The 57,671-nt window shown below is 72.2% G+C and carries 40 protein-coding genes (1 of these 40 running past the window's edge); 16 read left to right on the plus strand and 24 right to left on the minus strand.

Going from position 1 to position 57,671, the window contains the following annotated elements:
* Together eccCb and AB0H81_RS14390 are read left to right on the plus strand one after the other, a co-directional pair.
* The coding region (gene eccCb / locus AB0H81_RS14385; protein WP_358373965.1) for a type VII secretion protein EccCb at positions 1 to 2,851 on the plus strand (2,851 nt) is incomplete at its 5' end.
* A 10-nt stretch (positions 2,852 to 2,861) separates the two neighbouring features.
* Entirely contained in the window at positions 2,862 to 5,369 is a 2,508-nt protein-coding gene (locus AB0H81_RS14390) for a hypothetical protein (protein WP_358373968.1), read from the plus strand.
* Here the strand turns inward: AB0H81_RS14390 and AB0H81_RS14395 are convergent.
* Together AB0H81_RS14395 and AB0H81_RS14400 are read right to left on the minus strand one after the other, a co-directional pair.
* A complete protein-coding gene (locus AB0H81_RS14395; RefSeq protein WP_358373971.1) occupies positions 5,327 to 11,437 on the minus strand; it encodes a hypothetical protein in 6,111 nt (2,036 codons plus the stop codon). The genes AB0H81_RS14390 and AB0H81_RS14395 overlap by 43 nt on opposite strands.
* Before the next feature lie 6 nt (positions 11,438 to 11,443).
* Positions 11,444 to 11,764, minus strand: a complete 321-nt coding sequence (locus AB0H81_RS14400; RefSeq protein WP_358373973.1) for a hypothetical protein — start codon at positions 11,762 to 11,764, stop codon at positions 11,444 to 11,446.
* Between the two features lie 71 nt (positions 11,765 to 11,835).
* On the opposite strand from AB0H81_RS14400, the gene AB0H81_RS14405 reads away from it, so the two are divergent.
* Both AB0H81_RS14405 and AB0H81_RS14410 read left to right on the plus strand, forming a co-directional pair.
* Positions 11,836 to 12,147 (plus strand): hypothetical protein, encoded by a 312-nt coding sequence (locus tag AB0H81_RS14405; protein WP_358373975.1) that lies wholly within the window; start codon positions 11,836 to 11,838, stop codon positions 12,145 to 12,147.
* Positions 12,144 to 13,322 (plus strand): WXG100 family type VII secretion target, encoded by a 1,179-nt coding sequence (locus AB0H81_RS14410; protein ID WP_358373977.1) that lies wholly within the window; start codon positions 12,144 to 12,146, stop codon positions 13,320 to 13,322. The genes AB0H81_RS14405 and AB0H81_RS14410 overlap by 4 nt, the downstream gene beginning before the upstream one ends.
* 16 nt (positions 13,323 to 13,338) lie before the next feature.
* Here AB0H81_RS14410 and AB0H81_RS14415 read toward each other — a convergent pair whose 3' ends face one another.
* Both AB0H81_RS14415 and AB0H81_RS14420 read right to left on the minus strand, forming a co-directional pair.
* Positions 13,339 to 14,172, minus strand: a complete 834-nt coding sequence (locus AB0H81_RS14415; RefSeq protein WP_358373979.1) for a hypothetical protein — start codon at positions 14,170 to 14,172, stop codon at positions 13,339 to 13,341.
* A gap of 1 nt (position 14,173) precedes the next feature.
* Positions 14,174 to 14,497, minus strand: a complete 324-nt coding sequence (locus AB0H81_RS14420; RefSeq protein ID WP_358373981.1) for a hypothetical protein — start codon at positions 14,495 to 14,497, stop codon at positions 14,174 to 14,176.
* A gap of 123 nt (positions 14,498 to 14,620) precedes the next feature.
* On the opposite strand from AB0H81_RS14420, the gene AB0H81_RS14425 reads away from it, so the two are divergent.
* On the plus strand, positions 14,621 to 15,046 hold the full coding sequence (locus AB0H81_RS14425; protein ID WP_358373984.1) for a YbaB/EbfC family nucleoid-associated protein: 426 nt from the start codon (positions 14,621 to 14,623) through the stop codon (positions 15,044 to 15,046).
* A gap of 111 nt (positions 15,047 to 15,157) precedes the next feature.
* Here the strand turns inward: AB0H81_RS14425 and AB0H81_RS14430 are convergent, their stop codons facing one another.
* The 3 genes from AB0H81_RS14430 to AB0H81_RS14440 all read right to left on the minus strand — a co-directional run bounded on the left by AB0H81_RS14430 (position 15,158) and on the right by AB0H81_RS14440 (position 19,043).
* Positions 15,158 to 17,305, minus strand: a complete 2,148-nt coding sequence (locus tag AB0H81_RS14430) for a hypothetical protein (protein WP_358373987.1) — start codon at positions 17,303 to 17,305, stop codon at positions 15,158 to 15,160.
* Between the two features lie 147 nt (positions 17,306 to 17,452).
* Positions 17,453 to 18,619 (minus strand): S8 family serine peptidase, encoded by a 1,167-nt coding sequence (locus AB0H81_RS14435; RefSeq protein ID WP_358373990.1) that lies wholly within the window; start codon positions 18,617 to 18,619, stop codon positions 17,453 to 17,455.
* A gap of 151 nt (positions 18,620 to 18,770) precedes the next feature.
* Positions 18,771 to 19,043, minus strand: a complete 273-nt coding sequence (locus AB0H81_RS14440; protein ID WP_175587694.1) for a WXG100 family type VII secretion target — start codon at positions 19,041 to 19,043, stop codon at positions 18,771 to 18,773.
* 196 nt (positions 19,044 to 19,239) lie between these two features.
* Here AB0H81_RS14440 and AB0H81_RS14445 point away from each other — a divergent pair, with 196 nt between their 5' ends.
* Positions 19,240 to 20,991: a biotin carboxylase N-terminal domain-containing protein gene (locus AB0H81_RS14445; RefSeq protein WP_358373993.1), complete on the plus strand. Its 1,752-nt coding sequence runs from the start codon at positions 19,240 to 19,242 to the stop codon at positions 20,989 to 20,991.
* Between the two features lie 177 nt (positions 20,992 to 21,168).
* Positions 21,169 to 22,566 (plus strand): hypothetical protein, encoded by a 1,398-nt coding sequence (locus tag AB0H81_RS14450; RefSeq protein WP_358373995.1) that lies wholly within the window; start codon positions 21,169 to 21,171, stop codon positions 22,564 to 22,566.
* Positions 22,567 to 22,797: 231 nt separating this feature from the next.
* Here AB0H81_RS14450 and AB0H81_RS14455 read toward each other — a convergent pair whose 3' ends face one another.
* The 9 genes from AB0H81_RS14455 to AB0H81_RS14495 form a co-directional block, all read right to left on the minus strand.
* Positions 22,798 to 24,486, minus strand: a complete 1,689-nt coding sequence (locus tag AB0H81_RS14455; RefSeq protein WP_358373997.1) for a histidine kinase — start codon at positions 24,484 to 24,486, stop codon at positions 22,798 to 22,800.
* A gap of 358 nt (positions 24,487 to 24,844) precedes the next feature.
* Positions 24,845 to 25,672 (minus strand): MOSC N-terminal beta barrel domain-containing protein, encoded by an 828-nt coding sequence (locus AB0H81_RS14460; RefSeq protein WP_358373998.1) that lies wholly within the window; start codon positions 25,670 to 25,672, stop codon positions 24,845 to 24,847.
* Positions 25,673 to 25,787: 115 nt separating this feature from the next.
* Positions 25,788 to 26,168, minus strand: a complete 381-nt coding sequence (locus AB0H81_RS14465; RefSeq protein WP_358374001.1) for a hypothetical protein — start codon at positions 26,166 to 26,168, stop codon at positions 25,788 to 25,790.
* A 139-nt stretch (positions 26,169 to 26,307) separates the two neighbouring features.
* Complete coding sequence (locus AB0H81_RS14470; RefSeq protein ID WP_358374004.1) at positions 26,308 to 26,940, minus strand: response regulator transcription factor; 633 nt, start codon at positions 26,938 to 26,940, stop codon at positions 26,308 to 26,310.
* Positions 26,937 to 28,115, minus strand: a complete 1,179-nt coding sequence (locus AB0H81_RS14475) for a histidine kinase (protein WP_358374005.1) — start codon at positions 28,113 to 28,115, stop codon at positions 26,937 to 26,939. Before AB0H81_RS14475 ends, AB0H81_RS14470 begins: the two co-directional genes overlap by 4 nt.
* A 3-nt stretch (positions 28,116 to 28,118) precedes the next feature.
* Positions 28,119 to 28,313 (minus strand): hypothetical protein, encoded by a 195-nt coding sequence (locus tag AB0H81_RS14480; RefSeq protein ID WP_358374008.1) that lies wholly within the window; start codon positions 28,311 to 28,313, stop codon positions 28,119 to 28,121.
* 252 nt (positions 28,314 to 28,565) lie between these two features.
* Positions 28,566 to 29,570: a LacI family DNA-binding transcriptional regulator gene (locus AB0H81_RS14485; protein ID WP_358374011.1), complete on the minus strand. Its 1,005-nt coding sequence runs from the start codon at positions 29,568 to 29,570 to the stop codon at positions 28,566 to 28,568.
* Positions 29,567 to 32,521, minus strand: a complete 2,955-nt coding sequence (locus tag AB0H81_RS14490) for a glycoside hydrolase family 3 C-terminal domain-containing protein (RefSeq protein ID WP_358374013.1) — start codon at positions 32,519 to 32,521, stop codon at positions 29,567 to 29,569. The genes AB0H81_RS14485 and AB0H81_RS14490 overlap by 4 nt, the downstream gene beginning before the upstream one ends.
* Before the next feature lie 122 nt (positions 32,522 to 32,643).
* Positions 32,644 to 33,855, minus strand: a complete 1,212-nt coding sequence (locus AB0H81_RS14495; RefSeq protein ID WP_358374016.1) for an ROK family transcriptional regulator — start codon at positions 33,853 to 33,855, stop codon at positions 32,644 to 32,646.
* A 268-nt stretch (positions 33,856 to 34,123) separates the two neighbouring features.
* On the opposite strand from AB0H81_RS14495, the gene AB0H81_RS14500 reads away from it, so the two are divergent.
* Genes AB0H81_RS14500 through AB0H81_RS14510 form a run of 3 tightly spaced genes read left to right on the plus strand, consistent with a single transcriptional unit; the run spans position 34,124 to position 37,645 of the window.
* Complete coding sequence (locus AB0H81_RS14500) at positions 34,124 to 35,752, plus strand: sugar ABC transporter substrate-binding protein (RefSeq protein WP_358374017.1); 1,629 nt, start codon at positions 34,124 to 34,126, stop codon at positions 35,750 to 35,752.
* A complete protein-coding gene (locus tag AB0H81_RS14505) occupies positions 35,745 to 36,752 on the plus strand; it encodes an ABC transporter permease subunit (RefSeq protein WP_358374020.1) in 1,008 nt (335 codons plus the stop codon). The genes AB0H81_RS14500 and AB0H81_RS14505 overlap by 8 nt, the downstream gene beginning before the upstream one ends.
* On the plus strand, positions 36,749 to 37,645 hold the full coding sequence (locus AB0H81_RS14510) for a carbohydrate ABC transporter permease (protein WP_358374023.1): 897 nt from the start codon (positions 36,749 to 36,751) through the stop codon (positions 37,643 to 37,645). The genes AB0H81_RS14505 and AB0H81_RS14510 overlap by 4 nt, the downstream gene beginning before the upstream one ends.
* 30 nt (positions 37,646 to 37,675) lie before the next feature.
* Here AB0H81_RS14510 and AB0H81_RS14515 read toward each other — a convergent pair whose 3' ends face one another.
* The 6 genes from AB0H81_RS14515 to AB0H81_RS14540 form a co-directional block, all read right to left on the minus strand.
* Positions 37,676 to 40,384 carry a cellulose binding domain-containing protein gene (locus AB0H81_RS14515; RefSeq protein ID WP_358374026.1) on the minus strand — a complete coding sequence of 903 codons (2,709 nt, stop codon included), beginning with the start codon at positions 40,382 to 40,384 and terminating at the stop codon, positions 37,676 to 37,678.
* 174 nt (positions 40,385 to 40,558) lie between these two features.
* Positions 40,559 to 43,450, minus strand: a complete 2,892-nt coding sequence (locus AB0H81_RS14520; RefSeq protein ID WP_358374029.1) for a glycoside hydrolase family 3 C-terminal domain-containing protein — start codon at positions 43,448 to 43,450, stop codon at positions 40,559 to 40,561.
* Between the two features lie 21 nt (positions 43,451 to 43,471).
* Positions 43,472 to 44,296: a carbohydrate ABC transporter permease gene (locus tag AB0H81_RS14525; RefSeq protein WP_358374032.1), complete on the minus strand. Its 825-nt coding sequence runs from the start codon at positions 44,294 to 44,296 to the stop codon at positions 43,472 to 43,474.
* Positions 44,293 to 45,156 carry a sugar ABC transporter permease gene (locus AB0H81_RS14530; RefSeq protein WP_358374035.1) on the minus strand — a complete coding sequence of 288 codons (864 nt, stop codon included), beginning with the start codon at positions 45,154 to 45,156 and terminating at the stop codon, positions 44,293 to 44,295. Before AB0H81_RS14530 ends, AB0H81_RS14525 begins: the two co-directional genes overlap by 4 nt.
* Entirely contained in the window at positions 45,157 to 46,476 is a 1,320-nt protein-coding gene (locus AB0H81_RS14535; RefSeq protein WP_358374038.1) for an extracellular solute-binding protein, read from the minus strand. It abuts the gene before it with no gap.
* On the minus strand, positions 46,473 to 48,770 hold the full coding sequence (locus tag AB0H81_RS14540; protein ID WP_358374042.1) for a TIM-barrel domain-containing protein: 2,298 nt from the start codon (positions 48,768 to 48,770) through the stop codon (positions 46,473 to 46,475). Before AB0H81_RS14540 ends, AB0H81_RS14535 begins: the two co-directional genes overlap by 4 nt.
* 643 nt (positions 48,771 to 49,413) lie before the next feature.
* Between AB0H81_RS14540 and AB0H81_RS14545 the strand changes: the two genes are divergently transcribed.
* Complete coding sequence (locus tag AB0H81_RS14545; protein ID WP_358374045.1) at positions 49,414 to 49,641, plus strand: hypothetical protein; 228 nt, start codon at positions 49,414 to 49,416, stop codon at positions 49,639 to 49,641.
* 134 nt (positions 49,642 to 49,775) lie between these two features.
* Here AB0H81_RS14545 and AB0H81_RS14550 read toward each other — a convergent pair whose 3' ends face one another.
* Positions 49,776 to 51,170, minus strand: coding sequence for an NAD(P)H-quinone dehydrogenase (locus tag AB0H81_RS14550; RefSeq protein WP_358374048.1), 1,395 nt, complete (start codon positions 51,168 to 51,170; stop codon positions 49,776 to 49,778).
* A 72-nt stretch (positions 51,171 to 51,242) separates the two neighbouring features.
* Between AB0H81_RS14550 and AB0H81_RS14555 the strand changes: the two genes are divergently transcribed.
* Positions 51,243 to 51,695: a gamma-glutamylcyclotransferase gene (locus AB0H81_RS14555; RefSeq protein WP_358374051.1), complete on the plus strand. Its 453-nt coding sequence runs from the start codon at positions 51,243 to 51,245 to the stop codon at positions 51,693 to 51,695.
* A gap of 1 nt (position 51,696) precedes the next feature.
* Here the strand turns inward: AB0H81_RS14555 and AB0H81_RS14560 are convergent, their stop codons facing one another.
* Complete coding sequence (locus tag AB0H81_RS14560; protein WP_358374054.1) at positions 51,697 to 52,998, minus strand: MFS transporter; 1,302 nt, start codon at positions 52,996 to 52,998, stop codon at positions 51,697 to 51,699.
* 110 nt (positions 52,999 to 53,108) lie between these two features.
* Here AB0H81_RS14560 and AB0H81_RS14565 point away from each other — a divergent pair, with 110 nt between their 5' ends.
* The 4 genes in view from AB0H81_RS14565 to AB0H81_RS14580 are tightly spaced (at most 1 nt apart) and all read left to right on the plus strand, a layout consistent with a single transcriptional unit that may run on beyond the window.
* A complete protein-coding gene (locus AB0H81_RS14565) occupies positions 53,109 to 54,089 on the plus strand; it encodes an Lrp/AsnC family transcriptional regulator (protein ID WP_358374057.1) in 981 nt (326 codons plus the stop codon).
* Positions 54,086 to 55,414, plus strand: a complete 1,329-nt coding sequence (locus AB0H81_RS14570; RefSeq protein ID WP_358374060.1) for a M20/M25/M40 family metallo-hydrolase — start codon at positions 54,086 to 54,088, stop codon at positions 55,412 to 55,414. The genes AB0H81_RS14565 and AB0H81_RS14570 overlap by 4 nt, the downstream gene beginning before the upstream one ends.
* 1 nt (position 55,415) lies before the next feature.
* Positions 55,416 to 56,219 (plus strand): purine-nucleoside phosphorylase, encoded by an 804-nt coding sequence (locus AB0H81_RS14575; protein WP_358374063.1) that lies wholly within the window; start codon positions 55,416 to 55,418, stop codon positions 56,217 to 56,219.
* A protein-coding gene (locus AB0H81_RS14580; RefSeq protein ID WP_358374067.1) for a phospho-sugar mutase crosses the window boundary here: on the plus strand, positions 56,216 to 57,671 show its 5' portion. 206 nt of this gene lie beyond the right edge of the window; the window shows 1,456 of its 1,662 coding nt (coding positions 1–1,456); it begins with the start codon at positions 56,216 to 56,218; its stop codon lies off the right edge, out of view. Before AB0H81_RS14575 ends, AB0H81_RS14580 begins: the two co-directional genes overlap by 4 nt.

Consider the following 57,671-nt stretch of genomic DNA (forward strand, 5'->3'; position numbering starts at 1 on the left):
GTCCAAGACCCGGCTCGGCGACGCCGACCAGCTCGACTACCTGCGCGCCGAGGGCCTGGCCAGGCAGCTCGCCCCCCTGCGCGCCTCGGCCAACAACGCCGGCGAGCCGGAGGACGTGCTCGCGGCCAACACCACCCTGACCGACCTGCTCGGCATCGGCGACCCCCTGCGCCTCGACCCGGCGCTGACCTGGCGCCCCCGGGCCGGCCGCAACCGGCTGCGCGTGCCCATCGGCCTCGGCGCCGACGGCCGCGTCGTCGAGCTGGACATCAAGGAGTCGGCGCAGGGCGGCATGGGCCCGCACGGCCTGGTCATCGGCGCCACCGGCTCCGGCAAGAGCGAGCTGCTGCGCACGCTGGTGCTCGGCCTGGCCGTCACCCACTCCTCCGAGATCCTCAACTTCGTCCTCGTCGACTTCAAGGGCGGCGCCACCTTCCTCGGCCTGGACTCGCTCTCCCACGTCTCCGCGGTCATCACCAACCTGGAGGACGAGCTGCCGCTGGTCGACCGCATGTACGACGCGCTGCACGGCGAGATGGTGCGCCGGCAGGAGCTGCTGCGGGCCGCCGGCAACTACGCCTCCCTGCGCGACTACGAGCGGGCCCGCGAGCAGGGGGTCGACCTGGCGCCGATGCCGACGCTGTTCGTGGTGCTGGACGAGTTCAGCGAGCTGCTGTCGGCCAAGCCGGAGTTCATCGAGCTGTTCGTGATGATCGGCCGGCTCGGCCGCTCGCTCGGCGTGCACCTGCTGCTCGCCTCGCAGCGGCTGGAGGAGGGCCGCCTGCGCGGCCTCGACACCCACCTGTCGTACCGCATCGGCCTGCGCACGTTCTCGGCCATGGAGAGCCGCGTCGTGCTGGGCGTGGCCGACGCCTACGAGCTGCCGTCGGCCCCCGGCAACGGCTACCTCAAGTTCGACACGACCGGCATGACCCGGTTCAAGGCCGCGTACGTGTCCGGGCCCTACCAGGCCGACCCCCGCCACGCCCCGGCCGACGGCGGCTCCGCGCTGCAGACCCAGATCGTCGAGTACGGCCCCGGCCACGTGCCGATCCCCGTCGTCGAGCAGCCCGCGAAGGAGGTGGCGCCGGCCGAGGAGAAGGGGCCGCAGCGCAGCCTGCTCGACATCGTCGTGGAGCGGCTGGCCGGTCAGGGCCCGGCCGCCCACCGGATCTGGCTGCCGCCGCTCGGCGAGCCGCCCACCCTCGCGCACCTGCTGCCGCCGCTGTCCGTCACGCCCGAGCTGGGCCTGTCCACGCCAGGCTGGGACGGCCGGGGCCGCCTGCACGCCGTCGTCGGCATCATCGACAAGCCGTTCGAGCAGCGCCGCGACCCGTACTGGCTGGACCTGTCGGGCGCGGCGGGACACGTCGGCGTCGCCGGCGGCACCCAGAGCGGCAAGAGCAACGTGCTGCGCACGCTGATCACCAGCATGGCGCTCACCCACACGCCGCGCGAGGTGCAGTTCTACTGCCTCGACTTCGGCGGTGGCACGCTCTCCTCGCTGGACGGCCTGCCGCACGTCGGCGGCGTGGCCAGCCGCCTCGACGCCGAGCGGGTCCGCCGGACCGTCGCCGAGGTCGCCGGCCTGCTCCAGCGGCGCGAGCGCGACTTCACCGAGCGGGGCATCGACTCGATGGTCACCTACCGGCGCCAGGTCGCCGACGGCACCATCCCGGGCGACGGCTGGGGCGACGTGTTCCTGGTGGTCGACGGCTGGCTGACCATCCGGCAGGAGTTCGAGGGCCTGGAGGCCGTGATCACCGACCTGGCCGCCCGTGGCCTCGGCTACGGCATCCACGTGATCGCCTCCACCAACAAGTGGTCGGAGTTCCGGGCCAGCATCCGCGACCTGTTCGGCACGCGGCTGGAGTTCAAGCTCGGCGACGCGTACGAGTCGGAGGTCAACCGCAAGGCCGCGCTGGCCGTGCCGGAGGGAACCCCGGGTCGCGGCCTGACCAAGGAGGGCACGCACTTCCTGTCGGCGCTGCCCCGCATCGACGGCGTCCGCGGCACCGACGACCTCGCCGACGGCGTGCGCTCGCTCGTGGACATCATCAGCGCCTCCTGGCAAGGTCAGGGCGCCCCTCCGGTGCGCCTGCTGCCGTCGCTGCTGCCCGCCGCGTCCATGCCGAGCCCGGAGGAGACCGGCGCGAACCGCATCGCGATCGGCATCGACGAGGCGTCGCTGTCGCCGGTGCTGCTCGACTTCGACGTCGATCCGCACTTCGTGGTGTTCGGCGACACCGAGTGCGGCAAGAGCAACGTGCTCAAGCTGATCATGGAGGGCCTGGTCGCGCGGAAGACGCCCAGGGAGGCCATGATGATCGTGATCGACTACCGCCGGTCGCTGCTCGACACGGCGGTCACCGACCACCGCATCGGTTACGCCGCCTCCAGCGCGGCCGCGACCGATCTCATCAACGACGCCCGCAGCGCCCTGCTCAAGCGGCTGCCGCCGGCCGACCTGACGCCCGAGCAGCTCCGCTCGCGGAGCTGGTGGGAGGGGTCCGACCTGTACATCGTCGTGGACGACTACGACCTCGTCGCGACCTCGTCCGTGAGCCCGTTGCAGGGGCTGGCCGAGCTGCTGCCGCAGGCCCGCGACATCGGCCTGCACCTGATCCTGGCCCGCCAGATGGGCGGCGCCGGCCGGGCCCTGTACGACCAGGCGGTGCAACGGATGAAGGAGATGGCCACCCCGGCGCTGATCATGTCGGGCAACAAGGACGAGGGCGCGCTGTTCGGCAACGTCCGGCCGCAGCCGCAGCCGCAGGGCCGCGGTTTCTACGTGGACCGCCGGTACGGCTCGCGGCTCGTCCAGACCGCCTACCTGGAGCCGTCCGCGTAGGTTGGCTGCCGTGTCCGAGGTGCGTTACCGGGTGGCGGACCCGTCCTTCCCCGGCCTGGCCGAGCTGACGGCCGGGCCGGAGGGCGTCGTCCGGCTCCGGCACGAGACGGCCGCCGGGGTGCGGGGCTGGACGGCCGAGCTGGACCCGGCGGTGTGGCCGTGGCTGCTGGACGCGCTGCGCGAGGCGGGCTTCCCGGACGCGGCCCCGGAGCCGCCGGTGCCGGGCGACCCGCTGTGCGAGATCACGGTCACCGGTGCGGACCCGGCGGGGACGCTGGTGGCGACCTGGCCGGGAGGCGGGGCCGTCGGGCGCGGAGACGGCGCGGCCGGGCCCGGAAGCGGTGCGGCAGGGCCCCGAGGGGGCGCGGCCGGGGTCGGTGGGGGGCCGGTCGAGCTCGGGGCCGCGCTGCGGATCCTGGACGCGCTGGTGCGGCAGGTCGGCGGCGACGCGCTGGGCGAACGGGGGGCGGGCGTCCCGGACGAGCTGCCCCCGCTGGCCCGCCGCCGCGCCCCCGATCCCACCGTCGCGTCGCCGGACCACACCGTCGCGTCACCCGGGCCCGCCGTCTCGTCGCCGGGCGTCCCGGTGAGCACGCGCTTCGGCGCGCCGGGCGCCGCCGCGATCGGCGTGGCCGGTGGGCGGCCCGTGTACGCCGTGTCCCGTCCGGGCGTGACCTTCGCCCTGTACGGCCTGCCGGACGAGGAGCCGCTGGGCGGCGCCGCCGTCACCGACACGCCCGCCCGCTCCCTCGCGCTGGGCACGGCCGGCGGCCGTGACCTCGTCGCCGCCGGGGACGACGACGGCGTCATCCGGGTCTGGGACACCACGGGCGGGCAGCTGCTGCACTCGGCGACCGGCCACGGCGGCCCCGTCAGGACGCTGGCGGCGAGCGGCGGCCTCGTCTACACGGGCGGCGACGACGGCCGGGTGCGGGTCTGGGACGCGGACGGGTCCCTTGGCGCCATGCCGGACGGCCACCAGGGCGCGGTCACCGCCGCCTGCACCCACGGCACGCTGCTGGTCACGGGCGGGGACGACGGGGTGGTACGCCTCCTGGACGCGACGGACGGCCGCCTCCTGCGGGTGCTGGGCGGCCACGACGGCTGGGTGAACGCGGTCGCCGCCTGGGAGGGGCTCGTCGCCTCGGCGGGCTCGGACCGGGTCGTGCGGCTCTGGGACCCGGCGACCGGCGAGCCGCTCGGCGCCCTGGACGGGCACGGGGCGAGCGTGACCGGCTTGGCGTTCCTCACGGTGGAGGGACGGGCGGCGCTGGCCTCGTGCGGCCTGGACGGCGAGGTGGTGGTCTGGGACCTCCGGGAAGCGGCGCCGGTGGCGCGCTGGCGGGCGGGCGCGTGGGCGGCCGGCCTGACGGCGGCAGGCGGGGCCCCGGCGCCGGACGCGGGCGACCGGCATGTAAGCGTGGGCGACCGGCATGTGAGCGCGAGCGACCGGCTCGTGAGCGTGGGCGACGGCGTGCGGGTCTGGGAGGCGGACGGCACGCTTCTGACGGTCCTCTCGACGGCCCCGGCGACGGCGGTGGCGGTGGCTGGGAGTACCGGGCAGCCAGGAGAGCGGGCCGTGGCCGGGAGGGCCGGGCAGCGGGGAGAGCGGGTCGTGGCGGGGTTCCCGGACGGGGTGGTGCGGGTCTGGCGGTTCGCGGACGGGGAGACCGCCGTCGAGGAGGTGCATGGGCCGGGCGGCGGCGTCACGGCGGCGGTGTCCCGGCCCGGCGAGGGCGTCCCGGCCGCGGCGCCCCGGGTGGACGGCGGCGTCACGGCTCTGGCGTCGGACGGGGCGACGATCGTCTGCGGCACCGCCTCCGGCGCCGTCCGGCTCCACCACGCGCCGGCGCCCCGGGCGACCGCTGCGCACGGCAACGACGCGGAAGGCGCGCCCGGCGGCGTGGTCGTGCCCACGCCGCATTCCGGGGCCGTGACGGCGCTCGTCCTCGACGGCCGGCTGCTGGTGTCCGGCGGCATGGACGGGACCGTGCGGACCTGGGACGCGCTCTCCGGCCGGCCGCTGCGCCGCCTGCTCGGCCACACGGCGGGCGTCATCGCCGTCGTCACGAGCCGGGTGAACGGCCGACCCGTCATCGCTTCGAGCGGCTACGACCGGGTCGTCCGGGTCTGGGACACGGAGACGGGCGAGCCGCTGCTGATCCTGCACGGGCATCCCCTCCCCGTGTACGCGCTGGCGTTCGGCACCACCCAGGACGGCCGTGCCGTTCTCGCCTCGGCCGGCTACGACGGCCGGATCCCCGTGCGCGACGCGGTGACCGGCGAGGACGTCGCCGTGCTCGGCGGCGCCCCAGGCGCGGTCCGGTGCCTGTGCTTCCTCGCCCCGGGAGTCCTGGCGGCGGGCACCGGCGACGGCACCGTACGGGTGTGGCGCCTGCCGGAGGAGGAGCCGGTCGCCGAGACGCGGCTGGCGGAGACCCCGCTGGCCCTGTCCCCCGGCCCGTACGCCGTCACTCAGGGCGGGGTGAGCAGCTTGAGCACCCTGAACTGGGGATAGCGGATCTCGGTGACCCCCACCGCGATGTAGGCGTTCTCCAGCGTCTCCATCCTCCGCGTCCACGCCAGCTGCACACGCTGGGCGTCGACCGGCCGTGCGGACGGCACGAGCGAGGGCGCGTAGTGCCGGGCGACCAGTCGCCCGTCCTCCGTGACCGCCAGCGCGTACTGTGCCCTGGCCAGGGGAAGTCCCCGCGACCCCGGACCGTCCACGGGACGGTAGTCGAGAGAGAAGACGAGCCGCCCATCCGCCAGGCGCCAGTCGCCCAGCTCGGCGCGGATGCCCGCGCCCGGGAACTCGACCTCGGCGACCCGGCGCAGCCACGCCTCGACCGCCTCGGGGTCGGCGGCGCCGGCGCGCAACATGTCCCGCAGCGTCTCCCCGGGCGGCAGCCCGCGCGGGGCCGCGTCGACGACGTCCTCGCCCCGGTCGCCCCACCGGGCCGCGTCGCGCTCCAGCGGCGTGGCCGCGTCGTCCAGCGCGACCCGGACGGTCAGCGGCGCCTGGTCGAGCTCCTGCCTGGCCCGCTCCAGCAGCACGGCGGGCGACTGCTCCTCACGCACGGAGTAGGGCGCCTTGTCGTGACGGCTGGCGAGCCCGCCCAGGAAGTGGACGTCCTTCTCGGTCAGGGGCCGGTCCGCCGGTCTGCCCAGCAGGTCGTTCACGCTGTCCCGCAGCCAGCGGCCGTCCGGGAGCGTCTCGTACGGGCCCCGGCCGAGCCACACCGTCAGGCCGTGCAGCCGGATCAGCTCCTCGGCGTTGAACGAGTGGTCCCGGTGCGTGCCGTACACCTCGGCGGCGAGGTCGCTCAGCGCTCTGGTGTACCGGAGGTGCTCGTGGGTGACCTGGTTGAAGGTGAGTCTGTCGCTGACGCGGTCGTTGCCGAAGAGGGTCACGACGCGGTCCAGCACCCGGACGTGCTCCAGCCAGGAGCCTTCCACGGGAAAACGCTTCAGCAGGATCCGGATGTGGTTCGGCACCACGCCGCGCTCCGGGTCCGTCCTGGCCCAGGGCATCGGCTGGACGGGTTCGCCGGCCGGCACCCGGTCGAGGGGCACCACCGGCTCGGGCACGTCCTCGCGGATGAGGTGCTCGTTCAGGGTCCACAGGTGGCGGTCGCGCAGTCCGGCGACCTCGGGCACGGCGAGGCGCTGGAGGTCGTGCACGCCCGCCCATCCCCGGCCCGGGCTGGCCCACTGCACGACGGCAGGGCCCATGACGCTGCCGTCGCGGGCCGGCCGGTCAATGCCCAGGACCCGCGTGACCTTGCGCATGCGCGGGTCGACGGACTCCAGGTCCAGGCCCAGCAGCTGCCCGATCTTCTGGGCGTGGAGGTTGAGCGGCGCCAGCTCGGCCAGCACCGGCAGGTCCGCCCAGGTCTTCCAGCGCTCGGGGACGCGGTGCGTCAGCTCCACCCGTTCGCCCTTGCCCGCGCCGGCCGGCGCCCGCTCGAACTCCACGCGCACATGCAGCTGGGAGCCGTCCACCGGGAGCCGGTGCTGGTGGTTGAAGTGCAGGTCGACGGCGTCACGCACGTCGGAGAAGATCTTGAGCAGGGCCTCGGGCGCCAGGTCTTTCGCCACGCCGTACCGCAGGGTCAGCGTGAACTCGGTGACCCGCTGGAGCGTCCCGTCCGCGCCGCGCGCCTGCATTCTGCGCGCCTCGACCGTGTACGCCTCCGCCCTGGTGATGACGTGGGCCTCGGCGCCCTGCCGCACCGCCGCGATGGAATCCTCACCCACCGTCTTGCGCGGATCGAGGGCGTAGGCGTGCTCCTGCCGGAGGACCTCCCGCATCTCCCCGCCCGCGACCAGCGGGGCACGGGATCCGGCGTCGGCGGACGAGGTGTGGGCCTCGGAAGGCGAGCCGTCTCCGGCGTCGGTGCGCGCGGTCTCCCTGTCGTGCCGGACGAGGTCGGCCCGGTCCGCCCACCTCGGGTCGAGCCAGGCAGGTGCTCGCACCTCCTCCATGCCGAGCTGACGGACGACCTGCTCTACCAGGTGCAGGGCGGGCGCGTCGGTGCGGAAGTCCAGCGGTCCCCGCGCCTGGGTGTGGTCCCCGTGGGCGATCGTGGCCCCGCCGTGGCCGCCGGCTCGTTCGAGCTGGACGCGCACGTGGAGCTGGTCGCCGTCCTCGGTGCGGTGCCGGCCGTTGATGTACACGTCGAGTCCCTTCTGGAGACGGGCGTTGAAGGCCCCCAGCTCCGACGCCGACAGCCGCGAGGAGACCTTGATCCGGACGGTGTACTCGGTGATGTGCCTGCGCTCCCCCGCGGCGTCGTAGCCCTCGAAGCGGCGCTGCTCGACGCGGGCCGCCCCGGGGTCGGCCGCCCGGAGCGTCAGGACGTCGGCGTGGGCGCGCTGGGCCTCGGATCTCGCCGGTGTCACGGCGTCCTCGGGATCGAGCGCGAACGGACGCGCTCCCCAGTCGTCGAGCATGGCGGCGAGCGCCCCCCGATCGTCCTCCCCGATGCGGTGGTTGGGCGGGAACCGGTCCGGGCCGCCCGGCCGGGCGGGGGGCGCCGGGAGCGCTGACCCGCCGGGAGGATTGCCGACGCCGTGGATCCGGTCCACCATCTGGGCGAAGTCACCGGCGTCGAACCCGTGGCGCCAGGCGCCGTTCTGCAGCGCCCTGAGCTCCTTCGCTATCCGCGGGTGGGAGACATTGCCCTCCGCCAGGGCTTCGGACTGTTCGGCCGCCGAGGCGAACAGCTCGGCCGCGCGCCGCGTGGGCCCTGGACCGGGAGGCTCGCGGAAGAACTCGAGCTCCCCCGCGGCCCTGTGCAGCGCGGCCGTGCCGGTCTCGCCGGCCCTCGTCGCGCCAGCCGTGAAGGCGTACCACTCCGCCATCCGGGACAGTCCCTCGATCAGGCGCGGCGTGGGCGGCGGGCGGTCCCCCAGCACGGCTGTGGCGCGCTCGAGGATCCAGCGGCCGTCCGGCACGTGGCCGGTCGGACCGCCGCCGAGGTAGTGCACGAGGGTGTGGGCGCGCAGCACGTCCATGACCTTCAGGTCGGACGGATCGGCTCCGTAAATCCAGCGCATCGAGCTGTGCAGCGCCTTGACGTAGTCGACATGCTGTTGTGTGACGCCGTTGTCGAAGATGCGGTCGGCGTGGTCCAGCGCCCGCAGGTGGTCGACGAGGTCCCCGCTCTGGTGGGGGTACTGCTTCAGCAGATCGCGCAGGTGGGCGGGCAGGTCGAGGTTCGCCTTCAGGTACGCGTCCCGGGACATCTCATCGGCCCGCACCCGGGGCCCGGCCTCGCCTATGCCCGTGCCCTCGTGGTGCCCGGGTGTGTCGACGCGCCGGTTCTCGGCCTCCGCCTGGTGCAGCAGCCTGTCGATGTAGGACAAGTGGTGGTCGCGCAGTCCGGCCAGTGGCGGCACCTCGTGACCGTGGTGGTCGACCAGCTGCCCGCCGCGGCTCCAGCCGAACGCGAGCGCGTCGCTCATGAGGTTCGCGCCGAACCTCCGGCGACCGTCCGTCAGCGTCCTGCGCCCGGCGTGGTCGGCGTCATGATATTCGTCGACCAATCCGAGGTGGTGCCCCACCTCGTGCGCGTGGATGTGCGGCGCGTCACCCGCGTACCAGGTCACCTGGTTGGCGCGTCCCTCCCCGTTGCGGAAGGTGACCACCTCCCGCGTGCCCGGCGCGGCGTTCTCGACCCTCTCGAAGTCGAGCCTGACATGGAGCTGACTGCCGTCCGAGAGCCGGTGCTGGTGGTTGTAGTAGAGGTCGACACCGTCCATCGCGCTCGCCTGCAGTTGCAGGACTTCGTCCGGCGTCATCCCCCGCTCGGCCACCCAGCGAATCTTGACCGCGACCTCGGTGACCCATCTCGTCTCGCCCCCGGTGCGCACCCCGATGCGACGGACCGTGACGTCCGCCGACCTGTCGAACTCCGCCTCTATGCGCGCGGCCAGCTCCGCGCCGTACGAGCGGACGACGTCCGCGTCCATGCGCGTACGCTTCTCCACCCGGTGCGCGGGGGCGTCCTCGCGGAAGGCGGCCCACTCGCCGGCCCGCACGGCCTGCCGCGGCTCGATACGGTTCGCCCGGTTCCCCCGGAGCCGGGCCAGTTCCTCGGCGGTGTGGATGGGCAGGAGGGGAGAACGCCGGTCCGGGTTCAGCACGGTGGTGGAGCTGTAGCGGACGATCGGATGCTTGCCACGGCCGCCGCCGGAGGTCGGGGTGGCCGGGATCGGGACTTCCGTCTGGGCGGCCTGGGGGGCTCGGTCGCCGTGGTGATGAGGGGAGCCCGGCGCTTCGGTGCGGCGGCCGGTGAACGTGGTGCCGGGGTCCTCGAAGCGCACCGGGCCCGCGGGCGGCCCGCCGTCCCCCTGCCGGGAGGCGGCATTCGGGGTGGCGTCGAGGGCGGGGGCGTCCGGGACGTGCGGACGGGCGCCGGTGTGCGGTTCCGGCGTGGCGGCGGCCTGGTGGGTCGGCTGGTTGGCCGGCTGATGGGTCGGCTCGTGCGTGGTCTGGTGGGTGGGGTGGGACTCCTGGGGGACCGTGCGGTTGATCAACGAGTCCACCGTGCCGCGGTCGGGCGTGGCGGTCCGGGGTCTGTCGTGGCCCGCCGTCTGGACGGCGTCCGCCTGGCCGTCGGGCACGGTCCGGTGACCGGCGGCCGTGGTCGGCTGATCGGCCCGCACGTGCGGCTGGGGGTCCGGCCGCGCGGAAGGCTGGGGGTCCGGGCGCATGGAAGGCTGCAGGTCCGGGCGCGCGGAAGGCTGCGGGTCCGCCCGTACGACCGGCTGCGGATCCGGCCGCCCTGAAGGGTGCGGGTCCGCCCGTACGAGCGGCTGCGGGTCCGGCCGTAAGGGAGTCTGCTGGCCGGCGAGCGCATGGGACTGGTCCGGCCGCGCGTGCAGCGCCGCCTCCGCCACCTGGACGTGGCCCCCGTGGTCCGGCCTGGCCGCCGGGACCTCCGCGAGAGCCGTGTGCCGGGAACGCTCCCCGGCGGCCACCGGAGCGGCCTGCGCGACCTCCTCCGCCCCGGCTCGGGCCCGCGCGGGCTCCTCCAGCCGGGGGGCGGCGGCCAGGACGGGGTCGCGGTCGGCCGGGCGCGGGAGCGCGTCGACGTCCGGCCGCCGCCGCGCTCCTCCCGCCTCCCCGTCGGCCGGATGGTCGCCAAGCGTGTAGGTGTCCTTCGCGGCCCCGTGGTGGGCGGGGTCCGGCTCCGGTCCCTTGGTGAGGGGCGTGTGAACGTCGGCGGCCGCGGCGCCCTTCACATGCGGCATGGCCCCCGGGCTCCAGGTCCCCCAGTGGCCGTCGGCGCCTCCGACGGCGCCCGAGGTCATGCCCTTCAGCACGAGTTGCCAGTCGACGCCGGGTCTGCCGTCCACCAGCTCCGAGGCCAGCGTCGCCCCGCCACTGGCCACCGCGGAGTGTCCCATCAGCGTCCACAACGACCGCAGGGGCATCGCCCACGCCAGGCCCGTCATCAGGCCGCCCGTCAGCGCGCCCATGCCCGCGGACATGCCGGCCTGCTTCCAGTCCACGCCGTCGCGCCGCGACTGCGTCGCCTGGACCAGGACGTCCATGCCGCCCATCAGGCCGCCGAACAACGCGATGTTGATCAGCAGCCTCCTGCGGAACTCCTTGATCGTCCACCGGGCGGCCTGGGCACGCAGTTTCATCAGCCGCAGCGCCAGGCGCCCGGCCGCGGTGAGCAAGACCAACGACAGGGCCAGGAGCTGCGCCACCAGCAGCAACACGGTGAGGCGCATCAGCCGTTTGGTGAACTGGATCTGCACCCCGAGGTCGTTGCACGAGACCGCCAGCCCGACCAGCCGGGACACGAGCGCGGCTTGACGGCCTCCCACCTCGCGATCGACGTGCGCGACGAAGGCGCGCAGCGCGGCGCCGTCCCAGGAGTCGCCGATGCCCCGCAAGAGCGAGGCTCCGTCGCCGTCGACCCCCCGCACGACGCCCTTGGCGGCGGCGAGCAGCGCGTCGGCCAGCCGGAACAGGGCGTTCTCGTCGCCCTGCGGCCAGTCGGTTCCCAGCACCCAGCCGACCCACGGGCGTATCCAGGCCGGCACCGGGATGCCGTCGATCCACATGTGCGCTCAGCGCTCCGAGTGGTGATCGGCCGTCCCGTAATGGTCTGCGCTGGTCCGCATGTCCTGGTGAGTGCCGTCCAGCTCGCCGATGTAGCCGTCGAACTCCCGGTAGATCGCTTCGCGCAGGCCGGGGAAGGTCTTGTTGAGCTCGGCCCCGTAGATGTCGTCCCCCATGGGGCGGCCCTCCCGCTCGAACGCGGCGCGCAGCTCGTCGCGCAGGCCGCGCGCGTACTCTGCCTCCTCGCGGGCCGCCTCCGCCCGGCGGCGGATGCCGGACCCGCTCGCGCGATAGCCGTCGGACGGGTGCCCCACCAGTTTCTCCTTCATCACGGACATCAAGATTGTTGTCCACTATGCTCGTTTTTCGCTCGCTTCGTAGCAAGAAGGCGGTTAGTTCCATGAGTGAATGGGTGGACGTCCACTTCCAGGCTCTCGAAACGTGCGGCAACAGGGCCCGCACCGCGGCCAACATGCTGACGGTCCAGGACGTCTTCCAGGACTCCAAGGCGAAGCAGCCCTCCGAGTCCGCCCCGGCGAGCATGTTCGGCGATCTGAGCCATTCCGGGACGCTCGCCGGTCAGGTCAACGACGTCTGGGCGGCGCTCAAGGAGGAGCTGGGCACGGGCCGCAGCCGGCTCCTGGGCGTGGAGAAGGCGATCGACGAGGTGGAGACGAACTTGCGCAAGGCGACGAAGGCGTCCACGGTATGAGCGAGGGGACTCCGGCGACACTGGCGGGGATCTCCTCGCTCCAGGCCAAGGTCAAGGGCGACCCGCAGGGCATCCGTGACCACGCCGCCGCGTTGCGGGTGGCCGCCGCCCACGTCGCGAGCGCCACCGACAAGCTCCCCCAGGCCGTCAAGGCGGTCAACTCGGCGTGGGAGGGCGCCTCGGCCGACGCCTTCGCCGGCTACATGAGCGCCTACCCCAAGGCCGGAACCGGCCTCAAGGAGGCGCTCACCGCCTGCGCCGACGCCCTCGACCGGGCCGCGGGCACCCTGGAGGACGCCCACTCCAAGATCGGCGCCCTGTACGACGACGCGGTGTCCCGCTCGAACACGTACAAGCGGCAATACCTCCAGCAGAACGCCGGGGCCACGCAGAGCGACGCCGAGGCGGCGCTGGCCGCCACCACGATCGTCAGCGGGAACGTCACCCGGGCCCAGGAGATCGTGGCCAAGGCCGACTCGGTGCTCGGCGAGGTGCAGAAGACCCTCGAGGGCCAGCTGGGCTCCGACAAGGAGTTCGGCTTCTTCGGCGCGATCAGGGCCGCGGGCGGCGCCGACTTCGAGCCGGGTACCAAGCAGGTGGAGTGGATCAGGACGTCCGCCGAGGACCGCACAGCGCTCCAGGCCGCCGCCACCGACGGGTCCGGCGTGACGATGGGCGTGAACGGCTCCGGCGGCGGGGGCGGCGGCGGGTACGGCTACACCGGCGGCACCTCGTCGGCCGGCAGCGTCCCCCTGCCCCGGGCCGACATCGTCGAGTACATCAAGGAGGCGATCCGGGTCATCAGGTCGCCGGAGATGGCCGCGGCCATCGAGGGCAAGCAGCGGGGCCTGCTGGACAAGCTCAAGGACCTGGACCCGGACGACCCCAAGGACATCCAGCGCATCTGGACGATCATCTACCACGAGTCCGGCGGCAACCCCAGCGCCATCAACAACTGGGACATCAACGCCAAGAACGGGATCCCGTCCCAGGGCCTGATGCAGACGATCCCGCCCACGTTCCAGTCGAACTCCCTGCCGGGCCACGGGAAGATCCTGGAGCCGGTGGACAACATCATCGCCGGCGTCCTGTACACCTACCGCCGGTACGGCTCGCTGGCCGAGCATCCCGGCATCAGCTCGCTGGAGCACGGCGGCGGGTACCGGCCCTACTGAGCCGGTACCGCCCGCCCTACGGGGTCTTCGGCGCCGGTTCGGGCTTGTTCTGCACGGGGGCGACCCAGTCGAACTGCTGGTAACCGGCCGGCAGGTCGCCGGGCCTGGCCGGGGCGCGGAAGGACGGGTGGCTGTTCACGTCCAGGACGGCCTGCGTGAAGTCCACCTTGGCGTCGCCCTCCGGCAGGACGTAGCCGAACTGGTGCTGCTTGCGGAGCATGGTCATCACACTGTCCAGGCCGCCCTGGAGGGAGGAGCCGAGGATCAGCGTCATCGCGGCCACGCCGCCGTTGGTGCCCGCGGCGATGGCCGACTCCAGCATGCCGCCCCAGAACTTGGTGTGCGGGTACGCCTGGAGCTTCTTGGCGAACACCAGCAGGGTCACCGTGATGGTGGCGAGGACGGCCAGCCGCGCCCAGTAGCTGCGGTAGCCGGCGGCGACCTCGTCGAGCATGCTCGCGATGTCGCCGATGGCGCTGCGCAGAGCGCCGATCTCCCGGCTGAAGACCGACACGACCTTCTCGAACTCCTGCTCGTCGGCCGCGATCCACTCCTTCTGCGCGGCCCTGGTGAGCTGGGGCAGGAGCTGCTTGACGCCGTCGTCGAGCCGGGCGGACACGCCCTTCTTCCAGGTCGAGGCGGCTCTCGCTATGCTCGGCTCGTTGGCGATCGACATGCTGGCGATGGCGACTGCCGGCAGCAGCCACTTCGACAGCTGGGGCAGCCGCTTCAGCTGCTCCAGCACCTTCGGCCCCAACGCCTCGGGGATCTGTGGCTGGGGTGGCGGGTACGGGCTGTAGGGCCCCAGGATGGGCAGGGGGCCGTGAGCCGAACTGCCGAAGGGTCCCATGTCAGCGGTACCTCACGATGCTGTGGTCCTCGGCGGCACGCCAGTTGCGCCGGCACTGGTCGAGTCCCCGCACCCAGCTCTCGACGGCCTCCTGCGCGTCGCCGAGCAGCCTGTCGGCCTCGTGGCGGATGGCCTCGTAGGTGTCGCCGAGGATCCAGTTGCCGGGATAGCCGAAGCCGGGCGAGTCGATGCTGAGCGTGCTGACGATCTGCCGGAAGTGGACGAACCACTCCTTCAGCTCGTCGTCGCACCGATCGCGCACGTGCGCGATCGCGCGGGACGTGACGTAGATTTCCTGCTCAACCGCGGCTGCCTTTGTGCTCACATGTACGGATTTTCCATGATTTATGGTGGCGGGAATCGCGTTCCCGCCACCTTTAATGATCAGTTAGTCGGCCCGTCAGGCTCTGCTCAGCATTCGTTCACCTGGCGCCGGTGGCGTGAGCGCATGGATTTCACGGACCCACGCCTCGCGGACCTCGACCGGATCATCCGGGACGGCGAGCGCTCGATGCGTGAGCTGGAGCAGGCCATGCAGGCGATGAGCCGACTGACCGGCACGGGCGAGAACCGGGCGGGAACGGTGACGGCGCGGGTGGACTCCGCGAGCCGCCCGACCGAGGTGCGGATCAGTCATCGGGCCATGCGCCTCGACCCGGACGAGCTGGGACAGCACGTGGTCGAGGCCGTGCGCGCCGCCCAGGAGGACCACGAGCGCCAGGTCCAGGAACTGATGGGCGGCTCCACGCCCACCCCCGACGCCTCCATGCTGGGCACGTTCAAGCGCGACCTGGAGGAGATGCAGGACTCCTTCAGCCGCGAGATGGGAGAGCGCATGGACGGCCTGCGCAGGCGCCGCCACGACGACTTCTGACCCGTACCACGGGCGCTCCTGGACCCACGGACCTCCGAAACCCGCGGACACGGAAACGGCGGCCGGGAGGATGATCCTCCCGGCCGCCGTCATGTCAGGGACTGGCCGGGGTCAGCCGCAGTTGCCCCAGTCCTCGCCGCCGCTGCCGCCGGCGGTGCTGCCGGAGTACTTCACGCACTTGCCCTTGGCCGGAAGGTAGACCGGGCCGGCGTAGTAGTCGTAGCTTCCGCTGTCGGTCTTGGTGGCGCCGCCCTGCACGACCAAGGTGGCGCTGACAGAGGTCTTCTTGCCGATGTCGGCGGTCTTGAGCGTGACCACGCAGTTCTGGCCGGTGCTGTTGTTGTAGAGCTGGTACGCCGTACCGCCCGCGAACGAGGTCTGCCGCTGGACGTAGTACCCGGAGCCGCACACCGAGGTGGGGCTGTGGGGATTCGTCCTCGGGGCCTCGGTGGTCTTGGTCGGCGTCGGCTTCGGAGACTGCGTGGTCTTCGTCGGCGTCGGCTTCGGAGACTGGGTCGTCTTCGTGGGCGTCGGCTTCGGAGACTGGGTCGTCTTGGTCGGCGTCGGCTTCGGAGACTGCGTGGTCTTCGTCGGCGTCGGCTTCGGCTCCGGCTCCCTGGTCGGCTCCTTGGAGGGCTCCCGGGTGGGCTCCGGCTCCTTGGTCGGCTCCTTGGTCGGCTCCTTCGTGGGCTCCTGCGTCGGGGTCGGAGTGGCCTCCGGCGCCTTCGTCTCGGAGGGGGCCGGCGACGGGTCCTGGCTCGGCTTCTTGGTCGGCCTGCGGGTGTGCTTCTCCGACGGCGTCTGCGTGGGCTGCTGCGCCGGGGTGGTCGCCGTCGGCTGGACCGGGACGCTCGGCTGCCCGGTCGGCTGCGTCACCACCGGCTGAGTGGGGATCGCTGCCGGGGTCGGCACCGTGCTGAACTCCGGCGGCGTCGCCCCCTGCGTGCTCGGCCAGTCGGTCGGCAGCACGATCGGCGCCACCTCCGTCGGGTCCGGGCTGGAGGAGGCGGCCCATGGCACCGTCAGCTCCGGCTGCGACTGCTGCGGAGCGGGCTGGCCGGGCTGGGCCGGCTGCTGGCCCACGGCGGCGTCGCCGCCGGAGCCGCCGATCGCGGCCACGCCGCCGCCCGGGGTGGTCGTGCCCTGCGCGGCGACCTGCTTGAGGGTCTGGGTGTCCGCGTACCGGCCGGCGCCCCACAGGCCCACGGCCGAGAGCACCACGGCGGCGCTGACGGCGGCGACCAGCCCGACCGGGAACGACCTGCGCGGGGCGCCGCCCTGCTGCTGCCCGCCGGCGGGCATCTGGTACACCTGCTGCGGGCCCTGCGAACCGTTGGGTCCCTCCCAGCCGTTGCCGGGCTGGGGCACCGGCGGCGGGCCCCACGCGGGCTGCGGGTTGGCGACCGGGACGCCCTCCAGCGGAGGCAGGTACTCGGTCACCTCGTGCGACGGCTGGGCGAAGTGCTCGGTGGACTGCATCGGGACCGGGACCGGCGCGATGACGCCGCCGGAGGCCGGCCCGCCGGGGACGGAACCGTCCGCGGCGCCGATCGCGCCCTTGTCTCCGAGGAGCTGGAGCAGCGCGGTGTACGTGGTGGGGCGCTGGGCGACGTCCTTGGCCAGGGCCGAGAGGACGACGCGGCGCATCGGGTCGGCGAGCGTGCCGACCTCGGGCTCGGCGTTCAGCACCGCCTGCTCGTCCTGGCCGAACGGCGCGCGGCCGGTCGCCGCGAAGGCGATCACGGCGCCCCAGGCGAAGACGTCGGCGTAGGGGCCGTAGCGCAGGCCGCCGATCTGCTCCGGCGAGCGGTAGCCGACCTCGCCGACGGCCTCACCGAGGTCGACGTCGGTGACGCGCGGCCCGTCGGGGCCGAGGATGACGTTGTGCGGGGTGAGGCCGCGGTGCGTGACCCCGGCCAGGTGGATCGCGGTCAGGGCGGTCAGCACGCCGACCGCGACGCGCTCCAGCGTGTCACCGTCGAGCGGGCCGTCGGCGGCCACGGTCTCGGCGAGGCTGCGGCCCTCGATGTGCTCGCGGACGACGTACGGCTGCTCGCCGTGCATGCCCGCCTCGATCGTGCGGGCCACGTAGACGCTGGAGATGCGCTGAACGCCGGTGAGACGTTCGGCTTCCTCGGGGCCGGCACCCGGGACCGCCGGCAGTAACTTGATGACTCGCGTGGGCGCGTCGTCGGCCTCACGGCCGAGGAAGGCGTCGCCACGTGCGCCTTCGTCGAGCCGTCCGAAAATCGCGTACACGCCCAACCGCTCAGGATCCCCCGGCCGCAGAGGGTGCATTGTTGTCCCTTCAGGTCAAAGCATGAACTCAGGCATATTCAACCAAAGTCGTCACTTTTGTATCAGGAGTTTCGGGCGGCCACCTGACAGTTCATGGTCAGGACATCTTCACGACGGACGGCCCGCCCGCCAGCGACGGCGCCTTCCCAATGGCAGCACCCGCGTCCCAACAGCGGCGATGCCCGCCAGCGCCAGCGCGCCCCCCGTGACGCCCAGCGCCACGTTGATGGTTTTGTGATCGGGAGGCGGCGCCTTCGTTATGGCCCCGGCGGGCAGCGGGGAGGCCGCGGGCTGGGCGACCACGGGCGCGTCAGCCGGCTGGAACGGCAGCACCGCCGTCACGGCCAGCGTCGGGTTGACCATTCCCGCCCCGGTGGCCTTACCGACGATCCCGTCGGCGGTCGCGATGATGCGCTGCCGCACCTGCTGCTGGTCGAGCTTGGGGAAGCGCGAGCGCACCAGCGCGGCGACGCCCGCCACGAACGGCGCCGCGAAGCTCGTGCCCTGCAGGTTCGTCTGGTACCCGCCGCCCGGCCACGGCGCGGTGATGCCCACACCCGGCGCGAGGACGCCGATCGGGGTCGCGGTGCTGGAGGAGTCGGCGCGCCGCCCGTCCGGGCCCGCCGAGCCGACCGACAGCACGCCCTCGTAGGCGGCCGGGTAGGCGGGCTCGTCCGTCCCGTCCTCGTTGTCGATGTTGCCGGCCGCGGCCACGACCACGATGTCCCGGGCCAGCGCGTCCTGGATGGCCGACCTGAGGTCGGGGTGGTCCGAGGCCCTGATGGACACGTTGATGACGTCGGCCCTGCGCTCGATCGCCAGCCTGATGCCCGCGGCCAGGTCGCGGACGTCGCCTTCCTTCTTGTTGCCCTGCTTGATGGAGATGATCTCCGCCTCCGGCGCGACACCGTGGAAGGGCACGCCCGCGACGTACCTGGCTCCCACGATGCCCACGATGGCGGTGCCGTGCCCCACGCAGTCGCGGTAGCCGGTGTGGGTGACGTCGAGGAACTTGGAGACGCGCAGCTGCGGGTGCCTGTAGTCGGCGCCGCTGTCGACGACGGCCACGGTCACGCCGGCGCCCCTGGTGAGGCGCCAGGCGTTCTTGACGTCGAGCCGCCGCTGTCCCCACGGCTCCTGGGCGGAGAGCGTGACCGTGCCCTTGCCGGGGTCGCACTCCTCGGGCGCCGTCACCGCCTGGGCGGGACGCGCGGCCACGGGGGCGAGCACAGGTTGCAGGGCCAGCAGGCTTGCCAGGACGACGCGACCCATCATGGCGGAAAAGCGTAGCTTGCCGGATTCGGCGGCGTGACGTCCCCGCCGATCACCGGCGTTCGGGATGAGCGGAGTTCCGTCCCCGGCGCGTGTACGGCGGCCCGGGCGTGACGAAGCCCCGGCGGGCGGGCGCCGGGGCTCCGGGCGGTGCTCAGCGGGTCGCGGACTCGATGTTGCCGCGGTAGGTGTTGATGACCCGGGCGGCCTCCTGCAACTCCTCGGTCATCCGCTGGAACGCGGTCCGGTAGTTCTGCCAGGCTCCCTGGAAGCGCTCGGCCCCGGGACCGGTCCAGGCCGTGCCGACCTTCGACGCCTCGCGGTCGAGGGCGGTCATCGTGGTGCGCACCGCCTCCGACTGCTGGGTGAACTGCGTCGCCATCGACTGCATTTCCGCGGGGTCGCCACCGAGCAGGCTCTGGCCCATGCATACCTCCTGGATCGTCGTGATAGCGCACTCACCATAGGCGCGCGGCGGGGGCCCATCGCCCCTGTTATGCCGAGCGGCTATGGTCGTCCAGAGGATCATTCGGCTTTCTCCTGTGCGGATCGGGGCGCCTGGGGGAAGGCGAATACCGGCACCTAGACTCCGTTGAGTGCCCGTCGAGGAAGGACGAACGTCGGTGCAGAAGGTTCTCATCGCCAACCGGGGCGAGATCGCCGTGCGCGTCGCCCGCGCCTGCAAGGACGCCGGCATCGCCAGCGTGGCCGTCTACGCCGACCAGGATCTCGATTCCCTGCACGCCAGGACGGCCGACGAGGCGTACGCGCTGGGCGGCCAGTCCCCCGCTGAGACGTACCTCGACATCGCCAAGCTGCTGGACGTCGCCCGCCGCTCCGGCGCCGACGCCGTCCATCCCGGCTACGGCTTCCTCTCCGAGAACGCCGACTTCGCGCAGGCCGTGATCGACGCGGGCCTCGTCTGGATCGGGCCGCCGCCCGCCGCCATCGCCGCGCTCGGCGACAAGGTGCGCGCCCGGCACATCGCCCAGAAGGTCGGCGCGCCGCTGGTCGCCGGCACCAAGGACCCCGTCTCCGGCGCCGACGAGGTCGTCGCGTTCGCCGAGGAGCACGGCCTGCCGATCGCCATCAAGGCCGCGTACGGCGGCGGCGGGCGCGGCATCAAGGTGGCCCGCCGCATCGAGGAGGTCGCCGAGCTGTACGAGTCGGCGGTGCGCGAGGCCGTGGCCGCGTTCGGCCGCGGCGAGTGCTTCGTCGAGCGCTACCTCGACCGCCCCCGCCACGTCGAGACCCAGTGCCTGGCCGACCGGCACGGCGGCGTGGTCGTCGTCAGCACCCGCGACTGCTCCCTGCAGCGCCGGCACCAGAAACTCGTCGAGGAGGCGCCCGCGCCGTTCCTGAGCGACGAGCAGCTGGAGATCCTCTACTCCAGCTCCAAGGCCATCCTGCGCGAGGCCGGCTACGTCGGCGCCGGCACCTGCGAGTTCCTCGTCGGCCAGGACGGCACGATCTCCTTCCTGGAGGTCAACACCCGGCTCCAGGTCGAGCACCCGGTCACCGAGGAGGTGTCGGGCATCGACCTGGTCCGCGAGATGTTCCGCGTCGCCGACGGCGAGCCGCTCGGCTACGACGACCCGGTGCTGCGCGGCCACTCCATCGAGTTCCGGATCAACGCCGAGGACGCCGGCCGCAACTTCCTGCCCGCGCCGGGCACGCTGACCGAGCTGCGTCCCCCGGCCGGGCCGGGCGTCCGGCTCGACTCCGGCTACGAGGCCGGCATGACCGTGCCGGGCACGTTCGACTCGCTCGTCGCCAAGCTCGTCATCACCGGACGCACCCGGCGGGAGGCGCTGGAGCGCAGCCGCCGGGCGCTGGCCGAGTTCGAGATCGACGGCATGCCGACCGTGCTGCCGTTCCACCGGGCGATCGTGTCCGACCCGGCCTTCACCGCCGAACCCTTCTCCGTCCACACGCGGTGGATCGAGACCGAGTTCGACAACACGATCCCGCCGTACGAGGGCGAGCAGGCCGCGGCCGAGCCCGCCGCCCGCGAGAGCGTGACCGTCGAGGTCGGCGGCAAGCGCCTGGAGGTCGTCCTGCCGGCCGGCCTCGGCGCGACGGCCGCCTCCGCGCCCGCCCCGGCGGGCAGGCGGCCCAAGCGGGGCGGCGGCGGCGCGCAGAAGACGGCCGGGGGCGGCGACGCCCTCGTCAGCCCCATGCAGGGCACGATCGTCAAGATCGTGGCCGGCGACGGTGACACGGTGTCCGAGGGCGACACCGTCGTGGTCCTGGAGGCCATGAAGATGGAGCAGCCGCTGGCCGCCCACAAGTCCGGCACGATCACCGGGCTCAGCGCGTCCGTGGGGCAGAGCGTCACCGCGGGCGCGGCAATCTGCGAGATCAAAGACGCCTGACCCGGGATACACCGGGTAGGACACCTGCCCTGGGGGGACACCCGTTCCCGGTGCCGCCGTCCCCTTGGAGGGGTCGTCACGCGCCGCACCCACCTCATACGAAACGAGTGACGTGCCACAGTGAGGAACTTCGCCGACCGCCCATTCGTCCTCAAGGACGAAGGAGGCTTGCTGCCCATGACCCAATCGCTGCGCCGAGCCGGGGCCGCGACCGCGGCTCTGTTCGCCGGTCTACTCGTCGTCCTCGCGCTGTCCCCCGCCGCCACGGCGGCCACGGCGCCGCCTGACGCGCAGTCCATCGTGTCCTACTGGAAGGACAAGAAGGACCGCCTCTACGTGGAGTCCGGCTCGCCGCTCACCTCGGACCAGCAGTCCACCATCCGCGACACGCTGAAGGACTCCAAGAGCGACGTCTACGTCGCCGCGCTGCCCGACGGTTCGGTGACCGACCCGAAGAGCTACGTCAGCGGGCTGGGCAGCGCCACGGTGAAGGCCAAGGGCGGCGGCCAGGTGACCGTGGCCGTGCTCGACGGCACCTCGCTGTACGCCATGTCCAACTTCGGCCGTCCCGGCATGACCGACCGGCTCTCCAAGCTGGCCGTCCGCAACCACCAGGACGACCTGGCAGCCGGCATCGAGGACTTCGTCTCCCGGGTCAACCTGATGGCCGAGAACAAGAAGTCCGCGCTCGACTCCGGCCCCGTGGGCGGTGACGGCGGCGGCGCCGGCGTGCTGGTCGGCCTCGGCGCCATCGCGCTGGCCGGCGGCGGCGGCTACTTCCTGTACTCCAAGAACAAGAAGAAGAAGCAGGCCATCCAGGACGCCAAGGACCTGGCCGCGGTCAAGCAGACCGTCGAGGAGGACGTCACCAAGTTCGGTGAGGAGATCACCGCGCTCGACACCGACGTCACCCTCGCCGGCCAGGGCGGCTCCCACATCCAGGAGTGGCAGCAGGCGCTCGACGCCTACGAGAAGGCCAAGACGCAGCTCGCCGCCATCCAGCGGGCCGACCAGGTGCGCGAGGTCACCCAGACCCTGGAGGACGGCCGCTACGCGCTGGCCGTCGTCAAGGCCAAGGTCAACAACCAGCCCGTGCCCGAGCGGCGCGCGCCCTGCTTCTTCAACCCGCAGCACGGCCCGTCGGTGCGCGACGTGCGCTGGGCCCCGCCCGGCGGCGCGGTGCGCGACGTGCCCGCCTGCGCGGGCGACGCCGAGGCCGTCGAGCGCGGCTTCGACCCGCAGACCCGCGAGGTCATGGTCAACGGCGAGCGCCGGCCCTACTACGACGCGGGTCCCGCCTACCAGCCGTACGCCTACGGGTACTACGGCGGCTTCGGCGACATCATGACCGGCATGTTCATCGGCACCATGATGGGCAGCATGTTCCACGGCGGCTTCGGCGGCTACGGCGCCGGCTACGCCGAGGGTTACGCCGACGGCGGGGGCGACTTCGGTGGCGGCGGCGACTTCGGCGGCGGTGGCGGTGACTTCGGCGGCGGCGGTGGCGGCGGCTGGGGTGACTTCGGCGGCGGCGACTTCGGTGGTGGCGACTTCGGCGGCGGCGGCGACTGGTAGACCGTCACATCGCACGTCATGATCGGGCGCGTCCCCACGGGGGCGCGCCCGTCGCGTTAAGAGGTGCGCCCGTCGCGTTCCCCCGCAAGGTGATGGACGGCGAAAGACGCGCCGGCTCTGGAGATCCGGGACCGACACAGGCGAGCCCCCCAGCGGGCGCGGACCGGTGCCTGCTCACCCCGGCGTCCAAGGTCGGTCGGATTGCGGTGCCTGGCGCGCGGTGGTTCGCCCTCACTCGCGCAGGCCGACCACCGACTTCGAGGCGAGCCGGTCGCCCGCGAAGCACAGCCGGTAGGCGCCGTCGTCGAACGCCCGCACGGTGTAGTACACGCAGCTCTGACCGGACGGGGCGGGCGGGGCGCCGTCGGGCGGGCCGTCCCGGGTGTACGCGGGCAGCCGCGCCTCCACCTCACCGCGCGGAGCCCCCACCGTCAGCCCGTCGTACGTGCCGCGCGGCAGGACGGACAGCGACGTGCTGAGCAGCCAGACCGGGATCATCAGCACCAGGATCCCGGTCAGCACCGCCAAGGGCACCAGCACGGTCTGGGCCAGTCCTCGGCGCACCTCCCGCTCCGCCCGGGCCAGCTCCCGGGCGGAGGTGCTCAGGCCGGCCTCGGTGGGCGGACGGGCGACCGCGTTCGCCTGGGTGGGCAGCTCGGCCGCGACCTCGAACCCGCCTCCCGGTACGGGGCCCGCGCGGAGCGCGCCGCCCGCCAGCCGTACGCGCTCGTCCAGGCCCGCCAGCCCGGCGCCGCCCGAGACCGCGTCCACGGCGGGCGCCGCGGGCGCGGCGTTGGCGACGCTCACGCGCAGCGTGCCGTCCTCGTGGGTGACACGGACGCGTACCGGCGCGCCCGGGGCGTGCTTGGCGGCGTTGGTCAGCCCCTCCTGGACGACGCGCCGCACCGCCAGGGCGGTCATCGGGGGGACGTCGGCCAGGTCGTCCAGACGTTCCAGGGTCACGGCCATCCCGGCGGCACGAGCCCGTTCGACCAGCGACGAAGGACCATCCACGGCACGAGCGCCCTCGACCAGCGACGAAGGACCATCCGCGGCACGAGCGCCTTCGGCCTGCGGGGCGGGGCCGTCGGCTCCTCCAGCCAGTGCGACGGGGGCGAAGGGGGGCTCGGCGGCGGCCTCGTCGTCGCCCACGCGCAGGACGCCGACGATGTCGCGCAGCCGCTCGGTCGCCGCGCCGGCCGCCTCGCGCAGTTCGGCCACCACCGCCTGGTGCCGGGGGTCGAGCGTGGGGTCGAGCTGGAGCGCGGCGGCCCGCATCGCCATGAGCGTCAGGTCGTGGCCGAGCGAGTCGTGCATGTCACCCGCGATGCGCGCCCGCTCCCGGATGCGGGCCCGGTCGGCGACGATCCGTTGCTCGCGTTCCATGCGGTCGGCCAGCCGCCACCCGGCGCGCGCCAGGGCGGCGTACCGGAGGCGGTAGCGGCCGAGCTGCCATGGCAGGACCCCGACGATCAGCATGATGAGCAGCAGCGACGGCCAGCCCCACAAGCGGTCGGGCGACAGGAGCAGGCACAGGGGCAGCCCCGCGACAGCGACGGCGGCGAAGAACCACAGCACCGGACGGGAGGCCGCCCGGATACCGGCCACCCACGCGAGGGCGGCGAGCGCCGGCCAGTACGGCACGGCGAGCAGTTCCACGTTCAGGGCCAGTCCGAGCGCGACGGGCACGGCCAGCGCCACGAGCGGCCACCGCCCGCGCACGGCCACGGCGACGCCCAGCAGCGGCACCCCGGCCGCCGACACGAGCGCCTCGCGGCCGTGCAGGATGAGGGCGCCGGCGGCGGCCGGGGCGGCGAGCAACAGCCACAGGGCGGCGCCACTGTGCCGCTCGAAGTGGGCGAAGTGGGCAAGGCCGGCGAAGCCGGTGAGGCGGGCGGGCAGGTCACGCACGCCCAGCATGCTCGCAGCTCGCCGCTGTCCACCCACCACCCGCCCCCTTCTGACCCGGTCCTGGCCAGGACTGTAGGGGGTGGGGCAGGCGGATGGGACCCTCCTTTCGTCGCCCTCGGCCCCTGACGAAAGTCGTGGGTGGGTGGCCTCGGGCCGCGCCGGCGGGCAGAAGCCGGGCACGGTGAAGAATCCCGTCTCCAGCGCCCTGCGCGAGCTCGGGCTGCGCGATCACATCCAGCTCGCGCGCTGTACCTGACGAGACGCCGGCCCGATCGGGCCTCGCGCCTGACGAGACGCCGACCCGGGGGCGGGCCTCGGCGCCTGCCACCGAGAGGCCGCTCTACGGGAGTTCCACCGGAGGGGCGCCTCACACCTCGGACGGCCCCCAGGAGGTGACGCGCACCTCGTCGCCCACCGACAGCTTGCCCGGCCGCAGCACGGCCAGCTTCACGCCGAACGCCACCCCGCCCTGGGCGGCGCGTCGGTAGCCGGCGAGCGTGCGCAGCGGCTCGGGCCCCCGCCGCCGCCCCTCCCCCTGGTCCACCATCGTGACGGCGCAGCGGATGGCCGGCTTGCTGTAGCCGAGCTCGGTGTCCCCGATGGCGACGCGGCGTACTCGGTCCTCGATGTGTGGTTCGTCCCAGCCGTCGACGACGACGTTGGGCCGGAAGCGGCTCATCGGCACGGCCGCTCCCCCGGTCGCGGCGATCCGGCCGTTCAGCAACGCCAGCGAGGCGGCCGTGGTGAGGTGCACGGCCGTGCTGTCCGCGTACCCGGAGGTTCCCGGTGTCAGGCCGTCGGTGACGCGATCATGCTCCTCCGGCACGCGCACCAGCCTGCTCGGCACGCCCAGCACCTCGGACAGCCATCGCGCGGCCTCGTCCCCCTGGTCGACGCCGGTGTACCGGGCGCCGAAGAGGGTGACCTCGCGCCGAGTGTCGTCGCGCCTCACCTCCACCTCCACCGCCGCGACCCCGTCGGCATGCAGCGCGAGCCGTTCGCCGTCGGCGCTGACCTCGGGACGTACGAGCGCCAGCCGCGGATCACGCCGCTGGCTGCGGAAGACCCCCGCGTCGTCGACGACCATGAAGGCTCGGTCGTGGGCGATGCCCGCGGACGTCATGGCGGCGTCGGACAGCGACGTCCCGGCACAGCCCTTGATCGGATAGCAGACCAGCTCAGCGACCCTCGCCACCGTTCCTCACCCTCCCGTGCGGACGTGCTGACCGGCCGCGGCACATCGTCCCCGCGGGCCGGTGATCGCATGTGAGGATAGGACGCCCGTACGCGCGGAACCATGAACAGCCCGACTATCTGCCATGAACGTGTGAGCTTCCGGCGCGCGAAGGGTGATCGCCGGGCGGAGCCGCCGCGGGGTCAGGCATCGGGCCGTCGGGGCACAGAAGGATGGCAGGCTCGCCCCCTTCGTCGAGGATGCGACCGATCCGGTCCACAATGGTGCAGTTCAGGCAAAGGCGGCTGGCTGGTTGACCATGGCTGACCTTGATGGTGACCAAAGGCGCCAATCCGTCCACCCGGGAAAGCGCCTCCGTCGACGAATGCGACAACCGGACCTCCAGGAGGTCACCACTCCAGGAACGTCCGTAAACGGTCCAGGGGCCCGTCCCGTAGGCGATCATTTTCATGATCCAGGCGTGTTGGAGCAGAGGCGGGTCGTCGTCGTCCGGCATGCCGAAGGTCCTGGGGCCCATATTCCAGCAGTACGCGGTGACGCCCCCAAGGGAGCCCTGATATTTGCTCGATCGGGGATTGAAGTCCACGATCGTTCTGGTGTCCCGGCTCTCCCGATCTCGTTCCGGTACGACCCGCTCAGAGCAGCTTGTCGCGGGCGTAGGCGGCCGCCTCGGTGCGATTCCGGACGCCGATCTTGGCGAAGGCGTTGTTGATGTGCGTCTTGACCGTCGTCTCCGCGATGAAGAGGGCCGAGCCGATCTCCGCGTTGCTCAGCCCCCCGGCGGCCAGCCGCAGCACCTCGACCTCGCGTGCCGTCAGCCCGTCCGGACAGGCCGAGACCGGCGGCGGAGCCGCGCGGGACAGCGCCTCGACCAGCCGCCGCGACACCGCGGCCGAGAACGTCGACTGGCCGGCGGCGGCGGAGCGCAGGGCGGCGGCGATCTCGGCGCGTCCGGCGTCCTTGGTGAGGTAGCCGCACGCGCCGGCCAGCAGGGCCGAGTCCACGGACCGGTCGTCGTCGTAGGTCGTCAGCACCACGACCGCCACGCCCGGATGGTCGCGGACGATGCGCCGGGTGGCCTCGACACCGTCCAGCACGGGCATGCGCAGGTCCATGAGCACGACGTCGGGACGCAGCTCGGCCACCAGGCGCACAGCCTCCGCCCCGTCGCCGGCGTCGCCCGCCACCTCCACGTCGTCGACCAGGTCCAGCAGCGCCACCAGACCCTCGCGCATGAGCTGCTGGTCGTCCACGACCAGGACCCTCATTCCGGCACCTCCGCCCGTACCTCCCAGAAGCCGCCCACCGGTCCGGCGCTCAGGGTCCCGCCCGCGAGCGCCAGCCGCTCACGCATGCCCTGCAGGCCGTGCCCGGCCGACGCCGCGCCGTTTCGGATCGGGTACGGGTCGCGCACCCCCGGCCCGTTTCCGGTCGCGCCCGCGTCCCGCGCCCCCGACCCGTCTCCCGTCGCGTACGGGTTGCGCACCGCCAGCCGTACGGCGGCGTCACCATAGCCGATCTCGACCGTGACGGGCTCCCCCGGAGCGTGCCTGGCGGCGTTGGTGAGCGCCTCGCGGGCCGTACGCAGCAGGCAGACCTCCGCCGCAGGGGTGATCGGCCGCCGCGTGCCCGTGGTGCGCAGGTCTGCGACCGCGTCGTGGTCCCTGCGGTGCTCGGCGACCATCAGGCTCAGCGCGTCGGGCAGCGGCGGCACGTCCTCGCGCAGGGCCGCCACCGCCGAGCGCGCCTCGACCAGCCCTTCCCTGGCCAGGGCCTTCGACCTGCGGATACGCGCCACGGCCCCCTCCACGTCGCCCCGCTCGGCGAGCATGGCCTCGGCGACCTCCAGCTGCACCCCCAGGGCTCCGAGGGAGTGGGCGAGCACGTCGTGGAGCTCCCTGGCGATGCGGGCCCGCTCGTCGAGCGCCATGGCCCTCGCCCGGTCCTGCTGGGCGCGGCGGTACTGGCGCCGGTGCAACGCGAACAGCACCGTGCACACCACGACCGCCCCGCGGGCCACGATCGCCGAACGCGGCTGCCCCCACCACACCATGCTGCCGGCCATGACCGCCATGTCGGCCGCCGTGACCGCGACGATCGCCCCCATGCCCGGCGTCACGTGCGCCGCGAACAGCAGCAGCATCGCGAACACGAACACCGGGGGCGCCGCCTCACCCGATCCCGACACCAGCGCCGCCACCACCGAACCGGCTCCGAGCAGGGCCACGGCCATGCGCGGGAACCGGCCGTCGAGCACGACGAAGGCCAGCCAGCACGCCATCGACGCGCCGAGCGCCACCCACTCCAGGGCGGGTACGCGCTCGGGCGACGTGGTGGCGAGCGACCAGGCGAGGACCAGGGTGATCAGCAACCTCACCAGGCGGCCGGTCTCCGGGTCGTCGGCCGCCAGCAGCCGTACCGCCCGGCCCCATACCTCCCGCATCTCCTAGCGCGAGTCTTTCAAGGTCAGAATCATGTCCACCAAGATAAGCCGGAAGGCCACGAAGCCCACGACGACCAGCAGAGCCACGACCACGACCGCGAGCAGGAACTTGCCGTTCATCTTTCCCCCATTGGCGTCCAGGAGCCGGTGCAGCACGTCGAGCCAGAAACGGCCCGACTGTCCGGAGCGTTTGTCCATGGCTTGGACGGTAGGGACGGGGCGGGGTGGAGCGGCACCTCCGAAGGGTGGAGAGCGGGGTGGAGGCCAGGAAAGCGCTTGAGAGGAAGCGGACAGTCTCCGCCCTCCCGTGCAGCACCTGGTATCCGGGTCAACCGTCCCGACGGGCAGGGGCCGGGGTCGAAGGGGCCGGCAGGCCCCTGGGGAGGACAGCCCCGAAGGGCACTCGCGCGGAGCGCGCCCCTTCGAGGGACCATGCTCCTGGCACGCCCGCTAGGTGCTGGCGCGGATGGCCAGGTGGGGTGGGAGGAGGGTGGCGTCCGGGACCTCCCGGCCCTCCAGCTTCCGCATCACCAGTCGTACCGCCTCCCGCCCCACCTCCTCCGCCGGGATCAGCACCGACGTGAGCGGCGGCCCCGCGCGTTCGGCCACGTCGTCCGGGCAGATGGCCACCACGGCGACGTCCTCCGGCACCCGGCGGCCGAGCTGGCGCAGGGAGCCGAGGACGTGGTTGACGGCCGCCTCGTTGTGGACGACCAGGCCCGACAGCCCCGGGCGGGAGGCGAGCAGGCCGGTGATCGTCGTGTGGACCTCGTCGAACGTCTCCTCGCACGGCAGCGCCACCCCGTCCAGCCCGTGCGCCGCGACCGCCGCCGTGAAGCCCTCCCTCGTACGGCGGGCGAAGCCCGTCTCCCGCTCGTACACCACGGCCGGGGCGCCCAGCAGGGCGACCTGCCGGTGTCCGCGCTCGGCGAGGTGGGCGACGCAGCGGGCGCCGGCGGCGGCGAAGTCCAGGTCGACGCAGGTGAGGCCGGCGGGCTCGGCGGGGAAGCCGATGAGCACGCTCGGCTCGGCGAGCTCACGCAGCAGGGGTACGCGGCGGTCGTGCAGTTCGACGTCCATGAGGACGAGGGCGTCCACGAGCGCGCTGGCCGCCACCCGCCGGATGCCTTCGGGGCCCTCGTCGGCGGTCAGCAGCAGTACGTCGTGGTCGAAGCGGCGCGCGGCGGTCACCACGGCGGTGGCGAAGCGCATGAGCACCGGCACGTGCATGCCGGCCCGCAGGGGCAGCACAAGGGCGATCACGTTGGACCGCTTGCTGGCCAGGGAGCGGGCCCCGGCGTGAGGGTGGTAGCCGAGCGTGTTGATGCTGTCGAGCACGCGCCGGCGGGTGTCGGCCGAGATCGTCCGCTTGCCGCTGAGCACGTACGAGACGGTGCTGACGGCGACGCCGGCGTGGCGGGCGACCTCGGCGATGGTGACCGCGCGGCCGCTCAAGCGCCCGCTCCGCCGCTGGACGGGGTGACGGGGAGCTGCTGCCGCGCCGCCTGCGCCCGCCGTACGCCGGGTGGCCGGGGGCCCCAGGTGAGGTCGGCGAGCGTGACGCCGTCGTTCTCGAACACCACATAAACATCGTGGACCCCGCCGGAGCGCGCAAGCGACCCGGCGACGTCCTGGGTGAGGGTCTGGAGCGTGTGGCGGCCGGTGCGGGGCACGGGAAAGGCGGCCAGCACCTCCCCGTGGAGCGGGTCGCCGAGCCGCAGGGTGATCATCCCGCCGTCGGCCGAGCCGGCCGTGACCGCGCACGAGGCGACGCCCGCCAGGTCCACCTGCCGGAAGGCGATCCACGCGCCCTCGGCCTCCGACCGGACGGCCTCGCCGGCCACCGGGTCGGCGTCCACGAACGCGACCGCGTCGTACTCGTCGTGGTCCATCGCCCGCAGCGGCCCGGTGCGGGGCGGGATCGTCTCGCCGGGCACCTCGAAGCGGGCGCACAGCCGCAGGTCGGTGGCGCTGCGGCCGACCATGACCTGGTGCGGCGCGCTCTCCACGACGAACCTGCCCCGCGTCACGTCCCAGAACGCCAGCTCCTCCACCGGCAGCCGGAGCGTGACGACGCGGCTCTCGCCGGGCCCGAGCCGCACCTTCTCGAAGCCGCGCAGCCGGCGCAGCGGCTGCTTGACGCGGGAGCGCCGCTGGTGCGTGTAGAACTGGACGACCTCGACGCCCTCGCGGGCGCCGGTGTTGGTGACCGTGACCTCGGCCGTCACCACCCCGTCCGCGAGCCGGACGTCCAGCTCCGCGAACTCGAACGTCGTGTAGCTGAGCCCGTGCCCGAACGGGAAGAGCGGCGTGCCACGGAAGTACAGGTACGTGGCGTCGGCGGTGATGATGTCGTAGTCGAGCAGGTCGGGCAGCTCCTGGGCCGAGCGGTACCACGTCTGGGTGAGCCGCCCCTCGGGGTCGGCGTCGCCGAACAGCACCTCGGCCAGCGCGTGGCCGTACTCCTGGCCGCCGTGGGCCGACCAGAGCACGGCGGGCACGTCCGGGGTGGTCCAGGTGAGGGGGTAGCCGCTGCTGACGACCATGACGGTACGCGGGTTGGCGGCGAGCACGGCGGCCACGACGGCGTCCTGGGCCGGGGCGAGGGCCAGGCTGGTGCGGTCCTCGGTCTCGCGGCCGTTGACCAGGGGGTGGTCGCCGACCACGACCACGGCGACGTCCGCGTCGGCGGCCAGCTCGGCCGCCCGCGCGGCGCCGCTCCTGACGACCTCCATGGCCAGCCAGACGGCCCGGTCGGCGTCGTCCACGAGGTGGAGCACGCCGTCGTCGCCGCGGCCGACGTAGCAGCCGGTGGCGATGTGCCGCAGGGCGATCAGGCCGCGGGGCCGGTCCTCGACGCGGAACGTCTGGCGCACCTCCCAGCCGTTCGGCCCGGGCTGGTCGTTGACGAGCACCCCGTCGTCCACCGACACGAAGCGGCCGGTGGCGGCGGCCCGCAGCGCGTAGGCGCCGCCACCCCAGTCGAAGAGGTCGAACAGGTCCAGCCGGTCCGCCAGGTCCTCCGCGGAGCCATGTGACGGTCCCGCGCTCAGCGGCCCGCCGGCCGGGTCGGCGGTCACGGGCCCGGTCTCGGCGGTGAGCGTCACCCGGTCCACGGCCTCGCAGAACACGGTCGCGCACCGCTCGGCCAGCCCCGCGCGGGCGGTGACGGAGTACGGCAGCGTGCCGCTGTACCAGTCCTCCATGAGCGTGTCGCCGAGCTGCCCGATGACCGCGACCTTGGTGACCTCGGTGACGGGCCCGAGCGGCAGCAGCCCGTCGTTGGCCAGCAGCACGATGGAGCGCCGCGCGGCCTCCCGGGCGAGGTCCTGGTGCGCGGGGCAGTTGACGACCTCCTCGGTGACGTCGTCGTACGGCGTGGCGGGGTCGAACTCGCCGAGCCGGAACCGGATCGACAGCGCGTGCCGGACGGCCCGGTCCACGTCGGCCTCGGTGAGCAGCCCGAGGCGCAGCGCCTCGCGCAGGTGGCCGAGGGTGGCGGCGGGCCGGTCGTCGTCCTGGGTGAAGCTGTCGAGCCCAGCCTTGACGGCGTGCGCGTACGCCTGCGGCAGGGTGTCGTGGTAGCCCTGGACGCCGGTCAGGTTGGCGGGGGCGTAGGCGTCGCTGACCACGAGGAGGTCGCCGGGCGCCCAGGCGCGCAGTACGCGCTCGATCAGCGGGCTGAGGTGGGCGGGCCGGCCGTTGACGAGGTTGTACGAGGGCATGACGGCGACGGCCGCGCCGCTCTCGATGGCGGGACGGAAGGCGGGCAGCTCGTACTCGTGCAGCACGCGCGGCGGCAGGTTGCTGGAGGTGACGCAGCGGTCGGTCTCGTTGTTGTAGGCGAGGAAGTGCTTGAGCGTGGGGGCCGTGCGCAACACTGTGGGATCGCTCCCACGAAGTCCGCGGGCATACGCCTCGCCCATGATCCCGGTCAGCCAGGGGTCCTCGGAGTAGCCCTCCTCGTTGCGTCCCCAGCGGGGGTCGCGCAACGGGTTGACCACCGGCGCCCAGACGTTCCGGCCGGCGCCGGCCGGGTCCTTGTGGTGGAAGGCGAGCACCTCGTCGCCCGTGGCCTCGCCGACCCGGCGGACGAGCTCGGGGTCCCAGGTGGAGGCGAGGCCGACGGCCTGGGGGAAGACGGTGGCGGGTCCGAGCCAGGCGAGCCCGTGCAGCGCCTCGGTGCCGGTGCGGAACGGGCCGACGCCGAGCCGCCCGACCGGCGCCTGGTACTGGTGCAGCAGGCCGAGCTTCTCGTCGAGGGTGAGCCTGCCCAGCAGGTCGGCGACCCGGTCGGCGAGCGGCGCGCCCGGGTCCAGGTAGCGGTCCTGGCAGGCGGCGGGCGAGGACGAGGGTTCGGGAGAGGGGGCGAGGTCCTGTGACGGGGCGCGGAACGGTTCGGGCATGGCCATCCCTCTGAGATTCTGAGACTGTCGAAGCGCTTCGACAGTTGGCCTGGAAGTTACGCGAGGATTTCGGCGGGTTCCCTGAAGGGTGCCCGTCCCGGTGAGCGAGGTCAAGAGCTAAGTCAGGAAACGCGTGATATTCCCCCCGGGAGCCGGCCCGAGTCGACCGAGTCGAGCACCCGCGCCGCCCCTCCCAGCGCCGCCGCGTCGAGGCCCAGGGTCGAGGCCACGACCTCGCAGCCCCCTCCCCCCGGCGCGATCGCCCGGCCCGACACCTCCTCCCGCACCGCCGGCAGCAGCCAGGGCGCGAGCGGCACGTAGTAGCCGCCCAGGACGACGACCTGCGGGTTGAGCAGGTTGGCCAGCACGGAGACGCCCCGGCCGAGACTGCGGCCGGCGGCGTCGAGGACGGCCAGGACGGCGGGGTCGCCGGCGCGGGCGGCGCGCACGGTGTCCTCGATCTCGATCGGGATCTCGCCCAGCGGCACGTCGCGCCGCAGGATGGCGCCGATGCCGGCCACGGCCTCCAGGCAGCCGCGCCGCCCGCAGCGGCACGCGGGCCCGTCGGGGTCGAGCTGCACGTGGCCGATCTCCCCGCTGTAGCCGAGGGCGCCGCGCCGCAGCCGCCCGTCGAGGATGATGCCGGCGCCCACGCCGATCTCGCCGGTCAGGTAGACGAGGTCGGCGGCCCCGGCGCGGACGCCGAAGCGCTGCTCGGCCAGCGCGGCGAGGTTGGCGTCGTTGTCGACCTGGACGGTGAAGCCGGGGTCGCGCAGCGCCTTGGCCAGGTCGCCGCCGATGTCGGCGTCGCGCCAGCCGAGGTTCGGCGCGATGCGCACGACGCCCTGCACGTCGACCAGGCCGGGCACGGCCACGGCCAGCCCGAGCACCTGCCGCTCGTCGCGGGCCATGCGGCCGACGACGCGCCGGACGATGGCGGCGACGGCGGCCACGTCCTGGCCGGCCGACTCGCCGGTGGAGAAGGCGCGCCGCCAGGTGAGCAGCCGCTCCCCCGCGAGGCCGGTGGCGACGGCGGAGACGTGGTCCACGTTGATCTCCACGCCGATGGCCGCGTACGGCGAGCCGTCGAGGACGAGCATCGTGGCCGGGCGGCCGACCCGGTTCTCGGTGAGGCCGGTCTCGCGCACCAGCCGGCGGTCGATGAGGTCGGCGACGAGGCTGGAGACGGTCGCCTTGTTCAGCCCCGTCGAGGCCGCGATGTCGGCGCGCGAGCACGGCGCGTGCTCGCGCACGAAGCGCAGCACCACCGCGAGGTTGGTGGCGCGCACATCGGCGAAGTCGGCCGGCTGCGGACCGGTCGTGGATGTGATCAATGAAGCCCCGTTCCCGCCAAGGAGGTGTCCCCAGCATGCCGCATCGCACGCGCCCTTCACCAACCTGTGACCCGGGCGCTCCCTTGTGGCCGAAGTCACACTCCACTAATTTGTTTGGTCGGAAGACGAACTAATTCTAACCGCGACATCACCTGCCTCGACAACCCCCGAACAGGCGAAGGAGCGCGCCGTGACACCTCCCCCTCAAGGCGCTTCGACCGCTCGGCCTTCCACTCAGGCATCCACCCGGCGCGGGTTCCTCGGACTCGTGGGACTCACGGCGGCGGCCGGCGTGCTGTCGGCCTGCAGCCCGCCCAGCACCCCACGGCCCGGCACCGGCGGCGCCACCGCCGCCGCCGGCGACAAGCTCAAGGCCCTCGTGCCGACGTACGTCCCCTTCGAGGCGGTCAGGCCCGACCTGCCCGGCACGAAGTCCACTCTCCCCGGCGTCCCGGACATCAGCGGCGGGTTCAGCTCTTACCCGGCCAACCCCGTCCCCGCGCTCACACAGAAGGCCGGCAAGGGCGGCAGCTACAAGGCCATGACCCCGCTCTGGGGCCCGCCGCCGCCCGGCCTGGCGAGCAACTCCTACTTCCAGGCGGTCAACGCCGACATCGGCGCCACCCTGGAGTTCCAGATCACCGACGGCGTGACGTACGCCGACAAGGCCATCGCCCGCCTGGCGGCCCGCGACATCCCGGACCTCATGTGCATCCCCAACTGGGAGATCGACAAGATGGCCGACTTCAACAAGGCCGTCGACCAGGCCTTCGAGGACCTCACGCCGTACCTCCAGGGCGACAAGGCGAAGGCGTACCCGCTGCTCGCCAACCTGCCCACGGCCGCCTGGGAGTGGTCGGTCTGGAACGGCAAGCTCATGGCGGTGCCCTACCCCACCGAGCCGTTCCCGTACGGGCTGCTCTACCGCAAGGACCTGTTCGACAAGAACGGCTGGAACCAGAACCCCAAGACCGCCGACGAGCTCTACCAGCTCGGCAAGGAGATCACCGACGCCAAGGCCAAGCGGTGGGCGTTCGGCGACATCCACGAGATGGCCTGGCCGATCTTCAAGGTGCCGCAGGAGTGGCGCTACGAGGGCGGCAAGCTGGTCCACAAGTACGAGACCCCCGAGTGGGAGCTCATGCTGGAGTGGATGCGCAAGCTGTTCGCCGAGGAGCTCATCCACCCGAGCGTGACCAGCAGCAAGGGCGCCAACGAGAAGGAGCTGATCGGCGCCGGCCAGATCCTGATCTACCGCGACGGCCTCGGCGGCTGGAAGGAGCTGCTCCAGCAGCACCGGCCGAAGAACCCCGGCTTCGCGCTGGGCGTCTTCCCCGTCTTCTCCCACGACGGCGGCACGCCGATCATGTACCACAACATGGCGGCGGGACTGTTCACCTTCATCCGGAAGGGCACGCCCAAGGCCCAGGTGGAGGAGCTGCTGTCGATCCTCAACTGGTGCGCGGCGCCGTACGGCACCAAGGAGTACGAGCTGTCCAACTACGGCGTCAAGGGCAAGCACTTCACGCTCGGCTCCGACGGCGTGCCCAAGCCCACCGACCTCGGCAGCAAGGAGGTCGCCTACACCTACGGCTTCCTCGGTGGCCGGCCGCTGTACGTGGACTGGCCGTTCCCCGACGCCACCAAGGCCAACCTGGCCTGGCAGAACGCCACGTTCCCGTACATCGAGAAGACCCCGTTCGACGGGATCAGGATCCAGCGGCCCGGCAAGTACGCGGGTCTGCAGGTGCCGACGGAGGACAAGTTCACCGACATCATGCGCGGCCGACGGCCCGTCGGCGACGCCAAGCAGATCGCGGCCGAGTGGCGGCGCGACGGCGGCGACGAGGCCCGCGCGTTCTACCTGAAGGTTCTGCGGGACAACGGCCGTGCTTGACCGCTCCGTAGACTCCGGGGCGGCGGGTGACCTGACCGCGCCCGCCGCCCCGGACACCACGCGACCGGCCGGCACGGGCAAGGCCCGGCCGGCGGGACTGAGGGCCCGGCTGCGGCGCGACTGGCAGCTCCTGCTGATGACGGTCCCGGCGATCGGGCTGCTGCTCGTCTTCCACTACGTGCCGCTGCTCGGCAACGTGATCGCCTTCCAGGACTACTCGCCGTACGTGGGCGTCAAGGACAGCCCGTGGGTGGGGATCGCGAACTTCCAGTGGCTCATGCTGGACGCGAGCTTCTGGGACGCGACGCTGAACACGCTCACCATCACCGCGTTCCAGCTCGTCTTCTACTTCCCGGTGCCGATCGTGCTCGCGGTGCTGCTGGACAGCGTGATCCGGCCCCGGCTGCGGCTGCTGATCCAGAGCGTCGTCTACATGCCGCACTTCTTCTCGTGGGTGCTGGTCGTGACGCTGTTCCAGCAGATGTTCGGCGGGGCGGGACTGCTGTCGCAGACCCTGCGCGACCACGGCTACTCCGGCATCGACATCATGACAAATCCGGATACGTTCTTGCTGCTGGTGACCGGCGAGACCATCTGGAAGGACGCCGGCTGGGGCGCGATCATCTTCCTGGCCGCGCTCGCCGCGATCGACCAGAACCTCCACGAGGCCGCGGCCGTGGACGGCGCGGGCCGCTGGCGGCGCCTGTGGCACGTCACGCTGCCCGGCCTGCGGCCGGTCGTCATCCTGCTGCTCATCCTGCGGCTGGGCGACGCGCTCAACGTCGGCTTCGAGCAGTTCTTCATCCAGCGCGACGCGGTCGGCCGCGACGCCGCCGAGGTGCTCGACACGTTCGTCTACTGGCGCACGCTGCTGACCGGCGAGTGGAGCTACGGCGCGGCGGCGGGCCTGGTCAAGGGCGTGGTCGGGCTCATCCTCATCCTGGTGGCCAACAAGGTCGCCCACCGGTTCGGCGAGCAGGGGATCTACAAGAGATCATGAACGCGGCATCCTGGGCGGAGCGGCCCTCCCTGATCGGGCGCACGGGCAAGGCGGTCGTGCTGACCGCGATCGTCGTCGCCGTCGTCTTCCCCGTGTACATGGTGGTGGTGACCAGCCTGTCGACGCAGGAGGCGGTCACCCGGGCGGGCGGGCTGGTCACCGTGCCGGGCGAGATGTCGCTCGGCGCCTACAGGGAGCTGTTCGCGGGCGGCGTGGTGACGCGGGCCGTGCTGGTGAGCCTGGGCGTGACCGCCGTGGGCACGCTCATCAGCCTGACCGTCACCACGCTCGCCGCGTACGGGCTGTCGCGGCCCGGCTCGCTGCTGCACCGGCCGCTGCTGTTCCTGGTGCTGCTGACGTTCCTGTTCGGGCCGGGGCTGATCCCGAAGTACCTGGTGGTGAGCGGGCTCGGGCTGATCGACTCGTACTGGTCGCTGATCCTGCCGGTGGCGGTCACGGCCTTCAACCTGGTGGTGATGCGGGCGTTCTTCATGAGCATCCCGGGCGAGGTCACCGACAGCGCGCGCGTCGACGGGGCGAGCGAGTTCACGATCCTGCGGCGGATCGTCCTGCCGATGTCGCGGGGCGTGATCGCGGTGATCGGCCTGCTGTACGCCGTCGGGTACTGGAACGCGTTCTTCGACGCCGTGCTGTACCTGAACGACACGGCCAAGTGGCCGCTCCAGCTCGTGCTGCGGCAGTACGTCTACCAGGGCCAGTCGATGTTCGCGGGACAGAGCGCCGACGCGGTGGCGGCCGGGCAGAGCCTGCCGCCGAACCTGGCGATCCAGATGTCGATCGTGGTCATCGCGCTGGTGCCGGTGCTGTTCGTCTACCCGTTCGTGCAGCGGCACTTCACCAAGGGCGTGCTCCTCGGGGCGATCAAGGGCTGACCGGGTCTCCCCGGCCAGCCCTCGCTCAGGTCACGATGCCGTGCAGGACACCGCGGGGGTGGTGTTGGTGCCGGTGAAGGAGGCGTTGAAGCCGAACGAGGTGGTCGCGTTCGTCTGGAGGGCGCCGTTGTAGCCGGCGTTCGTCACGGTGACGGCGGCGCCGGACTGGCTCAGGGTGCCGTTCCACAACTGGCTGATCTTCTGGTCGCCGCCGTACGTCCAGGTGACCTTCCAGCCGGTGGTGGCCGACGAGCCGATGTTCCTGACGGTGACCTCGGCCCCGAAGCCGCCCGGCCAGTGGTTGCCGACGGTGTACGTGGCCACGCACGCCTTCCCCGTGGTCGGCGTGACGGTCGGGGTGACGGTGGGGGTGGCGGTCGGCGTCACCGTGGGCGTGACCGTTGGCGTCACTGTGGGCGTCACTGTGGGCGTCACTGTGGGCGTCACCGTGGGCGTCGGGCCGGTGCGGTCGCCGTAGATGATGCCGCGGCCGTTGGTGCCGAGGTAGACCCGGCCGTAGATCCGCGGGTCGCCGGTCAGCGCCTCGCCCATGTTGCCGTACTGGTGCTTGTCGTCGTTGATCCGCACCCAGCCGGCTCCCGCGTCGTCGGACCTGAAGAGCCCGGCGACACCGTCGATCGTGGCCACGGCGAACACCGCCGGGTAGCTCTGCCCGGGGGCCGCCTTGCCGAAGCCGACGTTCACCGCGCTCGTCACGTTGCCGAGCCGGGTGAACGACGAGCCGCCGTTCGTGGAGTGGAACAGGCCCGTCTCGCCGGCCAGCCACACGTCGCCCTCCTTGCCCGGCAGCGCCTTGAGGTGCACGGTGCCGGTGGAGGGCAGGCCGGTCGCGGCCGAGGCGGTGAAGGTGGCGCCGCCGTTGGTGCTGACGTACAGGCGTCCGCCGCTGTAGCCGTAGAAGGTCATCGGGTTGACCCGGTCCGACTCGACGATCGCCCCGGTCGGCAGGCCCTGGACCTGCTGCCAGGAGTTGCCGTAACCCACCGAGAAGACGGGCGTGACGCCCTTGGGCGCCCACACGAAGCGGGAGCCGTCGGCCGCGGCGGCCACGGTGCCGCCCTCGTCGATGCCGCCCGGCTCCGTGCCCTGGAACCAGTTGGCGCCGCCGTCCGTGGAGAAGGCCACGTGGCTGTCGTTCGGACGGTCGGAGTCCGTGAAGCTGCCGGCCCGGACCATGATCGACGGCGACTTCTCCGCGTAGTCCAGGCTGGTGGTCGAGGTGAAGACGGGCGAGGTGAACATCATCGACGGCACGGCGTCCAGGTTCGTGTGGCGGAAGCCGCCGACGTCGCCGAGGGCACTGACCAGGGGCGCGCCGCTCGGCGGGCTGATCAGGTCCAGGACCGCCGTCTCCTCCAGGCCCTTGGCCATGGGCTTGATGGTGAACTGGGTGCCCGAGTCCCACTTGGTGAGGTCCTCGGTGCCGTAGACCGTGGCTCCGGTGCCGTACATCATGCGGTTGGAGTCGAACGGGTCGATCTCCAGCGACTCGGTCATCCAGCCGAGCTTGGGCGTGACCTCAGGGGGCTGCGGATTGGCGCCGAACGTCAGCCACGGGTTCTCCGAGATGTCCTGCTTGTAGCGGAAGCTGCGGTTCGGGTACGAGGTCCAGTCCCACACGCGGGTCCAGGTCGCGCCGAAGTCGGTGGACCGGAAGAAGATCACGTCCGGCCACCAGGAGATCTGCGTGGCCACCATGATCGTGCCCGGCTTCTGCCGGTCGACGGTCAGGCCGCTGTAGCCGAAGTAGTCGTCGGAGCTGGACGACGGGATGGGGCTGATCCGGGTCCAGGCGCCGGTCGCGGTGGCGTAGCGCCACACGTCGCCCTTGGCTCCGTCGTACGGGCCGCCGGTGTCGCTCGTCGCGATGTAGAGGTAGCCGTTGGCGGTGTCCAGCACGCCCTTGTGGGCGAGATGGCCGGTCGGCTGGCCGGCCACGCGCGACCAGGTGACGCCCGCGTCGGTGGTGCGGTAGACGCTGTTGTCCTTGTCGGCGACGCCCACGTAGATCGTCTTGGTGGCGGTGCCCTTGGCGGACGAGCGCGGGTCGTAGGTCACCCAGACCACGCCCGGCCTGTGGCTCAGGTAGCCGTTGGGGTCGCTCGGGTCCTGGGCGTAGTTGCCGGCGTTGGGGAAGCTCGTCACCTTGGCCCAGGTGACGCCGTAGTCGGTGCTGCGCCACAGGCCGTTGCCGTTGGGGGTGCCGAGGTAGAGGACGCTGTTCTTGTTCGGGTCGACGGCCAGCGCCTCGCCCATGCCGCGGCCCGGCATGTTGCCGCCGAGCTTGAACGGCAGCGCGGTCGCCTGCCAGGTCGCGCCCTTGTCGCCGGAGCGCAGGACCGCGCCGTTGTTCGGGTCCCAGGAGTTGGTGTACATGCCGGCCGCGACGTACACGCGGTTGGTGTCCACCGGGTCGGTGGCGAGGCTGATCACGCCGTTGTAGCCCCACTTGTCCCAGCCGGCCCAGTCGAGCAGCGGGGTCCAGGACCTGGTGGACTGGTTCCAGCGGTAGGCGCCGCCGATGTCGGTGCGGGCGTAGACGAGGTTGCGCTCGGTGGGGTTGAAGACGATGCCGGGGACGAAGCCGCCGCCGTCGATCCTGACGTTCTTGAACGCGTAGGGATCGGCGGCGACGGCGGAGACCGGCGCCATCCTGACGACGACCGCCGCGAGGGCGACGGCGACGGCCAGGAGCGTGCTGAACAACCGTCTCGACATGGGGGGTAACCCTTTCCGGGCATGCGTGCCCAAAGGTGCCGCCCGCCCGGATGGCCTCCATGCACGACCAGGTCTCGGGGACCCTGACCGTCGCCTCGCCTTCGCGCATGTGAGCCTCGACCTCGAGGCTCACACACGTCTCACGTCAGGTCAATAGTTTGAACTAGCAACCAATCACCGGCTGAGCCGCAGGTCCTTGAGCCGCAGGTCTCCCTTGAAGACGACGTACAGGTCGCCCCTGCCGGGCTTCACGGTGGCGCTCGCCGTGCCGTACTGGTAGACGCCGCCGGTCGCCGGCACCTGGGCGGTGCCGAGCAGCGCGCCGGTGGGCGAGCCGAGCCGCAGCTCGACCGAGCCGCCGCCGACCGAGGCGACGCCCGCCGTGAGGCGGGAGCCCCACGAGGCGCCCGTGAAGGAGATCCAGTCGCCCGCCGACCCGGCCACGACGTCGCCGCGGACCTTGGACTCGTCGGCGAACTCCACGCCGGAGTAGCCGTCGAAGTCCATGGCGCGCGTGGCCTTGGTGAGGTCGCGCACCGGGACGGTCTCGCCGGCCACCTGGAGCGTCGCCCGGGCCCGGACCTGGTCGGAGGAGGAGCCCACGAGCACGTCGTGCGTGGCCGCCTCCACGACCCACTTGCCCCGCGTGTGGTCCCACACGGCCAGGTCCGACCGCTTCAGCGGGAACGTCACGGTCCTGCTCTGGCCGGGGTCCAGCGCGATCCGCTGGAAGCCGCGCAGCTGCTTGACCGGCTGCTGGAAGCGGGAGCGCTGCTGGTGGGTGTAGAGCTGGACGACCTCCTCGCCCTTCACCTTGCCGGTGTTGGTGACCTTGACGCTGACCTGCTGGCCGTGGACGCGCAGGCCCTGGTAGCCGAAGGTCGTGTAGCTGAGGCCGTGACCGAAGGCGTAGAGCGGCCTGTCCTGGTGGTACAGGTACGTCATGCCGGTCTTGACCAGGTCGTAGTCGTGGATGCTCGGCAGCTTGTCGGTGGCGTACCACGTCTGGGTGAGCCGCCCGGCCGGGTTGACGTCGCCGAAGAGCACGTCGGCGACCGCGTGGCCGGTCTCGGCGCCGGCGTGGGTGGTCCACAGCAGGGTCGGGGCGTCCACGATGACCGGGTAGCTGGTCTCCAGCACGACCACGGTCTTCGGGTTGGCCTTGCTCACGGCCTCGATCAGCCGCCGCTGCCCCTCGCCGAGCTGGAGGTTGTCGCGGTCGTGGACCTCGCGGGCCGCCACGAACGGGTGGCTGCCGACCACCACGACCGCCACCTCCGCCTTGCGGGCCTGCTCGGCCGCCGCAGCGACGCCGTCGGAGACGACCTCCTTGGCGAAGCGGGCCGCCTGCGCCTTGGGGGCCAGGCCGGGCGTGCCGTCGGCGTTCACGGTCACGTACGGGTCGGGCAGGCCGTACCAGCTCTCCATGCTCTCGTAGCCGGCGTAGCGGACCAGGTAGGAGCCGTCGGCCTGCTTCTCCAGCGCGAACTGCTGCTGGACGTACCAGCCGTTGGGCTCGGCGTCGTCGGTGTCGAGGGAGCGCGAGTCGCCGCCGAGGAGCTTGCCGTTGCCCGCGTTGCGCAGCGTGGAGACGCCGCCGGTCCAGTCGGTCAGATCCCACTGGGAGGCGGGGGTGGGGGCGGTGTCGGTGAGTGCGACGTTGTCGTTCGGGCCTGAGCCGGTGGCGGTGAGGTACTTGCCGGAGCCGAGGTGCTTGAGCGCGATCCGCTCCAGTCCTGCGCCGCCGGTGACGCCGGGGACGCGCTCCTTGATCCCGTCGAGCGGGGTCACCTGGTAGGGCATCTGGCCGCCGTAGAAGTCGGGGTACAGGCGGTCGGCCAGCGGTCCGACGACGGCGGCGCTCTTCGGTCCGGCCAGCGGCAGCAGGCCGGAGTTGCGCAGGAGCACGGCCGCCTTGCCGGCGGTCTCCCGGTTGAGCCGCTGGTGCTCGGGGCTGTTGATCACATCCTTGGTGATCTTCTTGTACGGCCCGCCGTCCGGGTCGAAGTGGCCGAGCCGCAGCCTGATGGACAACACGTGCCGTACGGCGTCGTCCACGTCGGCCTGCGTGATGAGGCCGCGCTCCAGGGCGGCCGTCAGGAGCTGCGCCGTCGGCCCCGAGTTGCTGTCGTCCACGGTGAAGCTGTCGAGGCCGGCCTTGAGCACCGCGGCGAAGGCCTCGGCCTTGTCGTCGTAGTACTTCTCCACGTCGGTCAGCGCGTGCGGGCCCCAGGCGTCGCTGACGTTGTAGAGCGTCTTGTCCGTCCACGACCGGACGACCTCGTCCAGGTCGGAGTTGACGTGGTTGGGCCGGCCGTTGACCAGGTTGTAGGAGGCCATCACGCCGGTCGCGGCGTCGGCCGAGATCGCGGCCCGGAACGCCTTCTCGTAGTACTCGTGCTTCAGTTTGGGCGTCAGGTTGGAGGAGGTAAGACTGCGGTTGGTCTCGTTGTTGTAGGCGAGGTAGTGCTTCAGCACCGGCGCGGTCTTCAGGTAGAAGGGGTCGTCACCCTGCAAACCCTTGCCGTAGGCGGTGGAGATGGCGCCGGTCAGCAGCGGGTCCTCGGAGTAGCCCTCCTCGTTGCGCCCGGCCCGAGGGTCGCGCAGGAGGTCCACCACCGGCGCCCACAACTGGAGACCCCACAGGGTCGGGTTGACGGCGTTGTAGCCGCGCGCCTCGTCGCCCACGGCCACGCCGACCCGCTTGATCAGCTCCGGGTCCCACGTGCTGGCAAGCCCGACGGCCTGTGGGAAGACCGTGCCGTTCGCGGACTTGGTCTTCCAGCCGTCGTCGAGGTCGTTGGACCAGGCGACGCCGTGCAGCGCCTCGGTGCCGTTCTTGTGGTAGGGGATGCCGAGGCGCGGGATCGCCTGCTGCGACTGGTGCAGCAGGCCCAGCTTCTCGGGCAGTGTGAGCCGGCCGAGCAGGTCGTCGATCCGCTGCGCCGGCGGCAGGGCGGGATCACGGAAGGGCGGCTCCTCGGCCGCCTGCGCGGGCGCGGCCAGGAACGATGCCGCCAGCGCCAGGGCGGCAAGGAGCGGCGTACGGCTTAAACGTCGGGGCATGGGGGCTCCAGAGCGGGGGTATCACTTGACGGCGCCGACGGCGACGCCTCGGGTGAGCGTGCGTTGGAAGATCAGGAAGAACGCGACCGCCGGGACGATGCCGAGCAGCGCCGAGGCGCTGGACATGGTGGCGTCCATGTACTTCTCGCCCTGCAGAACTCCGAGGGCGACGGGCACCGTCTGGTTGTCGTTGGAGATGAGGAAGATCAGCGGCAGGAAGAACTCGTTCCACGTCCAGATGAAGAAGAAGATCAGCAGGACGTTGATGGTGGGACGGCTGATGGGCACCACGATCCGCCACAGGGCGCGGAAGCGGCCCGCGCCGTCGATGGCCGCCGCCTCCAGGATCTCCTTGGGGAACTGCCCGAGGACGGCGCTGAGCAGGTAGGTGCCGAACGCGGCCTGGATCGCGGTGAACACGATGATCACCGAGAGTTTGGTGTCGTAGAGGCCCACCTCCTTCGACAGGTAGTAGAGGGGATAGGCCAGCGCCTCCTGCGGCAGCGTGTTGGCCACGAGGAACAGCGCGAGGATCCACAGCCGGCCGCGTACCCGGCCGATGCCCAGCGCGTAGGCGTTGAGCACCGAGAGCACGACCGCGAGCACCGCCACCGAACCGCTGATGACGAGGCTGTTCCACAGCTTGCCGCCGAAGTCGACGCGCTTCCAGAAGTCGGCGATGCCCTGGAGGTACAGCTCGCCCGGCAGGCTCAGCGGACCCTCGGCGCCGTACTCCGCCGGCGACTTGACCGCGTTGACCGCCACGACGAGGAACGGGAACAGCATCACCGCGGCCAGCACGACCAGCGCCGCCAGCACGGCCCATCGGCCCGGCCCCGCCCTCATGACTCACGCTCCTGCACGCGCAGGAACAGGAACGTCACCACGATGATGATCAGGGCGAGCACCGTGGCGATGGCCGAGCCGTACCCGACGTTGCTCTTCTGGAAGAAGCTCAGGTACGAGAAGTACGACGGCACCATCGTGGCGTTGCCGGGCCCGCCGCGCGTGAGCACGTAGATCGGTCCGAACACCTTGAGCGCCGCGATCGTGCAGGTCAGCAGCACCACGAACGTCTCCGGCCGGATCTGCGGGATCGTGATGTGCCAGAACCTGCGCCACCACGACGCCCCGTCGATCTCGGCCGCCTCGTGCAGCGCCGGGTCCACCCGCTGGAGCCCGGCCATGAAGATGACCACGGGGTAGCCGAGCTGGAACCACACCATGACCGCCATGACCGTGGCCAGCGCGAGATCGGGGTCGCCGAGCCAGTTCAGCTTGAGGCCGAAGATCTGGTTCACGGCGCCGTACGACGGGTGCAGCATCCATCCCCACACGACGCCGGCCACCGCCACGGGCAGCACCTGCGGCAGGTAGTACATCGCCCGCAGCGCGGCGGCCGTGCGGGTGCCGAATTTGCGGCCGATGTAGTCGAACAGGACGGCCGCGAGGAGCAGGCCGAGCGCGGTGGGCACGATCGCCATGGCCACGATGAGGCCGACGTTGTGCTGGAACGACTGCCAGAAGCGCTCGTCGTCCAGCAGCCGGGTGTAGTTGTCCAGCCCCACCCAGCGCGGCGTGCCGACGCCCGACCAGCGGGTGAAGCTCGTGGCGACGTTCATGAGGAACGGCGCCACGATCACGGCGAGGAACAGGACCAGGCTGGGGGCCAGATACCACCAGTAGCCCTTGGTGCGAGCCCTCATCTAGTTGCCGATGTCGGCGAGGTTGTCCTCGTACGGCTTGGCGACCTCGTCCAGCACCTGGGCCGGCGTCTTGCTGCCGTTGATGAGGTTCTGGACGCCCGCCACCATCACGTCGTAGTAGCCGGGCGCGGGCCAGTCGGGGTAGAAGGCCAGGCCGTCGGCGGTGGTGAGCTTGTTGAAGCTCTCGATCAGCTCCTTGCTCTTCGGGTCGGTGATCGCGGCCGGGTCGGCCGCGACGGGGACGCCGCCGGAGTTGCCCATCAGGTTCTGGATGTCCTTGCTCATCGTGATGTCGATGAAGTCGTAGGCGAGGTCCTTGTTCTCCGACTTCTCGGGGACGACCCACACGTTGCCGCTGGAGCCGGGCGACATGGTGGCGCCGGGGAACAGGAAGTGGCCCCACTCGAACTTCTTGATCTCGGAGGCGAACCGGCCGTACCACCAGCTTCCGCTGATCATCATGGGGTACGTGCCCTTCATGAAGGCCACGCCCATGTCCTCGGCTTTGAGCCCGGCCGAGTTCTTGTCGAGGTAGCCCTTCTTGACCCAGTCGGCCAGGGTCTGCGCGCCGTAGGTGAACTCGGGCCCGTGGAAGTCCACCTTGCCCTTGTACGACTGGAAGGCGTCCACCCACGGCCGCTGCGCCTTGCTGAGGGCGAGCTGGTAGAAGATCTGCTGGGCGGGGTACTCGGCGCCGGCCGTGGCGATGGGCGTCACCTTGGCCTTGACGAACGTGTCGAGGGCCGCCGTGAGCTCGTCGAACGTCGTCGGCACCTTGACGCCGTGCTTGTCGAACAGCTCCTTGTTGTAATAGACCATGACGAACTCGCCGTAGTTGGGCACGCCGTACCACTTGCCGGAGCCCATGACGCCCCGATCGTCGTACTTCGCGGTCACCTGGAGGCCGCCGGGCAGCAGCTTGTCCCAGCCGCGCTTGGTGGCCTGCTCGCTCAGGTCGGCGAGCAGGCCCTGCTTGGACAGCAGGCCGGCGGTGGCGTTGCCCTTGTTGTACTCCATGATGTCGGGCGCCTCGTCGGAGTTGAGCACCATGCTCGCGGTCTTCTGGATCTGCTCGAAGCCCTTCTCCTCGAACTTCACCGTCACGCCGGGGTGCGCGGCCTCGAACCGCTTGACCGCCTCGGCCCACGCCTTGCCCATGGCGCTGTCGGCCGTCTCGTAGTGCCAGAGCTTGAGCACGCGCGGCTGGCCGCTCGCGGCGGTCTTGCCGCCGTCGCCCGCGTCGCCAGAGCCGCCGGACCCGCAGGCCGCCAGCGTCAGCGCCACGGCGGCCAGCACCGCGACGCCCATCGACTTGTTCATGCGTTCTCCTGAGTGATGACGGCCCGGCCGGGCGCGCCCGCCACCGGGGCGAACTCGACCGTGGTGATCCGTTTCGGTCCGGTGACGGCCACGCGCAGCGTGTCGCCGTCCCGGGTGGCCACGACGACGGTCTCGCCATCGGTGTCGTGGATCTCTGTACGGCTGTCGCCGCCCCCGAAGGCGAGCAGCGCGAGCTCGGCCGGCGTGTCCACCGTGTCACCGGGGGCGGTGACCGGCAGGAGCGCGCCGTGCCGGACGAACAGCGGGACCTGCTCCAGCGGCTTGGCGATCTGCACGTAGCGGGGTCCGGCCAGCACCTCGCCGGTCCAGTAGTCGACCCACTCTCCGCGCGGCAGGTAGACCTGGCGCGTGCCGTCCGGGGAGGTCATGGGGGCGACGAGCAGGTCGCGCCCCAGCAGGTACTCCAGGTCGGCCTGCCAGGCGACCGGGTCGTCCGGATGGTCCACGCACAGGGCGCGCATCATGGGGGCGCCGGTCCTGGCCGCCTCGACGGCCGCCGAGTAGAGGTACGGCATGAGCCGGTAGCGCAGCCGCAGCGCCTCGACGGCCAGCCCCTCGACGGCGGGGAACTCCCACGGCTCGCGGCTGGTGGTGCCGTGCAGGCGCAGCAGCGGCGACAGGGCGCCGAACTGGGTCCAGCGCACGTACAGGTCGTCGGTGGGGCGGCCGGTGAAGCCGCCCGCGTCGTGGCTCCAGAACGGCACGCCCGACAGGCCGTGCGCGAGCCCGCCGCGCAGGGTGCTGCCCATGGCCGCGTAGCTGGTGTAGGTGTCGCCTCCCCACTGGGCGCTGTGCCGCTGGCCGCCGAGGAACGACGAGCGCGCCCAGACCAGGGTGTGGCCGTGGACCTCGCGGGTGACCTCGGCGACGGCGTCGTTGAACAGCAGCGTGTAGACGTTGTGCAGGTCGGTGCCCGTCATGCCGTTGGCGGCGACGGCGTCGTGCGGCACACCCTCGGCGAAGTCGGTCTTGAACGCCTGGACGCCCTGGCGCAGGAGCGGGCGCAGCAGGCCCTGGAACCAGGCGACGGCCTCGGGGTTGGTGAAGTCGACGATGCCGCAGGGCGGGAACGAGCCGTGCCAGCAGTCGGCGACGTACGCCTCCCCACCCGCCGTTTTCAGGAAATATCCGGCTTCGGCGGCTTCGAGGAAGGCGGGGCTGAGGTGAGAGACGTACGGGTTCATCCAGAGGCAGACCTTGAACCCCATCCCATCCAGCTCGGCCAGCATCCCCTCCGGGTCCGGGAAGGTCTCCGGGTCCCAGCGAAGGTCCGACCAGTGTCCCTCTTTCTGCCAGTACGTGTCGAGATGGAGCACGTCGCACGGGATGCCCCTCTCCCTGATCGTTCGCGCCCTGGCCAGCACCCGCTCCTGGCTGTCCACGAAGAACCCGGACGAGATCCACGTGCCGAACGCCCACTTCGGCGGCAGCGCCGGGCGGCAGGTCAGCCGGTCGTAGCGGTCGAGCACCTCGGACGGGGTCGGCCCAGCCAGCACGTAGTAGTCGAGGACGTCGTCGGGCACGAGGATCTGCACGACGCTGTGCGTGGACTGGCACACGTCGAACTCCGCCGGCGCGCCGCTGTCGACCAGCACGCCGTAGCCCCTGCTGGACAGGTACAGGGGCACGTTCTTGTACGCGCGCTGCGACTCGGCGCCGAAGGCGTCGAAGTTCCACATGACGGGCCGCTGCCCGCGCTTGTCCAGCGGCGTGAACGACTCCCCGAACCCGGTGAACGCCTCGTCGGGCGCCGCGCCGAAGCTCTCGTGGTAGGCGACGGCCGTCCCGTCGGCGCTCGACCGGCCGAACGGGAGGGTGCGCATCCTGCCGCTGATGTCGGTGTGCCCGCGATCCTGCTCGACCAGCGTCCGGCCGGAGGCGTCCACGAAGCGCAGGTGCCACGGCGTGAGGCTGATCTCGGCCCGGATCGAGCCGGCGTCGATCACGATCGGCTCACCCGGGGTGACCCCGGCACGGGCCCCTGAGTACGTGCCAGGGGTCACCAAGGAGATGGCCCGTTCAGAACGTGGCCTGGCCGACGCGTCCTCCGAGAGCCGCACGCGGATCACGCCCTCACCGGCCACGCCCACCTGGACCACCAGCGCCTCCTCCGCCGTGGTGACCGCCTTCAGCATCACCTCGGCGCCGTCGGCCGCGACCAGCTCGGCGGAGATCACCGCCGACAAGCCGCCCTCGCCGCGCGCACGAACCGGAAGCTCAGGCGGATCCGCGACAAAGTACTCGTGCGCGACCAAAGGGGGACGGTAGGGCATGGAGGCTCCTTCTAGGACTTGCGCCAGCTCGTGAATTAGTTTGGTCTCCATACCAACAAACGTCAACGATTGGGTCCGCCCGAATTTCTGTCGGTGCCCAGGTTGCGACGTCCCGGTCAAGGCGAGAGCCCGGAAGTCGAGCGCACCGGCGACACGGAGCCGGTCACTCATCCCCTCGTGGGCGTCCCCTGCTGATCCGGTCCCGTGCCCGGGTCGCCCGACCGAGGACGGCGCGGCCTTCCCCCCGCACGCCCGGGCGCTTCCGCCCCTGCGGCCAGGCCCCCTGGAAGAGCCGGTGTGGGGAAGAAGCGGTAGTGCCGGGGCGGCGCGGGCGCCCACACTGTGCGGCGGGGCCCGCGACGTGAGAGGCAGCGCCATGATCGAGTTCTACTCGTCCCAGAGCACCGTCACCGACCCGGTGAGCTGCGCGGATGGATCGACGCGGTCCCCGCCGACCTGACCTCGATCCGCGAGGCGGCCGCCCGGCTGGTGTTCCACTACTGGGCCTACGGCGACATCACCGCCCACGGGATCGCCGCCGACCGGATCCGCGAGATCAACCTGCGCTACGCACCATGGCATCGCGGCCCGGGCCAGGTACGGCTTCGCCGACTACCTCTTGCCCGGCTGGTGGCTGGACCACATGATCCCCGACGTGTGGGACCCGGCGGAGAGGCGCTGGCGTCTGGTGGAGCCGGAGTTCGAGGAGGGGTGGACCCCGCTGGGCGAGACGCGGCCGCTCCCGCTCACCGACGTGCCCCGCGACCGGTTCCTGACCGGGACGAGGGCCTGGCGGCTGTGCCGGGACGGCCAGGCGGACCCGGAGCGCTTCGTCGTGGCCCCCGGCGTCGAGCGCCCGTCGCTGAGGTAGTGGCCGGGCGCTGACGGAGAAGCGGCTGCGGGCGGCCTACGACGATCCCGCGCTGCGCGTCCCCCGGTGATCGCCACGCACTCACCGCCTGACCACCGCCGCGAGCAGGTCACGCTACGCCCCTCCCGGGAGGGCTAGATGCCGATGGCGGCCTCGGGCTGCATGAGGCGGCGGGCCGCCTCGGTGATCGAGCCCGACAGCGACGGGTAGACCGCGAACGTGTGCGCGAGCTGGTCCACGGTCAGCCGCTGCTGCACCGCCACCGACACCGCGAGGATCAGCTCGGACGCGCGCGGCGCCACCACCACGCCGCCCAGCACGATGCCGGTGTGCGGCCGGCAGAACAGCTTGACGAAACCGTCGTTGAAGCCCTGCATCTTGGCCCGGGCGTTGGTCGCGAGCGGCAGCTTGACCACGTTGGCCTCGATCTCGCCGGCCTCGATGGACCGCTGCGCCACGCCGACGGCGGCGATCTCGGGGTCGGTGAAGATGTTGGAGGCCACGGTGGCCAGCCGCAGCGGCTGGACGGCCTCGCCGAGCGCGTGCCACACGGCGATGCGGCCCTGCATGGCCGCCACCGAGGCCAGCATGAGCACGCCGGTGCAGTCGCCCGCCGCGTAGACGCCGGGCGCGGAGGTGCGCGAGACCTTGTCGACCTTGATGAACCCGCCCCGGTCGAGCTGGACCCCGGCCTCCTCCAGGCCCATGCCGCCGGTGTTGGGCACCATGCCGACCGTCATCAGCGCGTGGGAGCCCTCGGCGGTGCGGCCGTCCTCCAGCGTCACCACGACTCCGTCGGCGGTGCGCTTGACGGAGGCGGCGCGCGAGCGGCCCATGACGTTCATGCCGCGTCGGCGGTAGACCTCTTCGAGCACCTCGGCGCCGTCGGCGTCCTCGTTGGGCATCATGCGGTCGCGGCTGGACACGAGCGTGACCTCCGCGCCGAGCGAGCGGTAGGCGCCCGCGAACTCCGCGCCGGTGACGCCCGAGCCGACCACGATGAGGTGCTCGGGCAGCTCCTCCAGGTCGTAGAGCTGGCGCCAGGTGAGGATGCGCTCTCCGTCGGGCTCGGCGCCGGGCAGGACGCGCGGGGTCGCGCCGGTCGCGACGAGCACCACGTCGGCCCGGACCGTGCGGTCGCCGGCCCTGACCACCTGCGGGTCGACCAGCCGGCCGCGCGCCTTGATGATCTCCACGCCCTCGGCGGCGACCCGCGCCTCAATGTCGGCCGACTGCGCCTGGGCGAGTTCCTTGACGCGCTTGTTGACCAGCGGCAGATCGACGGTCGCCGCGCCGATGTCGCCGTCGTCGCCGCCCGAGAAGCTGACGCCCAGCGACGGGGCGTCGAGCAGGGCCTGTTTGCGGGCGGAGGTCGCGATCAGCGTCTTGGACGGCACGCAGTCGGTCAGCACGCACGCCCCGCCGGGCCCGTCCTGTTCGACCATGGTCACCTGCGCGCCCAACTGCGCGGCCACCAGAGCTGCCTCGTATCCGCCGGGTCCGCCACCGATGATCACGATCCTTGTCACGTGTACCATTCTCCCGCATCGTCCGGCCTGCCGACGAACGGGGCGGCACTCGTCGCGCTACCCTTGTCAGCTGTGCCTGTCTACGCCGCCTACGGCAGCAACATGGACCCTGAGCAGATGGCCATGCGCGCCCCGCACTCTCCCGTGCGCGGCGTCGGCTGGCTCCAGGGATGGCGTCTGACGTTCGGCGGTGAGGACATCGGCTGGGAGGGCGCGCTGTCCACCATCGTCGAGGACCCTGACGATCACGTCTTCGTGGTCCTGTACGACGTTCCCGAGTGGGACGAGAACTCGCTCGACCAGTGGGAGGGCGCGGCCCGCGGCCTCTACCACAAGGTCCGGCTGCGGGTGCAGACCCTGGAGGGCGCGCAGGTCGCCTGGTTCTACGTGCTCGACGGTTACGAGGGCGGCCTGCCCTCCGCCCGCTACCTCGGCATCCTGGCCGACGCGGCGGAGCGGGCGGGGGCGCCCGACGACTACGTCAAGGAGCTGCGCGGGCGCCCCTGCAGGTCCCTCGGCACGTGACCTAGCTCAGCGGCTGGTCCTTGGTCTCCTTCAGCGCGAACGCGTAGACGCAGGTGGAGATCAGCGCCAGCGCCGAGACGTACCACGGGAACAGGTGCATGTTGCCCGCGTCCTGCAGCGCGGTGCCGATCAGCGGCGCCGTGCCACCGAAGATCGCGACGGTCAGCGAGTACGGGAAGCCCGCGCCCGCCGCGCGCACCCGGGTCGGGAACAGCTCGGAGTTGACCGCGGCCGAGATGGACGTGAAGCAGCCGAGGAAGACCATGCCGAGGCACTGGATGAACAGCAGGCTGGCGAAGGAGTTCGACAGCATGCCGAGCAGCGGCACCGGCAGGATCATGAAGCCCAGGCCGAACGTGATGAGCATCGGCTTGCGGCCGATCCGGTCCGACAACATGCCGAGCAGCGGCTGCAGGACCATGAAGAACAGCAGCGAGATGGTGCCGACCGCGAGCGCGTCGGCCTTGTCGAACTTCACGGTGAGCTGGGCGTAGGTCGGCAGGAACGTCGTCCAGGTGTAGTAGGAGACGGTGCCGGCGACCGTGATGCCGACGATGAGCGCGGCCTTGGTCGGGTAGTGCACGAGGAACTCGAACAGCCCCGGCCGCTCGGCCTTGCCCTCGCGGATCTCCTCGGCGACCGCGCTGGTCTCCTCGGCGCCCTTGCGGATCCACAGGCCGACGAGGCTGATGACGGCGCCGATCACGAACGGGATGCGCCAGCCGTACGAGCTCATGTCGTCCTCGCTGAGCGTGGAGGCGAGGAGCGCGGCCAGACCGGAGGCGAGGAGCTGGCCGATCGTGGTGCTGACGTACTGGAAGCTCGAGAACAGGCCGCGGCGGCCGGGCGGGGCCGACTCCACGAGGAACGTGGTGGCGGCGGCGAACTCGCCGCCGACCGACAGGCCCTGGATGAGGCGGGCCAGCGTCAGGACGATCGGCGCGAGCACCCCGGCGGCGGCGTACGTCGGCGTGACGGCCAGCAGCAGCGACCCGCCGCCCATCAGGATGATGGTGAACGTCATGGCCGCCTTGCGGCCGAACCGGTCGGCGAAGGCGCCCACGAGCAGCCCGCCCAGCGGCCGCATGAAGAAGCCGACGGCGAAGACCGCGAAGCCGCTGAGCAGCGGCACGAGACTGTTGCCCGTCGCGGGGAAGATCTGCATGGAGAAGTAGATCGCCAGGAAGCTGTAGGTGTACCAGTCGAACCACTCGACGACGTTCCCGACGCTGGCCGCCATGAGCTGACGGACTCGACTTCGGGGGATGCCGACGGTGGACGGCGCAACGGGGGAGGTCGCCACTGGGGGCTCCTTTGCTGAAAGGTGCGGTATGGCCTACTGTGCAAGTGGACGACCGAAACAGTCAAATAGCACGGCACATATTTACAAACCCGACATAGAAACGGCTCTCAGTGGACGTTCTCGACCGCCGGCTGGTCGCCGCGCTGCAAGTCAGCCCGCGCGCGGCGTGGGGTGAGATCGGCAGGGCGGTCGGCGAGCACGAGCGCACGGTCGCACGCCGGTTGCAGCGCCTGATCTTCGAGGGAGCGGTACGCGTCACCGCCATCTACGACGACCTCCGCTCCGGCCACGGACGGCCCGTCCACGTGCACGTCCAGGTCCGGCCCGGCACCGCCGGCGCCGTCGCCAAGGCCCTGGCCGACCGGTCCGACACGCGCTCGGTCTACTCGCTGACCGGGGTCGCCGACATCGGCTGCGAGCTGGTCTCGCCCTCGCGCGAGGCGCTGCACGACATCATCACCGCGCAGGTGCCCGTGATCGACGGGGTCCTCCAGACGCAGACCCAGGTCGTGCTGCACACGTTCCGCACCGTGGCCGAGTGGCACGCGCCGTACCTCACCGAGCAGGAGGTGGCGGAGCTGCGCCCGGCCGCCGCGGCCGGCCCCCTGCCCGACGAGGACGGCATGTCACCGCTGGAGCAGGAGATCGCCGAACTGCTCGTCACCGACGGCCGCATCGCCTTCACCGCCATCGCCGAGCGGCTCGACGTCTCCGTGCCCACGGCCCGGCGGCGCGTCGCCTCGCTGCTCGAACGCCGGGTCCTGCTGCTGCGGGCCGAGGTCGAGCCCGTCCTGCTCGGCCTGGAGGTGGAGGCCCAGCTCTGGCTCAAGGTACGCCCGGACGGGCTCGACACGGTCGGCCGCACCCTGGCAGCCCACCCCCACGTGCGCTACTGCGCCGCCACGGCCGGCACCCACTCCCTCATCGTGCAGGTGGCGGTGGCCCACGAGGCCGCCCTGTACCGCCTCCTCACCGAGGTCGTCGGCGACCTGCACGAGGTCACCGGCACTGACGTCACCCTCATCACCCGCGCCTACAAGCGCGGTCATCTCCGCAAGTCCGGCCTTCTCACCCTGGAAAGGACACCATGACTTCCGCCGAGACCCCTGCCGCGACCACCGCCGAGAACGAGGTCGCCGAGCTCTGCACCGAGTTGATCCGCGTCGACAGCAGCAACTACGGCGACGGCAGCGGACCAGGGGAGCGAGCGGCCGCCGAGGTCGTCATGGCCCGGCTCGCCGAGGTCGGCATCGAGGCCACCTACATCGAGAGCGCCCCCGGCCGCGGCAACGTGATCACCCGCGTGGAGGGAACCGACCCGTCGCTGCCGGCGCTGCTCGTGCACGGCCATCTCGACGTGGTGCCCGCCAACGCGGCCGACTGGTCCGTGGACCCCTTCGCCGGCGAGGTCCGCGACGGCTACATCTGGGGCCGCGGCGCCGTCGACATGAAGGACATGGACGCGATGATGCTCGCCGTCCTGCGCCGGCTCACCCGCGACGGCCGCCGGCCGCGCCGCGACCTCGTCTTCGCCTGGGTCGCCGACGAGGAGGCGGGCGGCGTGTACGGGGCCAAGCACCTGACCAAGCACCACCCGGAGCTGTTCGAGGGCGTCACCGAGGCGATCAGCGAGGTCGGCGGCTACTCCCTGGAGGTGGACCCGTCGCTGCGGCTCTACCTCATCGAGACCGCGCAGAAGGGCCTGGCCTGGATGCGGCTCATCGCCGACGGCACCGCCGGGCACGGCTCCATGCTGAACTCCGACAACGCCGTCACCGAGGTCGCCAAGGCCGTCGCCCGGATCGGCGCCCACGAGTGGCCCGTCACCCTCACCCCGACGGTCCGCACGTTCCTCACCGAGGTCGCCGCCGCCTTCGGCATCCCCTTCGACGAGAACGACCCGGCCCCGATCCTCGACAAGATCGGGCCGCTGGTCCGCTTCGTCGGCGCCACCCTGAACCACACCACCAACCCCACCCAGCTCGACGCCGGCTACAAGTCCAACGTGATCCCCGGCCGGGCGAGCGCCGTCGTCGACGGCCGGTTCCTGCCCGGGCACGAGGACGAGTTCTTCAAGACCGTCGACGAGCTGATCGGGCCCGGCGTGCGCCGCGAGTTCGTCCACCACGACATCGCGCTGGAGACCACCTTCGACGGCGACCTGGTCGAGTCGATGATCGCCGCGCTCAAGGCCGAGGACCCGACGGCGCGGGCGGTCCCGTACTGCATGTCGGGCGGCACCGACAACAAGACCTTCTTCGCCGACCTGGGCGTTCGCGGCTTCGGCTTCGTGCCGCTGCGGCTGCCCGGCGACATGGACTTCGCCTCGATGTTCCACGGCGTGGACGAGCGGGTGCCGGTCGACGCCCTCCAGTTCGGCGTGCGGGTGCTCGACAGGCTCCTCCTAAACTACTGAGGTGACCAACGACCCGTACAAACTGGCTGGTGACGCCGCCGCGGCGCTGAGGGCCGCGACCGGCCTCGACACCTTCGACGTGGCCCTCGTGATGGGCTCCGGCTGGGTCCCGGCCGCCGACGCGCTCGGGGAGGTCGTGACGGAGATCCCGCTCACCGACCTGCCCGGCTTCGCCGCCCCCGCCGTGGCCGGACACGGCGGGAAGCTGCGCCTCGTCCGCACCGGCGGCGGCCGGCACGCGCTCGTCCTCCTCGGCCGCAGCCACCTCTACGAGGGCCGGGGCGTCGACGCGGTGGTCCACGGCGTGCGCACCGTCGCCGCCGCCGGAGCCCGCACGATCGTCCTGACCAACGCCGCCGGCGGCCTGCGCCCCGAGACGCAGCAGGTGGGCGACCCGGTGCTGATCAGCGACCACATCAACATGACGGGCGCCAACCCGATCACCGGCACCACGTTCATCGACCTGTCCGAGGTCTACTCCAAGCGGCTGCGGGCGCTCGTCCACGAGGTGGACCCGTCGATCGCGGAGGGCGTCTACGTCGCCTTCCGCGGGCCCACCTACGAGACGCCGGCCGAGATCCGCATGCTGCGCACGCTCGGCGGCGACCTCATCGGCATGTCCACGGTGCTGGAGGCCATCGCCGCCCGCGAGGCCGGGCTGGAGGTGCTCGGCGTCTCGCTGGTCACCAACCCCGGCGCGGGCCTGTCCGACCAGCCGCTCGACCACACCGAGGTCCTGGAGGTCGGCCGCGCCACGGCCGCCCGCATGGGCATCCTGCTGGCCAAGGTCATCGAGCGCGTATGACCGGCGACACCTCCTCCGCCACGGACCTGGTCGCGGCCGCCCGCGCCTGGCTGCTGCAGGACCCCGACCCCGAGACCCGGGCCGAGCTGTCGGACCTCCTCGACGCGGGCGACACCGAGGCGCTGCTCGACCGGTTCGGGCGCCGCCTGGAGTTCGGCACGGCCGGGCTGCGCGGCGAGCTGGGCGCCGGGCCCAACCGGATGAATCGGGTCACCGTCATGCGCGCCGCCGCCGGTCTGGCCGCGGTGCTCGGCCCCGGCAGGCACGTGGTCATCGGCTACGACGCCCGGCGCAACTCCGACGTGTTCGCCCGCGACACGGCCGCCGTGCTGACCGGCGCCGGGCTGCACGCCTCGATCCTGCCGTGCCCGCTGCCCACGCCGGTGCTCGCGTTCGCCGTGCTCCACCTGGAGGCCGACGCCGGCGTCATGGTCACGGCCAGCCACAACCCGCCCCGCGACAACGGCTACAAGGTCTACTGGGGCGACGGCTCCCAGATCACGCCGCCGATCGACGGCCGGATCTCGGCCGCGATCGAGGCCGTGGGCCGCGTCGACCAGTTGCCGCTCGGCGCGCCCGGCACGCTGACCGAGCTGGGCGAGGACCTCGTCGACGACTACATCGACGCCGTGGCCACGCTGCCGCTGGGCGAGGCCCGCGACCTGCGGGTGGCGTACACGCCGCTGCACGGCGTCGGCGGCGCCACGCTGACCGACGCGTTCCTGCGGGCGGGCTTCCCGAGCCCGATGGCGGTCGAGGAGCAACGCGAGCCCGACCCCGGCTTCCCGACGGTGGCCTTCCCCAACCCCGAGGAACCCGGGGCCATGGACCTCGCCGCCGCGCTGGCCGCCCGCACGGGGGCCGACCTCGTGCTGGCCAACGACCCCGACGCCGACCGGTGCGCGGTGGGCGTGCCGCTGGCCGACGGGTCGGTGCGCATGCTGACGGGCGACGAGGTGGGCGGGCTGCTCGCCGAGCATGTGATCACCCACACCACGGGCGACCGCATGGTGGCCACCACGATCGTCTCCTCCACCCTGCTGGGCAAGATCGCCCGTGCCCACGGCGTCCGCTACGGCGAGACGCTGACCGGCTTCAAGTGGATCATCAAGGCGGGGCCGGGCCTGGTCTTCGGCTACGAGGAGGCCATCGGCTACAGCGTCGGGTCCGGCGCGGGGCTGCCGGTACGCGACAAGGACGGCATCGGCGCCGCCCTCACGGTCGCGGCCATCGCCGCCGCGGCCAAGCGCGACGGCCGCACACTGCTCGACCTCCTGGACGACCAGGCCCGCCGCTACGGCCTGCACGCCACCTCGCAGCTCTCGGTCCGGGTCGAGGACCTGTCGCTGATCGCCGGCGCCATGGCCCGCCTGCGGACCGCTCCCCCGGCCGCGCTCGGGGGCCGCGCGGTGGAGCGGGCCGACGACCTGAGCCGCGGCGACGGCGGCCTGC

The organism is Nonomuraea sp. NPDC050691 (assembly GCF_040654455.1).
In the GTDB taxonomy this organism is placed as follows: Bacteria; Actinomycetota; Actinomycetes; order Streptosporangiales; family Streptosporangiaceae; genus Nonomuraea.

What these genes read in the sequence shown, in the direction of transcription:
- AB0H81_RS14490 (WP_358374013.1), bottom strand. Translation starts at nt 32,521, where the DNA reads ATGCCCGAACCGTTCCGCGCCCCGTCACAGGACCTCGCCCCCTCTCCC.
- AB0H81_RS14400 (WP_358373973.1), bottom strand. Translation starts at nt 11,764, where the DNA reads ATGAAGGAGAAACTGGTGGGGCACCCGTCCGACGGCTATCGCGCGAGC.
- AB0H81_RS14535 (WP_358374038.1), bottom strand. Translation starts at nt 46,476, where the DNA reads ATGAACAAGTCGATGGGCGTCGCGGTGCTGGCCGCCGTGGCGCTGACG.
- AB0H81_RS14395 (WP_358373971.1), bottom strand. Translation starts at nt 11,437, where the DNA reads ATGTGGATCGACGGCATCCCGGTGCCGGCCTGGATACGCCCGTGGGTC.
- AB0H81_RS14425 (WP_358373984.1), top strand. Translation starts at nt 14,621, where the DNA reads ATGGATTTCACGGACCCACGCCTCGCGGACCTCGACCGGATCATCCGG.
- AB0H81_RS14480 (WP_358374008.1), bottom strand. Translation starts at nt 28,313, where the DNA reads ATGGACAAACGCTCCGGACAGTCGGGCCGTTTCTGGCTCGACGTGCTG.
- AB0H81_RS14475 (WP_358374005.1), bottom strand. Translation starts at nt 28,115, where the DNA reads ATGCGGGAGGTATGGGGCCGGGCGGTACGGCTGCTGGCGGCCGACGAC.
- AB0H81_RS14415 (WP_358373979.1), bottom strand. Translation starts at nt 14,172, where the DNA reads ATGGGACCCTTCGGCAGTTCGGCTCACGGCCCCCTGCCCATCCTGGGG.
- AB0H81_RS14455 (WP_358373997.1), bottom strand. Translation starts at nt 24,486, where the DNA reads ATGCTGGGCGTGCGTGACCTGCCCGCCCGCCTCACCGGCTTCGCCGGC.
- AB0H81_RS14520 (WP_358374029.1), bottom strand. Translation starts at nt 43,450, where the DNA reads ATGCCCCGACGTTTAAGCCGTACGCCGCTCCTTGCCGCCCTGGCGCTG.
- AB0H81_RS14510 (WP_358374023.1), top strand. Translation starts at nt 36,749, where the DNA reads ATGAACGCGGCATCCTGGGCGGAGCGGCCCTCCCTGATCGGGCGCACG.
- AB0H81_RS14470 (WP_358374004.1), bottom strand. Translation starts at nt 26,940, where the DNA reads ATGAGGGTCCTGGTCGTGGACGACCAGCAGCTCATGCGCGAGGGTCTG.
- AB0H81_RS14465 (WP_358374001.1), bottom strand. Translation starts at nt 26,168, where the DNA reads ATGCCGGACGACGACGACCCGCCTCTGCTCCAACACGCCTGGATCATG.
- AB0H81_RS14435 (WP_358373990.1), bottom strand. Translation starts at nt 18,619, where the DNA reads ATGATGGGTCGCGTCGTCCTGGCAAGCCTGCTGGCCCTGCAACCTGTG.
- AB0H81_RS14525 (WP_358374032.1), bottom strand. Translation starts at nt 44,296, where the DNA reads ATGAGGGCGGGGCCGGGCCGATGGGCCGTGCTGGCGGCGCTGGTCGTG.
- AB0H81_RS14570 (WP_358374060.1), top strand. Translation starts at nt 54,086, where the DNA reads ATGACTTCCGCCGAGACCCCTGCCGCGACCACCGCCGAGAACGAGGTC.
- AB0H81_RS14545 (WP_358374045.1), top strand. Translation starts at nt 49,414, where the DNA reads ATGATCCCCGACGTGTGGGACCCGGCGGAGAGGCGCTGGCGTCTGGTG.
- AB0H81_RS14405 (WP_358373975.1), top strand. Translation starts at nt 11,836, where the DNA reads ATGAGTGAATGGGTGGACGTCCACTTCCAGGCTCTCGAAACGTGCGGC.
- AB0H81_RS14515 (WP_358374026.1), bottom strand. Translation starts at nt 40,384, where the DNA reads ATGTCGAGACGGTTGTTCAGCACGCTCCTGGCCGTCGCCGTCGCCCTC.
- AB0H81_RS14440 (WP_175587694.1), bottom strand. Translation starts at nt 19,043, where the DNA reads ATGGGCCAGAGCCTGCTCGGTGGCGACCCCGCGGAAATGCAGTCGATG.
- AB0H81_RS14530 (WP_358374035.1), bottom strand. Translation starts at nt 45,156, where the DNA reads ATGAGGGCTCGCACCAAGGGCTACTGGTGGTATCTGGCCCCCAGCCTG.
- AB0H81_RS14540 (WP_358374042.1), bottom strand. Translation starts at nt 48,770, where the DNA reads ATGCCCTACCGTCCCCCTTTGGTCGCGCACGAGTACTTTGTCGCGGAT.
- AB0H81_RS14410 (WP_358373977.1), top strand. Translation starts at nt 12,144, where the DNA reads ATGAGCGAGGGGACTCCGGCGACACTGGCGGGGATCTCCTCGCTCCAG.
- AB0H81_RS14450 (WP_358373995.1), top strand. Translation starts at nt 21,169, where the DNA reads ATGACCCAATCGCTGCGCCGAGCCGGGGCCGCGACCGCGGCTCTGTTC.